We start from the raw sequence: 54,825 nt of genomic DNA, 5'->3' as shown, positions 1-54,825 counted from the left end.
GGCCGACACGCCCCGGATCGGGCTCTGGCTGGACACGTCCGACCAGACGCCGGACGAGACGGTGGCCGAGATCCTCGCCCGCGCGTGGACCGAAGGGCAGATCGGGTAAGACTGAGTCATGCGCGCGATCACGATCACGGAACCCGGCGGACCCGAGGCGCTCGTCTGGACCCACGTGCCGGACCCGGAGCCCGGCCCCGGCGAGGTGGTCGTGGAGGTGCGGGCCAGCGCGGTGAACCGGGCCGACCTGTTGCAGCGGCAGGGGCACTACCCGCCGCCGCCGGGCGCGTCCGCGTACCCCGGTCTGGAATGTTCGGGGACGGTGCGGGCGCTCGGTCCCGGCGTGACCGGCTGGTCGGTGGGTCAGGAGGTCTGCGCGCTGCTCGCCGGCGGCGGCTACGCCGAGCAGGTCGCGGTGCCGGCCGGGCAGTTGCTGCCGGTGCCGGCCGGGGTGGAGCTGGTCGACGCGGCGGCGCTGCCGGAGGTGGCCTGCACGGTCTGGTCGAACGTGGTGGACCTGGCCCGGCTGGCCGAGGGTGACACGCTGCTGGTGCACGGCGGCGGCAGCGGGATCGGCACGTTCGCGATCCAGCTCGGCGTGGCGCTCGGCGCGACAGTGGTGGTGACCGCCCGCTCGGCGAAGCACGACCGGCTGCGGGAGCTGGGCGCCGCGCACACGATCGACTACCGGGAGCAGGACTTCGTGGACGAGGTACGCCGGGTGACCGACGGCCGGGGCGCGGACGTGATCCTGGACATCATGGGCGCGTCCTACCTGCCCCGGAACGTGGCGGCGCTGGCGACCGGCGGGCGGCTCGTGGTGATCGGCATGCAGGGCGGCCGCAAGGGCGAACTCGACCTGGGGATGCTGCTGGCGAAGCGGGCGGCGGTGCACGCGACAGCGCTGCGGTCCCGTCCGGACGAGCAGAAGGCGGCGATCGTCCGGGGCGTACGCGATCAGGTGTGGCCGCTGGTGGAGGCGGGCCGGGTCCGGCCGGTGGTGCACGCCCGGGTGGACATGGCCGACGCCGCCGCCGCGCACCGCCTGGTCGAGACCAACGACCACCTGGGCAAGGTGCTGCTGGTCCGGTGACGGTCAGCCCTGGCCGGGGCGCGGGAGCATGAGACGCGGGCCGGGGCCCTCGTCGGCGAGCGAGTCGCCGGGGTTGTAGAGCGTGCAGCGCTGCAACGACAGGCAGCCGCAGCCGATGCAGCCGTCCAGGTCGTCGCGGAGCTTGCCAAGCAGCCGGATCCGCTCGTCCAGCCGGTCCCGCCAGGCGCGGGACAGCGCGGCCCAGTCGTCGGGCGTGGGGGTACGCCCCGACGGCAGCGAGTCGAGCGCCGCGCGGATCTCCTCCAGCGAGACACCTACCTGCTGGGAGATCCGGATGAACGCGACCCGGCGCAGCTCGGTGCGGGCGTAGCGGCGCTGGTTCCCGCCGGTGCGGGCGGCGTGGATCAGGCCGAGCCGCTCGTAGTAGCGCAGCGCCGAGGGGGCGACGCCACTGCGGTCGGCGAGCTGTCCGATGGTCAGTGTTGCTTCGTGCATCACACGGCCTTGAGTTGAAGTTCGCTTCAAGTCCGAGGCTATCGGTATGACGACGACCACCGCCACCGAGCTGGGCGCGCTGCTGGACCGGGTGCGCGCCGGCCGCGAGTTCGGCGCCAACGTGTACTCGACGCTGGACGTGCTCCAGGTGCTCTACGACCGGGTGCTCCGGATCACCCCGGCCACCGTGGACGACCCGGACCGGGACCGCTTCCTGCTCTCCAAGGGGCACGCGGTCGCCGGCTACTACGCGCTGCTCGCCGCCCGCGGCTTCGTACCGCCCGATTGGCTGGACGACCAGGGCGGCCCGGCCAGCCGCCTCGGCGACCACCCGGACCGCACGCTCGTGCCGGGCGTCGAGATCGGTTCCGGTTCGCTCGGCCACGGCCTCGGGCTGGGCGTGGGCACCGCGCTCGGGCTGCGGGCCCAGGGCCGCACCGACCCCCGGGTGTACGTGCTGCTCGGCGACGCCGAACTGGACGAGGGCTCCAACCACGAGGCGATCGCGTACGCGGGCGCGACCGGGCTGGGCAACCTGACCGCGATCGTGCTGGACAACCGCTCGGCCACGTACGGCTGGCCGGGTGGCGCGGCGAGCCGGTTCACGGTGAACGGGTGGAGCGCCGCCACCGTCGACGGGCGCGACCACGACGCCCTGCACGCCGCCCTCACCGGGCACGACGATCACCGGCCGCACGTCGTCGTCGCGGTCGTCACGGACGGAGAGTGAGCATGAGCAGCACCATGCGGGACGCGTTCGTCATCAGCACCGAGGAGGTGCTCGCCGATCCGCGTACGACAGTCGTGCTCGCCGACATCTCCGCCGCCGCGTTCGAGCCGGCCGCCGCCCGGTACCCGGACCGGGTGATCAACGTCGGAATCCGGGAGCAGTTGATGGTCGGGGTCGCGGGTGGGCTGGCGCTGACCGGGCAGCGGCCGATCGTGCACAGCTACGCCCCGTTCCTGGTCGAGCGGGCGTACGAGCAGATCAAGCTGGACCTCGACCACCAGGGCGTCGGCGCGGTGCTCGTCGGCATCGGCGGCTCGTACGACCGGGCGGAGGCGGGACGCACCCACCTCGGTCCGGCCGACGTGGCGCTGATCGACACGCTCCACGGCTGGACCGTGCACGTGCCGGGGCACCCGGACGAGGTCCGGCCGCTGCTGCGCGACGTCGTGTGCGGGCAGGACTCGGCGTACCTGCGGTTGTCGATCCGGGCCAACGCGCGGGCGTACCCGGAGGCGGGTGACCTGCGGGTGGTGCGCGACGCCGGGCCGGGCGCGGCGCTGCTGGTGGCGGTCGGGCCGGTGTTGGACGCGGCGCTGGCCGCGACCGCCGACCGGGCGGTGACCGTGGCCTACACCCACCGGCCGCGCCCGTTCGACACGGCCGGGCTGCGGGCGCTGGCCGGAACCGAGGTGATGGTGGTCGAGCCGTACCTGGCGGGCACCTCGGCGCGGGTGGTGTCGGAGGCGCTGGCCGACCGGCCGCACCGGCTGCTGTCGCTGGGGGTGGGCCGCGAGGACCTGCGCCGCTACGGCAGCGCCGAGGACCACGAACGCTGGCACGGCCTGGACGCCGCCGGGCTGCGCCGCTCGGTGGACACGTTCCTCGGCTGAGCGCCCCGGACACGACGCAACCCCGCGACCTCGGCTCGTGCCGGGATCGCGGGGTTGCGGCGGTGCGGGCTCAGTGCGCGGCGGCGGGAGTGGCCGGGCGGCGGCGGGCGCGCTCGCGGGCCAGGATCCAAATCGCCTCGACGCCGTCCTTCCAGGTGATCTTCTTGCCCTCCTCGCGGCCCCGCGCGCGGTAGCTGATCGGCACCTCGTAGGGGCGAATGCGCTGGCGGAGCAGCTTGCCGGTGACCTCCGCCTCCATGCCGAAGCCCCGGGAGCGGACCTGCAGCGAGCGGTACAGCTCCAGCGGCATCAGCTTGAAGCAGGTCTCCAGGTCGCCGATGTAGGAGTTGTAGAGCACGTTCGCGGCGAGCGTGACGCCCTTGTTGCCCATCACGTACCAGAAGCTGTACGAGCTGTGGCTGCCGAAGGTCCGATTGCCGTAGACGACTGTCGCCCGACCGTCGAGCACCGGCTCCAGCAGACGCGGGATGTCCTGCGGGTCGTACTCGAGGTCGGCGTCGAGGATGACCATGTACTCGCCCTCGGCGCTGTCGACGGCGGTCTTGATGGCCGCGCCCTTGCCGGCGTTGCGCTGGTGGGTGATCACCCGGAGGCGCGCGTCGTCGACCCGGCCCAGAATCTCGCCGGTGCCGTCCCGGCTGCCGTCGTCCACGACGACAAGCTCGATCTCGCACGGGTAGTCGACCGCCAATGCCTGCTTGAGGGCATCCGCGATACGTTCTTCCTCGTTGTAGACCGGCATGAGGATCGAGAGCTTCACGGATTCTCCACGGAGGCGATGTCGGGTCGGGGCATAGCGTAGCCTGGCACATTGCTTCCGTCACGACAGCCCAGGCACCTATTCCTGGCGAATCGGAACCACCACGAGCCGGGCCACGTTCCCGCCGCCGTCCTTCGCTCCGGCCACCGCGACAGTCGTGCCGATCTTGATGTCGTTCGATCGGATCGCGGTCCGGCGCTCGACCACCCGCAGTTTGTCGCCGAACGTCCAGGTCGCTGTGAAACCGTCGGTGGATTTCACGGTCATCGACCGTTCGTCGATCGCGGTCACCTCGCCGCGCTGGACCGCCACCGTCCTGGTGCCGCCGTCCCTGGTCCGCACCACCGCCTCGCCGTGCAGCGTGTTGCGCCGCAGCAGCACCCGGGCCCGGTGGCGCTTGTTCCCCTCCGCCCGCTCGCCCTTGCCGTCCGGCCCGGCCTGCGGCGTACCGGTGGACGCCGGCGCGGCTACCGGTTCCACGTCCAGGTCACCGGCGTCGAGGCCGAGCGCGGCGAGCGCCTGGCCCTCCGCGCCCAGGGCGGCGCTCACCTCGACCGCCCGGTCGGGTTCCGCGCCGGGCCGGCTCGCGCCGCACCCGGCGAGTCCGAGCGCGGCGGCGGCGAGCAGCGCGGTGGCGCCGGTGACGATTCGCTGACGTGCCATCTGTGGTCCTTTCCTCGCGGTGACGACCCCGAGCGTTCCGCACCGACACGAGGGAACGGTCAAGCCGATGTTCGAGCCCGGTAAGGATCCGGGGGCACCACGACGGTGAAGGCGGCCCCGCCCTCCGGGGCGTGCCCGGCGGTGATGTCGCCGCCGAGCCGGCGGACCAGCCCGGCGGCCAGCGCCAGGCCCAGACCGCTGCCCACCTTGCGCACCCCCCGGTACCGCTGGTGCAGCGCGCCCCGCTCGAACGCCACGTCCAGGTCGTCGTCGGTGAGGCCGGGTCCGCCGTCCCGGACCTCCAGCGTCCCACCGCCCGCCGGACCGGCGGCCCGGACCGCGAGCACCACCGGCGCCCCCGGCGGTACGACCCGCAGCGCGTTCTCCAGCAGCCCGTCCACCACCTGCCGGATCCGGCCCGGATCGGTGTACGCCGGCACCGGCGCGTCCGGCGTCTCCAGCCGGAACGGCACCCCGAGCGCCGCACACCGGCCGGACCAGGCGCGCTCCGCGTCGGCGGCGAGCCGGGTCAGGTCGACCGGCACCGGTTCCAGCGGGAAGTCGACCGCCTCCAACCGGGCCAGCGCCAGCAGGTCGCGGACCAGCCGGTCCAGGTGTTCGGCCTCGGCGAGCACGGTCCGGCCGGTCGCCGGCACCGCGTCGGCCTCGATCACCCCGTCGGCCAGCGCCTCGGCGTAGCCACGGATCGCGGTCAGCGGGGTCCGCAACTCGTGCGAAACGGAGAGCAGGAACTCGCGCTGCCGCCCCTCGCTCGTGGCCAGCGCGGCGGCGAGGCCGTTGAGCGCGTACGCCAGGTCGGCCACCTCGTCGGGTGGCTCGACCGGCACCCGGACCGTCCGGTCCCCGGCCCGGAGCCGCGCGGCGGCGGTGGCGGCGGTACGGATCGGCCGGGCCAGCCGGCGGGCGAGCAGCAGTCCGGCGGCCGCCCCGGCGGCGAGTCCGGCGAGCAGCGGCAGCCAGAGTCCGCGCAGCACCTGCCGCCAGGGCGCGGCGCTGCGGGCGCGGGTCAGAACCACACCGTCCCCGCCGGGCAGCGCCCGCGCCTCGACCAGCCGGCGTTCCCCGTCGACGAGCCGCCGGCCGGAGACGTTGTCGCCGCCGGCCACCCGTGTCACGAGCTGTCGGGGCAGGCCCGGCCGGTCGGCCTGCCCGTCCCGGATCAGGTACACCTCGATCCGCTGCTGACCCAGTTGGCGGATGAGCCGGTCCCCGGCGCCGTCGCGCTGGCGTACCGCCCGCACCCGGAGCACGTCGGCGGCGAGCCGGGCCTGGGCGGCCAGCGCCTCCTGGTCCCGGCGCTCCGCGCCGCGTACCGCCAGGGGCACCGCCACCAGCGCGGTGACGAGCACCGACACGAGCGCCACCGCGCAGGTGGCCACTACCGCGCGGGCGGTGAGCGTCCGCCCGGGGCGGCGTGGCATCGGTCCGGGCGGCTGCTCAGGCATCGGCGGCGTACCCGACGCCCCGGTGGGTGCGGATCACGCTGTCCGGGCCGAGTTTGGCCCGGACCTGCGCCACGTGCACGTCGACGGTCCGGGTGCCGGCGTGCGCCGCGTACCCCCACACGCCGGCCAGCAGTTCCTCCCTGGTGAACACCCGGCCCGGACGGGCCATCAGGTGCGCGAGCAGGTCGAACTCGGTGGAGGTGAGCTGCACCGGCGTACCGGCGGCGGTCACCGTGCGGCGGGCCGGGTCGAGCGTGACGGCGCCGAGCGTGCGGGGCTGCTCGGCGGACACGCCGGACGTGCGGCGCAGCACCGCCCGCAGCCGGGCGAGCAGCTCGCGCGGGCTGAACGGCTTGGTGACGTAGTCGTCGGCGCCCAGTTCCAGCCCGACGACACGGTCCACCTCGTCGTCCCGGGCGGTGAGGAAGATGACCGGCGTCCAGTCGCCGGCCGCGCGCAGCCGACGGCAGATCTCGGTGCCGGCCAGGCCGGGCAGCGCGATGTCGAGCACGCAGGCCACCGGGCGCAGCCGCCGCGCGGCGGCCAGCCCGGCCTCGCCGTCACGTTCCAGGTGTACGCCGAACCCGTCCCGGGTCAGGTAGAGCCGGACCAGGTCGGCGATGGCGGGCTCGTCCTCCACCACGAGGACGAGCCCGGGCGGGGCGGCGGTGGTCACCGGCCCATGATGACCGACGGTCGACCGCCCGGCCGGTCAGGAAATGTTCGGATCCGGTAAGGAGAGTGTCAGCGGGCCGGCGCCGGCCGGAGCACTGTGGGCCGGGCGCTCGCCGGCGGCTCGCCGATCGTGGCGACGACCCGCTCGGCCGGAGCCCGCAGCCGGGTACGGAAGGCGTGGTTGAGCAGCGTGTCGAGCTGCCACACCTGCTTCGGGTGGTGGGTACGGATGACGAAACGCTCCCGCGCCCCGTCGATGGCGGTCGCCGCCAGCTCCACGCTGTGCGCCCGCGGGTCGGGGCTCCACGTCACGTTGCTCAGCTCGCGCAGCTCCGTGTTGAGGTGCAGGCGCAGCCGGTGCAGCACGCGGGTCTGCCGGGTGACCACCAGCCGCCGGTGGGTGAGCAGCATCAGGTAGTCGCCGCCGACCGGGTCGTCCGGGCGGCTGCACCGGGTGACCAGGATGGTGGCGTCGCCGGAGCCGACGCACCGGCGGAACACCGGCATGTGCCGGGTGACGGTCTGGGTCGCCAGGCCGGTCTCGGCGGCGGCCGGAAGGAACGTTCGCGAGAACACGTCCATGCCCGGTCCAACGACGCGATGACCAGGGGTGATATGGGTCACGCCCGATTTCTGGAACTTCCACACGTGCAAGTCGCACCTGAGGTGCGACACCGGCGGCCGGTCGGCTCAGAGCAACTCGACGATGGTGGCGTTGGCCATGCCGCCGCCTTCGCACATGGTCTGCAGGCCGTAGCGGATGCCGTTGTCCCGCATGTGCTGGAGCATCGTGGTCATGATCCGCGCGCCGGACCCGCCGAGCGGGTGACCGAGCGCGATCGCCCCGCCCCGGGGGTTGAGCCGCTCCGGGTCCGCCTCGGTCTCGGCCAGCCACGCCAGCGGCACCGGGGCGAACGCCTCGTTCACCTCGTACACGCCGATCTCCTCGATGCCCAGCCCCGCGCGGCGCAGCGCCTTCGCGGTGGCCGGGATCGGCGCGGTGAGCATGGTGACCGGGTCGTCGGCGGCGACCACTGCGGTGTGCACCCGGGCCAGCGGGCGCAGGCCGTGCCGGCTGGCCCACTCGGCGGTGGTGACCGCGAGCGCGGCGGCGCCGTCGGAGATCTGCGACGCGGAACCGGCGGTGACCACGCCGTCGGCGCGGAACGGGGTGGCCAGCTCGCCCAGCTTGGCCAGCGAGGTGTCACGGCGGATGCCCTCGTCGGCGGAGAACTTGCCGCCGTCGGCGAGCGCCACCGGCGCCAGCTCGGCCTCGAACGCGCCCGCGTCCTGCGCGGCTGCCGCCTTCTCGTGGCTGGCCAGCGCGAACTCGTCCAGCTGGGTACGCGAAAAGCGCCACCGCTGGGCGATCAGCTCGGCCCCGACGCCCTGGTTGAACGGCAGCGGAGAATCCGCCGCGACGCCGTCGACACCCCGGTAGCGCTCCAGGATGGCCGCGCTGAACGGCATCCCGCCGGCGACGCTGGACCCCATCGGCACCCGGGTCATCGACTCGACGCCACCGGCCACCACCAGGTCGGCCTGGCCGGAGAGCACAGTGGCGGCGGCGAAGTGCAGCGCCTGCTGGCTCGACCCGCACTGACGGTCGAGCGTGGTGCCCGGGACGGACTCCGGCCAGCCGGCGGCCAGCACCGCGTTGCGGGCCACGTTCCAGGACTGCTCGCCGACCTGCGACACACAGCCCCAGATCACGTCGTCGACCAGACCGGGGTCGATGCCGGTGCGCTCGGCGAGCGCACGCAGCACGTGCGCCGAGAGGTCGACCGGGTGCACTCCGGCGAGGCTGCCCTTGCGCCGCCCGACCGGGGTCCGTACCGCGCCGACGATGACCGCGTCACTCATGTCTACTCCCGGGTAACCTCGCTTGCCCCGATAGTACGTGCTGACCGGACCGGCCGTCCTCCCCCGGCATGCGGACGGCACGGCTGGCATGCTGGTCGGATGGATCCACAGTCGCCACCGGTCCGGCAGTGGCGGGTGCCCCGGGAGGCGCCGGTGCTCAAGGCGCTCGGCGCGCTCGCGCTGCTGGCCCTGGGGCTGGTGTTCGCCGGCGGTGACCCGGTCCGCCCGGGGCTGGCCGGGCTGGCCGCGGCCGGCCTGCTCGTCTGGGCGCTGCGCGACGTGGTCGCGCCGGTCCGCCTCGCCGTCGACAGGGACGGGCTGACGGTGCTGCGGGGGTTCGCCGGACGACGCCGGCTGCCGTGGGACTCGGTCGAGGCGATCCGCCTGGAGCGGCGCGCCCGGCGCGGAATCACCGCCGAGACGCTGGAGATCGACGCCGGGGAGTCGCTGCACCTGTTCGGCCGCCGCGACCTGGACGCGCCGCTGGACGAGGTGGCGGCGGCGCTGGACGAGGCCCGCCCCGCCGCGGGCTGAGGCTCAGCCGAGCAGGGCGGCGGTACGGACCAGGGTCAGGCCGATCATCGCGACCAGCACGATCGCGCAGCCCGCCACCTGGAACGCGGTCCGGCGTGACCGGGGGGCGTACGCCAGGATCAGCGACACCACCGCGCCGGCCGCCAGACCGCCGAGGTGCCCGGCCACCGAGATGCTCGGCACGGTGAACGTGAAGATCAGGTTGATCACCAGGATCGGGACGATCGCCGAGGTGTCCCGGCCGAGCCGCCGCATGATCACGAAGATCGCGGCGAAGAGGCCGAAGACCGCCGTCGAGGCACCGGCCGTGAAGCGGTTCGGCTCGGTGAACACGTACGCCGCGACGTTGCCGCCCAGCCCGGCGAGCAGGTAGAGCGCCAGGAAGCGCAGCGGCCCGAGCACCGCCTCCAGCGTCCGGCCGAGCACCCAGAGCGCCCACATGTTCAGCAGCAGGTGCAGCACGCCGTAGTGCAGGAACATGGCGGTGACCAGCCGGTACCACTCGCCGTCGGCCACCCCGCCGATGTGCCCGTCGGGGAAGCGCGCCAGCCCGAGCACCGAACCCCATTCGGTGAGCGGTGTCCCGCTGCCCATCAGGCCGCCCAGGCCACCGCCGGCCACCGCGTTGCCGCTGCGGGCCGAGGCGATGGAGACCAGCATCATCAGCACGTTCAGCGCGATCAGCGCCTTCGTGACGTTGCCCTGGCGGCCGGCGGCACCGCCACCGAAGGCGGTACGCGCCGGCCGCACGCTGCGGCGTCCCTCGGCGACACACTCCGGGCACTGGTGGCCGACGGAGGCGTCCCGCATGCACTCGGTGCAGATCGGCCGGTCGCATCGAGAGCAGCGGATGTACGTCTCCCGGCCGGGGTGCCGGTAGCAGACCGGAGTGGTCGGCACCGGGTCCCCGGTGGTGTCGCCGGGCTGGCCGGAGCGCTCAGTCATGCGAGCAAAGGTACCCGCGTGTCGCTCAGGCCTGCTTGTGCTCGATCTCGACCCGCTCGATCACCACGTCCTGCAGCGGCCGGTCGCTCGGGCCGGTCGGGGTGTTGGCGATCGAGTCGACGACCTTGGCGGACTGCTCGTCGGCGACCTGGCCGAAGATGGTGTGCCGGTTGTTCAGGTGTGGCGTGGGCGACACCGTGATGAAGAACTGCGAGCCGTTGGTGCCCGGCCCGGCGTTCGCCATGGCCAGCAGGTACGGCCGGTCGAAGCGCAGCTCGGGGTGGAACTCGTCGCCGAACTTGTAGCCCGGGCCACCGCGTCCGGTGCCGGTCGGGTCGCCCATCTGAATCATGAAACCGCTGATCACGCGGTGCGAGACGGTGCCGTCGTAGTACGGCCCGCTGCCCGGCTGACCGGTACGCGGGTCGATGTACTCCCGGGTGCCCTCGGCCAGCTCCACGAAGTTGCGGACGGTCTTCGGCGCGTGGTTCGGGAAGAGCTCCAGCCGGATCGGGCCGGCGTTGGTGTGCAAGGTGGCGTAGACAGCCTCGGCCACGGGTACTCCTCACTCGTTGGTCAGTTCCTTGCGGATCCTCCCATGTGCCCGATCTGGCCATGCGGAGGCATCCGAAGGTGGAGGATGACGAAGGAACAACTCCCAGGAGGTGGGACCGTGTTTGGAATCGGGCGGCGAAAGACCCAGGGCCAGCTCGCCAAGGTGGAGCTGAACCAGGGCATCGGTCACCTGAGGCAAGCCGCCACGCACGCGGCGAAGGGTGCCGGCGCCACTGTCGGCCCGCGGGTCCAGGCAGCCCGGGGCGCCGTCGCGCCGACCGCGGTCATGGTCCGGGACCGGGCGTCCAGCGGGTTCGCGTCGACCGCCGCGGCGCTCGCGCCGGTGCTGCTGGCCGTGCGCAACGCCCGGGTCGAGGCCGCCGGCAAGGCGTCGGGTGGCCGCAAGGCGATGGCCGCGAAGCAGTCCGCGATGACGAAGAAGGCGAAGAACATGAAGGCCGGAAAGAAGAAGCAGCGCAGGTCGCGGGGCATGACCGCGGGCCTGCTGGTGGCCGGCACCGTCGCCGGCCTGGCCGGGGCGATGGCCATGCGCCGCCGCCGCGAGCAGCAGGAGTGGGCCGAGTACGACCCGACCGGCACGCTCGGCACGACGGGCACGCTCGGCGCGACCGGCCGGGACAAGCTGGAGCCGATGCGGGAGGACGTGGACACGATCGTGGTGGAGACCCCGGACGCGAGCGCGAAGGTGACGCAGGCCGGCCCGACCGGCGCCGGCTCCTCGGCCGTGGCCAAGGGCAGCAGCGCGTCGACCGCCACCTCCGGCAGCCAGCCGGTGATCCACCCGAACGACCAGGTCCCCGCCGTCGCCGAGGGCGCCCGGGACGTCTCCGGCCGTCCGGCCGACGACATCACCAAGGCCGTGCAGGCCGGCAAGAACGCCGCGAAGGCCGGCGGTCGCCGCTGACCTCGTACCGTCGGATCAGCGCCGGCACGCGGGGCGACCCGCGTGGCCGGCGCTTCCGCGTGTACGGGGCGGCTACAGCCAGCCGTTACGGCGGAACAGGCGGTACAGCGTGAAGGACGCCGCGAGCATCAGCGCCCACACGCCCGGATAGCCGTACGTCCATTTCAGCTCGGGCATGTTGTCGAAGTTCATGCCGTAGATGCCGGCGATCGCCGTCCACACCGCACCGATCGCGGCCCAGGCGGCGATCTTGCGCATGTCGTTGTTCTGGTCGACGGTGACCTGGGCCAGCCGGGCCTGGAGGATCGAGTTCAGCAGGTCGTCGTAGGAGTTCACCTGCTCGACCGTGCGGCTGAGGTGGTCCTGCACGTCCCGGAAGTAGCGCCGGACCTCCTGCGGCACCGCGCGGTTGACCTGCGAGGTGAGCGTCATCAGCGGGCGCTGCAGCGGCGCCACCGCCCGCTTGAACTCGACCAGCTCCCGCTTCATCTGGTAGATCCGCTGGATCCGGCCGCTGCTCTGCCGGTCGAAGACGTCCGCCTCCAGCACGTCGAGGTCGTCCTCCAGCCGGTCGGCCACCTCCAGGTAGAGGTCGACCACGCGGTCGGTGATCGCGTACGCGACCGCCCACGGGCCGTGCCGCAGCAGCTCCCGCTTCGCCTCCAGGTCGGCGCGGACCGGCGCCAGCCGGCAGGCGTCGCCGTGACGCACGCTGATCACGAAGTGCGGCCCGATGAAGAGCATCACCTGGCCGGTCTCCACCACCTCGGAGTTCTCGGTCAGCTCCGCGTGCTCGCAGTAGCGGGCGGTCCGCAGCACCAGGAAGACGATCTCGCCGAAGTGCTCCAGCTTCGGGCGCTGCTGGGCCTTCACCGCGTCCTCCACCGCCAGCTCGTGCAGGCCGAAGGTGGCGGCGATCTCGGTCATCTCGGTCAGGTCGGGCTCGTGCAGGCCGAGCCAGACGAAGCCGTCCCGCTCCTGCCGGGCGGCGGCCAGGGCCTCGGCGTACTGGGGGCGGCCGGGGCGGCGCTCGCCGTCGACGTACAGCCCGCAGTCGACGATCCCGCTGCGCTCCGGGCCGGCCGGCTGGGCGGCACGGGGGGAGCCGTCGGCGTTGAGGATGCGGGACATCGCGCGTACCGGGGCCGCCCAGGCGCGGGGGCGCAGTGCCCGGCTGCCGCCGTCGGCGCCGGCGGTTCGGTCGCGTGCCACCCGGTCCGTCATCTCTCGCCCCCTCTCCCTAGAGCTGCGGCTTGCAGGTTACGCCGACCGGCGGCAGGCGCAGCGCGGGAGCGGGACGGGCGGTGCGACGGGCGTCACGCCCCGGCGCCGGGCGGGCCGGGCCGCGTCAGGGGGGTGAGGGGCGACACGGCCCACCCGGCACCCCTTGGGGGCGGGAGTGATGCTGGGCGTGCCGTCGGCCCTGGCCGGAGCGGCCCGGCCACCGAAAAGGTGAACGGCACTCGCAGCATTGTGGGCTGCTGGCCGGTCCAGCGGGAGTGCCGAACCGGCCAGCGGGGCCTTTTTGTCAGAAACCCGACAGAAAATCAGCCGCGTACGGCGGCCATCGCCTCCGCGAGACGCCGGACGCCCTCGTCGATCCGGTCCGCGGTCACCGCCGAGTACGCCAGCCGCAGCGCGTGCCGGCCGCCGTCGACCATGAAGTCGCTGCCCTTCACCACCGCCACGCCACGCTCGGCGGCGGCCGGCGCGAGTCGGTCGACCTCGACGTCCTCCGGCAGCTCGACCCAGAGGAAGTAGCCGCCGTCCGGCTCCACGAACCGGGCCTCCGGGATGTGCCGGCGCAGCGACTCGGCCAGTACCGCCGACCGCTCGCCGAGCGCCGTACGGACCGTCCGGATCGACTCCTCGATCGCGCCGGAGACGCAGAACTGGTGCACGATCGCCTGGGCCACCATGCCCGGCGAGATGTAGAGGTTGGTGGCGCGCTTCGCGATCGTCGCGATCAGCTCGGCCGGGCCGACCAGGTAGCCGACCCGCACCCCCGGGCAGACCGTCTTGGTGAAGCTGGACGCGTGCACCACCACGCCACGGGTGTCCATCGACAGCATCGACGGCAGCGGCTCGCCCCGGAACCGGATGTCCGCGTACGGGTCGTCCTCGAAGATCGTGAACCCGTACTCGGCGGCCAGGTCGAGCAGCTCACGGCGCTTCTCCAGGGAGAGGGTCACACCGGCCGGGTTCTGGTAGTTGGGGATCACGTGCGCCAGCCGCGGCCGTACCCCGGACTCCAGCAGCTTGCGCAGCTCGGCGGTGTCCAGGCCGTCCGGCTGGATCGTCACGCCGTGCACCTCGCCGCCCATCTGCTGGAGGTTGAGCAGCGTGCGGTCGTACGTCGGGCGCTCGACCACCACCGCGTCGCCCCGGCGGACCAGGTGGTCGAAGAGGAACGCGTCGGCCTGCAGCGAGCCGTTGGTGATCAGCACCTGATCGGCCTCGACGCCGTGCTTCTCGGCGATCCACTTCCGCAGGGGCGGGTAGCCGACGGAGGTGCCGTACGCGGTGACCCCGGCGGGGTCGGCGTCGAAGGCGCGGACAGCGGCGGCCTTGAGCCCTTCGACATCGACGATGTCCAGCGAAGGCGCGCCACGGGCGAACGAGATCAGCTGCTCGGCGGTCATGCGCAGAGCCTAGGGCCTGGCCCGGCGGGTCCGACCGCCATACACGCGAAGTTCAACATGCGGGCGGCCGGGCGGGGCACCGGGTGCGTCCGGGGGATCCGAGGGCACCTCGCGACTGTCTACGATCCGACGGACGCTGGCGCCGGTCCGACCGGACGCCGAAGGATGACGGGTCGCGGCAGACCCGGGAGAACAAGGGATGAGGCTCGTGACCGAGGACGAGGCGGGACGGCTCGACGACCAGCGGTTCGCGCAGTGGCTGGCGACCGAGGCCGGCAAGGCGCTCACCGCGCTGCGGGACCGGCAGGGCTTCGCCGACCCGAAGGCGCTCAAGGACGCCGGCGACCGCGCGTCGCACGAGCTGATGACGGCGGCGCTGGCCCGCCTGCGGCCGGCCGACGCGGTGCTCTCCGAAGAGGAGGCCGACGCCCGCCGCGCATGGGCGGACGGCGAGCGCGCGCCCCGGCACGAGGCGGACCGGGTCTGGATCATCGACCCGCTGGACGGCACCCGTGAGTTCTCCGAGGAGGGGCGGGACGACTGGGCGGTGCACGTGGCGCTCTGGCAGCGCTCCGCCGCGCCCGACGGCGCCCTGGTCGCCGGTGCCGTCGGCATGCCGGCGCGGACCACGGTGGACGGTACGCCGCTCGTGCTCGGCACCACCTGCCCGCCGCCGAAGCCGACCGACGGGCCGATCCGGATCGCGGTGAGCCGCAGCCGACCGCCCGCGTTCGTGGGCGAGCTGGTCGAGATGCTCGGTGCGACCGCCGTACCGATGGGCTCGGCCGGTGTGAAGGTCTGCGCCGTGGTGACCGGCGAGGTCGACGCGTACGTCCACGCGGGCGGCCAGTACGAGTGGGACAGTGCCGCCCCGGTCGCGGTGGCGCTCGGCGCGGGCATGCACGCGTCCCGGATCGACGGTTCGCCGCTGCGCTACAACCGCGCCGACCCGCGCCTGCCCGACCTGCTGGTCTGCCGGCCGGAGCTGGCCGACCAGTTGCTCGACGCGATCGCGCGGACCGGGGTCGAGATGCCCGCTTCGACCGTCACCGACACCCCCGGTCAGGCGTTCGGCTGAGTGTCACGGTACATACGGCCAGGTGAATGAGGGTTATCGTCGGGCAGGTATGCGTGCCGATCTGAGCCCGGACACGGGCCGCCGACAGCCAGGGAGGGTCATGCCGGCCGATCGAGAGCCGCACAACGCCTTCGGGCAGCCGACCGGCCTGTGGCCGGGTCAGGACATTCCACGCCAGGCAGGCGGCCCGTCGCTGCCCTGGCCGGAGGCCGAGGTCACCTCGTCTCCGCCGCCACCGGCCCGGACCGGCGGCGGTGACCTGCCGTGGCCGGAACGGCCGGACGCCGGCCACCGGGACGCCGCCTGGCCGCAGGACGAGCCGACGGTCCACGGTAACCCCGGCTGGGCGCCGCACGACGACGCCGACTGGGCCGGGCCGGGTCCGGCGGGCGACGCGACACGGGGTGCGGGCGCGGCGGCGACCGCCACCCTGACCGGGCCGCCTCCGGTGGACGCCCCGCACGATCCGGCCACCGGCGGGCCGGGCCGCCCGCCCGCTCCGCCGCTCGCACCGGGGACGACTCCGCCGCCCGGCGGCGCCCGGCGACGCTGGCGCGTGGCGGTCGCGGCGGCGCTGGCGCTGGCAGTGGCCGGCGGCGGGGTGGCGGTGGCCGCGCTGCGGCCCGACTCCGCGAACCCGCAAGCAGGCGAGGCGCCCGGATCGGTCGGCCCGGCGACCTCGATGGGCCCGGGCGCGCCGGCTACGCCGGGTGCGTCCCCGAGCGCCGACCAGGGCCTAGGTGGCAAACCCTCGGCCCGCCCGTCGGCCTCCGAGAACGCGGGCCCGGCCTTCGGCGGTACGCGGCTGACGCTGCCCGGCGCCTCGATCGGCGTGCAGAACGGGGAGACCTTCGGTCAGGCGCTGGCCCGCTCCGACCGGACGTTCGGCAAGCTGCGGATGGCCCGGATCTTCTTCCCCGGCCTGCCGCCGGCCTGGTCCGGCAGCCGGGCCGACGTGGTGGACCGGACCGTTGTGGTGTCCTTCAAGGCGGCGCCGCAGGAGATCAACACCGGCAAGTTCGACTCCCGCCTGACCTCCTGGTTCGCCTCGATCCCGCGCGAGCACAACGTCTACTGGTCGTACTTCCACGAGCCGGAGGACGACGTCGAGCGCGGCGCCTTCACCACCGAGGCGTACCGGACCGCGTGGAAGCGGGTGGCCGGGCTGGCCGCCCGGGCGAACAACCCCAAGCTGATCAACACGCTGATCCTGATGTGCTGGACGCTCGACCCGAAGTCCGGGCGCAGCTTCGACGCGTTCTACCCCGGCTCCGACGTGATCGAGACGCTCGGCTGGGACTGCTACAACTGGGGCAAGAAGTGGAAGCGGTACGCCCCGCCGCAGGAGATCTACGGCCCGATGATCAGCAAGTCGAAGGCGCTGGGCAAGCCGTGGGGCGTCGCGGAGACCGGCAGCGACCTGGTGCCGGGTGACCCGGGCACCGGCCGGGCGGCCTGGATCCGGTCGATGACGAACTTCCTCAACGGCCAGCGGCCGGAATTCGTCGCGTACTACAACCAGACCGTCAGCCAGGGCGACTTCCGGCTGCTCGACCAGCCGAGCATCCAGGCGTGGAAGTCCTTCTGCACGGCCTGACCTGACGACCGGACGAGAACGGGCGGGCGACCGAGGTCGCCCGCCCGTTCCGCGTACGCGTCAGATGCCCCGGCCGCGCTTGTGCAGCGTGCGCAGCACCCGGTCGGCCTGCACCGCCCGGCTCGCCACCGCCAGCGCCAGGTAGGCACGCGGCTCCTTCGGGTTGCGGGCCAGCGTGCGCCGCGCCCAGCGGACCGCGTCCCGCCGGTTACCCATGGCGGCCTGCGCGAACGCGATCTGACCGGCCACCCGAGCCTCGCCGTGCGGCACGGTGGCGAACTCCGGGTAGCGGCGCAGAAGCCACTGCAACGCGGTCGAGATGGTCTCCCAGCGCTGTGCGAAGTAGGACCGCTTGTGCCAGCGGACCAGCACGTACGGGCTCTCCACGTTCACCAGCGGCGCGTACCGGGCGGCGCGGAGCAGGAACTCGTAGTCCTCCGCGTAGCTGCCCGGGATCTGCTCGTCGACCAGGCCGATCGCGTCGAGCAGCGCGGCCCGGCGGATCAGGAACGTGGACGGGTGCAGCTCGGTGAGCCGGTCGCGCAGCAGCGCCTCCAGCGAGATTCGGGCGCGGTCCAGCGAGCGGTCCACCGTACGGTCGTCGTAGCTGACCCGGATGCCGCAGCTCACCAGCGCGCCGTCCGGGTGCGCGTCGAGCGCCCCGAACTGGGCGGCGAGCTTGCCGGGCAGCCACTCGTCGTCGTCGTCGCAGAACGCCACCCAGTCGCCGGTGGCCGCCTCGATGCCGGTGTTGCGCGCCCCGGCCAGCCCGGCGGTACGGGTGTTGGTGATCACCCGGATCCGACGGTCACCCCGGTCGGTCTCCAGCGACCGGTCCGGCTCGGACTGGTCGTAGACCACGATCGCCTCGATCAGCCCCGGGTGCGCCTGGCTGAGGATCGCGTCGAGCGCCGCGCGCAGCAGCTCCGGACGGTCCCGCGTCGGTACGACCACCGAGATGCTCGGCCCACTCATGCTCTCTCCACGGACTCGTCGGATCCCCGCTGGCCCAGATAGCCGTAACGGACCCGCAGGGGAAGCGTGGCCAGGCTGACCACGGCACGGCTGCGTCGCGGCAGGCGGTCGCGCCATGCCTCGTCGCGGCGCACTGTCAACGGCCCGCCGCTGAACCGCAACGGGTTGCCGGCGACGCTGTGCGCGCGGAACGGCGCGGCCGGCTCGCTCGCCGCGTCGGCCGCGTCCGCCGAGAGGATCCGCAGCGCGGCCGGGTCGTCCGGCAGGCCGGCGAAGTCCCGCACCCGGCTTACGGTGCCGGCCGGGTCGGCGGTGAAGTCCTCGTACCGCAGCCGCAGCACCTTGGCCCGGGAGGCGAGCAGGTGGAACGCCGCGTTCTGCGCGGTCCACAGCTTGCTCACCTCGAACGGCGAGAAGGTCGGCATGAAGTCCTCGCCGTCGACCACCTCGGGGCGGCGCACCTGCTTGCCCCACGAGTACGCCACCGCCCGGCTGTCCCGGACCAGGTGCAGGACCCGCAGGTCGAGCCCTTCGGCCCAGCGCAGCGCGAACGCGAGCGAGGCGTGCTTGCTGGAGTCCACCACGACCCTGGCGCCGGTCACCGCGAGCGCGGCCCGGTAGATCCGGGTGTACAGGTCGGCGTAGCGGCGCACGTCGGCGAGTTGCTCCGGCGGGAGCGCCTCCTTGGCGAGCCGGGGGATGTGCCGGGTCCGGTCGACCCGGTCCTTGAGCGCCAGCACGTCGTCCCGGTCGACCGCGTCCCAGCCGCCGAACGCCTGGTCGCCGACCTGCCGCCAGAACGGGCAGCCGGTGAACCGCTCGCCGCAGCCGCACCGCTCGTCGGCCCCGAGCGCCCGCTCCCACAGGTGCACGACCTCACCGACGGCGCACACGTCGGCGCTCTGCGCGAGCAGCAGCTCCAGCAGCGTGGAGCCGCTGCGGCCGAGGCCGCCGACGAAGAGGACCCGCGGCGCAGCCGGGTCCGGGCCGCTCATCCGCGCCGCCCGGCGGTCCGCTGGCGTACCCGGCCGGCGACCAGGCCGTCGATCACCGCGCCGACCCGGGCGACCGCCTCGGCGCGCGGGTCCGGACGGCCCGGGTCGGCGGCCAGGACGAACCGGCTCGGGTCGGCCAGGCCCTCGTCCAGCGCGGCGACCAGCTCGACCTCGGACTCGCACAGCCGCACCATGCCGGCCGCGCCCAGGCGGCGGGAGAACAGCTGCTGGTGGTTGTCGACGTGCTCGTCGTGGGCCGGGTCGCGGGGCACCACGATCGGCAGGTGGCCGGTGCGCCGGGCCTCGGTGATGGTGGCCGGGCCGCCGTGGCTCACCACGAGCGTGGACTCCGCCATCGCCTGCTGGAGTTCCTCGTGGCCGAGGAACGGGGTGGCCTCGGGCAGGGCCGGGGTGCGGCTGTGGCCGTACTGGAGGACCAGCCGGACCTCGGGCCGGGCGGCGTGCCAGCGTTCCAGCCAGCCGACCAGCCGGTCGAAGCGGTGCACGTCGGTGCCGACCACGACCAGCACGAACGGCCTGGACCGCCGGTCCCGCTGCTGGGGAATGTGCGCCATCAGAGGAGGTTCCCCACGACGGTCGCCTCCGGGTACATCCGGCGCTGCTCCTCCCACTGCACGAGCATCGCGGAGAGGAAGGGACGGCAGAGCCGGGCGGTGAGTGTCGCGCTGTCGATCCGGTCGTACACCTCGATGTAGACCGTGGGGATCTTGCGCATGCGGGCCGCCACCACGAACGGCAGGGCGACCCCGGCGCCGGTGGTGACGACCGCGTCGACCTGGCGCCGGCGGATGACCTTCAGCGCGAGGAACGCGTTGCGTACCAGGTTCTTGACGTTGCGTGTGGTGGGGTGGTGCGCCCAGACCACGTCCTCGCCGGCGAGCAGCGAGCGCGCGTCCGGGGTGTCGAAGGTTACCCATGCGCGGCGCCGATCCCGGTACCACGGTTCCAGGGCCAGGAGCTGGGCCAGGTGCCCGCCACTGGAACCCACCAGCAGGACCTGTCCCGAGTCCTCGGTTGACCCGCTCACCACAAACGTCCTCCCGTACGCGGATGACGCGTCCGGATTTTTGTGAATGCCCCTCGGACGCGTCCTGACAACCTACTGGCGGGCCCGTGGGCAACTGAAGGGGCCATTGGACGGATCCTGGCTCGCCGGTCGGCTCACCTCGCGATTCCCGTCAACGGGATGCGCGTCGACCGGCCGTCGGGCAGGTCAGCCCGGCCGCGCCCGGACCACGGGCCGGGACACCCGGACGAAGTGAGATGTGTCAGGATTCCGTCACCGCTCCGCACGAGAGCCGTCGGCGACGTCGGCTTACCGGGGGCAAGTCGGGCCCGGCACCGGGAAACCCGCCGAATGGTCAGCGCCGATCGGCCATTTCTACGCGGGCTGCCCACACCCGGGCAGGCTTACCGGAACGTGAGCAGACTTTCCCTCGTCGTTCGGATCGGGGACACTCAAGGCCACGGTCAGGTCCAGCTGTGCCGTGGACTGCCCGGCTCGGTCGAAAGGGAGCGACAGACTCTGATGCCCTCACCCCATTTGGCCGAGAGCGACGCCGACGGTCTTGCCCTGATGGCCTACCTGGGCTGGCTGCGCCGCCGTTGGTGGATCCTGCTGCTCGCCGCGGTCCTCGGCCTGGGCGGAGGGGTGGCGCTGAGCCAGATCCAGGAGGCGCGCTACACCTCGACCACCTCGCTGCTGGTGCGCCCGCTCGGCTCGGGCGCGGAGAACAACCCCAACGCCAAGGTCAACCTCGACACCGAGGCCCAGGTGGTCCGCTCGCTCGTGGTGGCCGAGCGGGCCAAGGCGCTGATGAAGGTCGACACCGGGGCCGACCAGCTCGTCAAGTCGGTGACCGTCAAGGTCCCGCCGAACAGCCAGATCCTCCAGGTGGCGTACGAGGCGAACAGCCCCGAGGGCGCCCAGTCGGGCTCGCACGCGTTCGCCCAGGCCTACCTGGACCTGCGCAAGGCCACCGCGCAGAAGTCGCTGGAGAACGAGACCAACGCGCTCAAGCAGCAGATCGCCGACCTGCAGAAGCAGTTGAGCGCGATCGCCGGGCGGATCGCGGCGGCGCCGTCCAACTCGCCCGAGCGCGAGCGGGCCGACGCCGACCGCCAGCTCGTCACCAACCAGATCGGCCAGCTGTACAACCGGCTCAACCCGCTGACCGCGGCCGGCTCCGACCCCGGCGAGATCATCTCCGACGCCCGGCTGCCGGAGCGGCCCAGCTCGCCGAACCGCACGCTCAACCTCGCCAGCGGCATGGGCGCGGGTCTGCTGCTCGGCATCGTGCTGGCGCTGGTGCTGGACCGGCTCGACACCCGGATCCGCCGCGGACGCGACATCTCCGACCGGGTCGGCCTGCCGCTGCTGGTGGAACTGCCCTCGCGCGCGCTGTCGCTCGCAGTCCTGCCGGCCACCCACCGGGCCTCCCGCGAGCTGGGCCGGCTGCGCAACGTGCTGCTCTCCGCGGTGCCCGAAGCGGCACAGGGCGGGCGCGGGCGCCAACTGCTGCTCTGTGAGGCCTCGTCCGGCGCCGCCGCCGGGTTCGTCGCCGCCAACCTCGCCGCCTCGTACGCCCGTACCGGCCAGCAGGTCGCGCTGATCACCACCAAGCCCGACTCGGCGGTGGGCGCCATCACCGGCGTGGCCGAGGGGCGGCACAGCCTCGCCTCGGTGCTGCGCCGCGACGTGCCCCCGCTCAAGGCGCTCGCGCCGGTGCCGGGGCTGGGCCAGCTCCGGGTGCTGGTGCCGGGCGACCTGGACGCCGATGTCGAACTGCCGGTCGCCGGGCTGCTGGAGATCCTGCACGAGCTGTCCGCGCGCTTCGACCACGTGATCATCGAGACCCCGCAGCCCACGTTCGCCGTGGAGGCCCAGGCCCTGGGCCGGTACGTCGACGCGGTGATCATGGTGGCCGAGGCGGGCAAGACCCGTAGCGGTGAGATCACCGCCGCCCTCCAGCAGTTCGAGCAGGTGAACGCGCCGGTGATCGGCGCCGTGCTGGCTCCGCGCCTGCCCGAACCGCCCGCCGGCGCCACCCGCCCGGCGACGTCCGGTGGGTCGAACGCGTCGAGCGCCCCGGCTGCCCCGGCCAACCGGCCCAAGCCCCGGCCCAGCCCCGGCCCGTCCGCCGAGTCGACCATGGTGCTGCCGCGCATGCAGTCGTCCCGGCCCGCCCCGGCGAAGCCGGCCGCTCCGGCGCCGCAGATGCCCGGCAAGGCCACCCCGCCCGCCGCTGGAGGCAAGCCGGTGCCGCTCAACGGCACCGGCGGCACCTACCGCTCCCGGGGTGACGGCGACGGCCGCAGCTACGCCCTCGACTCCGGCGAGGACCTGGGGTGAACCGTCGGCAGATGCTCCGCGCCGCCATCGCCCCCGCCGTCGTCCTCGGCGTCGGGACCGGGTGCAGTGAGCCCGAGCCCAAGCCGGGCAAGGTCCAGGTGGTGGACCCGGGCGACGTCACCGCCTCGCCGTCCGCGGCCAGCGCCTCGCCGACCCTGCCCAAGGGCCCGCTGACCGGCGCTCCGGTCAGCACCCCGGCCGCGACGACCCGCCAGGCGGTCGCGGTGCCGCTGCGGGTGAGCCCCGCGACCACACCGGCCGGCCTGGACGCCGCCGACCTGGTCTACGCCGAGTTCGCCGAGTCGGACACGCTGCACCTGACCGCGGTGTTCCACTCCAAGGACGCCACCAAGATCGGCCCGGTCACCGAGATCCGGCCGGTCGACATCCGGTCGCTCACGGTGCTGCGCCCGTTCGTCGGCTACAACGGCGGCCCCACCGGCTTCCTCACCCAGTTCGAGAACTCCGACCTCAACGGCGTCACGCCCGACGACGACAGCAAGGTGTTCTCCGGCGACTACACGTCGACCGCCGCGCTGCTCAAGGCCGCCCCGAAGGGGGGCCAGCCGCCCCCTGCGCCGATCGACCACGCCACCGACGGCGAGGCGCTCGCCACCCGCGACCTCGCGCCCGCCACCGAACTCACCGTCACCGTCTCCGGCGGTCCGCCGATGGTCTGGCGGTACGACCAGGCGAAGTCCGTCTGGGCCGGCAAGATCGGCAAGGTCACCGTGACCGCCGCCTCCGTCATCGTGCTGACGATGGAGTACCGCACGCTCGACGTACGCAACCCGTCCCCACGCTCGCTGCCCTCGGCGAACGTCTTCGGTGAGGGCGCGGTGCTCGCCGTGTCCGGGCCGAACAGCGCCAAGGGCCGGTGGCGCAAGCCCGGCCTGCCCCTGCTCTGTACGCTCGCCGACACCGGCGGCGACCTGCTGCGCCCCCAGCCCGGCAACGCGTGGGTCATCTACGCGCCGACCACCGCCAAGGTCTCCGTGAAATGAGCACCGCCACCCCGCCCCGTACCGCGCGCGGGTCGGTTCCGCTCGCCGCGGTGCCGTCGCCCGGCGGGAACCGCCTCCGCACGGTGCGGGTACGGCCGGAGGGCTGGTCGTGGCGGCTGCCGACGGCATGGCCGCTGATCGCGGTCTTCCTGCTGTACCCGCTGTGGTGGGTGCTCGGCGTGTCGAGCTTCGTGTTCGTCATCTTCGCGGTGCCGATGGTGGCGCAGATGCGCAAACGCGGCCCGGTCCGGGTGCCGCCCGGCTTCGGGATCTGGATGGTCCTGCTGCTCTGGGTGTTCCTGTCCGTGCTCACCCTCGACCTCACCGCGCCGAACACGCTGCCGCCCGGCGGCAGCGGCAAGTACATCGGCTGGGGCATCCGGCTCGCCAACTACGTCGCGATGACAGTGACCATGCTCTACGTCTACAACCTGCGCGAGCGGGAGCTGTCCCAGCGGCGGATGGTGCGGCTGTTCGGGTTCATGGGCGTGGTCGTGGTGCTCGGCGGCTGGATCGGCTCGCTCTTCCCGAACCTCAGGTTCGTCGCGCCGCTGCGGTTCGTGCTGCCGCAGTCGATCGCCGGCCACCCGTACGTCACCTCGCTCATGGAGATCAAGTTCGCCCAGGTGCAGCAGGTGATCGAGGGGGAGGCCAGCTCGCCCCGCCCGTCCGCGCCGTTCACCTACACGAACTCGTGGGGCCAGAACACCGCGATCCTGCTGGTCTGGCTGATCGTCGGCTGGGTGGTGCTGGGCAAGCCGCTGCGCCGTACCGCCGGCGTGGCCATCGCGCTGGCGGCGATCTTCCCGATCGTCTACTCCCTCAACCGCGGCCTCTGGATCGGCCTCGGCATCGCCGCCGCGTACGTGGCGCTGCGGCTCGCGCTGCGCGGCCGGATGGTGGTGCTCGGCGGGCTCGCCCTGGCGGTCGGACTGATCGGCGTGCTGATCGTCGCGACCCCGCTCGGCCGCACCTTCGACGAACGCCTGCAGAACGGGCACAGCGACGACATCCGCACCACCCTGTCGCAGGGCGCGGTCCGGGCGGCCAACCAGTCGCCGATCCTCGGCTACGGCGGCAACCGGGCGCTGATCGGCAGCAACCGGTCGATCGCCATCGGCAAGTCCGAGGACTGCAAGCAGTGCGGCAACCGGGAGCTGGGCAGCAACGGCCAGGTCTGGGCGCTGCTCGTCGGGCAGGGCTGGGTCGGCGCGATCTGCTACAACGCGTTCTTCATCTACTGCATCTGGCGCTACCGGCGCGACCACAGCGCCATCGGGATCGCCGGCACGCTCGTGCTCATCCTCATGCTCTTCTTCCAGTTCACCTACGGTGCGATGGAAGCAACCCTCGCCTACGCCCTGATCACTGTCGCCCTGCTGGCCCGCAACGACCGGATCCGCCGGTCGCTCGCGCCCGCGCCACCGCAGGGCACGATCGCCGGGCTACGGGCCCGGCTGGAAGCGACCGGTGACCGCTGATGGTGTTCCGCGTACCCCCGGACGGCGACGGCCGTGCCGCGTACCTCGGTGAACTGGCCGGGCTGATCTGGCCCGCGCCGGCCGAGCCCAGCCTGCGCCGCGGCGGCGCCGGCTGGGTGGTGGTGCCCTCGGCGGCCCGCCCCCGGCTGCTCGTGCCCACCGGCTCCGGCCGGGCGGCGGCGAGCGCGGTCCGGCACTCCACCGAGGCCGTCGGCCGCAAGGCCAAGCTGGTCCGGCAGGGCCTCGCCACCGCGTTCCGGCTCGGTCTCGGGCCGCTCGTCTTCCGCGACCGGCTGGTCGTCGACGGCGGCGGGCTGGACGCGCACCTGGCCGAGGTGCTGGGTGAGCCGGCGCTGGTCAGCCTGCACATCGGGCCGGCCCGCGCGAACCGCAAGCCGGTGCTGCAACTGCTCGCCCCGGACGGCCGGGCCCTCGGGTACGCGAAACTCGGCGTCGACCCGCTGACCCGCGCGCTCGTGCACGCGGAGGCGGACGCGCTGCGCCGCCTCGCCGAGGTGCCGCTCGGCCCGGTGGTCCTGGCCGGGGTACGCCACCACGGCGACTGGCACGGGCACGCGCTGCTCGTGCAGGAGGCGCTGCCGGTGCGGCTGCCCCGGGCTGCCCCGGCCGCCGCGCAGGCGGCCGAACGCGCGGCCATGGTGGCGGTCGCCGGCTGTCTCGGCGTACGCCGGGAGTCGTGGGCGGCCAGCGGGCACGCGGCCCGGCTCACCGCCGCGGTGGACGCGCTCGGACCCCGGCCGGAGGCCGGGCGGCTGCGCGCGGTGCTGAAGTCCGTCGCGGACGCCGACCCGGTGGTCGCCTTCGGCGCGTGGCACGGGGACTGGAACGGCGGCAACAGCGCGGTGCTCGCCGACGGCCGGGTGCTGGTCTGGGACTGGGAGCGGTTCGAGGCGGACGTGCCGGCCGGGTACGACGCGCTGCACCTGGCGGTGCAGGGCGCGATGAGCCACGACGGGGTGGAACCGGTCGAGGCCGCGCGTGCGCTGATCGCCGGCGCCGGGGCAACCCTGGCACCGTTCGACCAGACCGGTGGGGGCGCCGATCTGGTCGCCGTGCTCTACCTGGTGGAGCTGGCTGCGCGCTACCTGCGCGACCGGCAGGCGGAGGCGGGTGCGCGACTGGGGCACGTCGACACCTGGCTGCTGCCCGCCGTGGAGGAACACCTGGCCCGCCGGGCCCGGTGAGAGTGAGGAGTGGGGACGTGACGGTGGCCAGGGAGCAGGCGCTCCGCGCGGTGAAGTCGGTGAGCCGGACGGTCGGTCGGTTGACCGCCGGTTCACGGATGGTGCCGGGATTCCTGATCGTGGGGGCGCAGCGCTGCGGCACCACCTCGCTCTTCAAGACGCTCTCGCAGCACCCCGGCGTGCTGCCGCCCGCGTACCACAAGGGCGTGCACTACTTCGACATGGACTACCACCGGGGGATGAACTGGTACCTCGGGCACTTCCCCACCACGGCCAAGGCCGAGGCGGTCAAGGCCCAGATCGGGGTACGCGGGATCACCGGCGAGTCCAGCCCGTACTACATGTTCCACCCGCTGGCCGGGCAGCGCATCGCCAAGGACCTGCCCTCGGTGAAGCTGCTGGTGCTGCTGCGTGACCCGGTGGAGCGGGCGTACTCGGCGCACTCGCACGAGCTGGCGCGGGGCTACGAGACCGAGTCTGACTTCGAGCGGGCGCTGGCGCTGGAGGAGCAGCGGACCGCGGGCGAGCGGGAGCGGATGATCCGCTCGGCCGCGTACGCGAGCGAGCACCTGCAGCACAACGCGTACCTGGCCCGGGGCCGCTACATCGAGCAGCTGGAGCGGCTGGAGGCGCTCGTCGGGCGGGAGCGGATGCACGTCATCGACAGCGACGACTTCTTCGCCGACCCGCGCCCGTCCTTCGACGCGGTCTGCGACTTCCTCGGGCTGCCCCGCTGGGCGGACATCGCGTTCGGCAAGCACAACTCGCGGTCCCGTTCGCCCATGTCGGCGGAGCTGCGGGCCCGGCTGGAGGACCACTTCGCCCCGTACGACGAGCGGCTGGCGGCGTGGTGGGGACGCGTGCCGTCGTGGCGGCGGTGACCCGGCCGGACGCCGGCGGCACCCCGACGCTCACCGCACCGCCGCCCGGCCCGGGCGCGGGGCTCGGCGGCGCGGCCCGGCAGGGCTTCGCGAACCTGGTCGGTGTCGGCCTGGCCGCGGTGGCCGGGTTCGGGCTCAACATCGTCATCGCCCGGGGCTGGTCCGTCCGCGAGGCCGGCATGTTCTTCGCGGCCACCAGCGCGTTCATGATCGCCGCGTCGGCGGCCCGGCTCGGTACCGACGTCGGCACCGTCTACTTCGTCAGCCGCCAGCGCACGCTGGACCGCCGCGACCAGATCCGGGGCACGATCCTGGTCGGGTTGCTGCCGGTGCTCGCGGTCGGCGCGCTGCTCGGCCTCGCCGGCTGGCTGGCCGCGCCGGCGCTGGCCCGGGCCACCATGCCGGAGGCCGGGCCGGAGGCGGTGACCGCGCTGCGCATCCTGCTGGCGTTCGTGCCGCTGGCCGCGCTCAACGACTACGCGCTCGCCGCCTGCCGGGGCTTCGGCCAGATGCGCCCGCTGCTGACAGTGGAGCGGCTCGGCCGCACGCTGGTGCAGTTCCTGGCCGTGGCGGTGGCCGCCTGGCTCGGGCTGTCCGCCACCGTGGCGCTGCCGTTGGCCTGGGTGGTGCCGTACCTGCTCGCCGCGGTGGTCGCGCTGTTCTGGCTGAGCCGGCTCGTCGGCCGGGCGGGCCGGCAGGTGACCCGGCCGGTGCCGGCGCGTGAGCTGGCCGGGCCGTTCTGGCGCTTCACCGGGCCACGTGCGGTCAGCAGCCTGGCCGCGATCGTGGTGCAGCGGCTGGACATCGTGCTGCTCAGCGCGCTGCGCGGGCCGGCCGAGGCGGCCATCTACACGGCGGCGACCCGGTTCCTGGCGCTGGGCCAGCTCTCCAGCGTCGCGCTGTCCAGCTCGGTGCAGCACCGGCTGGCCGCCGCGTTCGCCCGCAACGACCGGGCCGAGGCGGGCCAGCTCTACCAGGTCGCCACCGGCTGGCTGGTGATCCTCTCCTGGCCCGCGTACCTGATCTTCGCGGCCTTCGCGACGCCGATGCTGGCGCTGTTCGGCGCCGGTTACGCCGACGGCCGCCGGGTCGTGGTGCTGCTGGCGCTGACCATGCTGCTGGCCACCGGATGCGGCATGGTCGACATGGTGCTCAACATGGCCGGGCGCACCGCGTGGACGTTCTACAACGCGATGACCGGCACCGTGCTCAACGTGGTCGGCAACCTGCTGCTCATCCCGCGGTTCGGCATCCTCGGCGCGGCTCTGGCCTGGACGATCTCGATCCTGGTCACCAACCTGGTGCCGCTGACCCAGCTCTGGTGGTCGATGCGGCTGCACCCGTTCGGCGCCGGCACCCGTACCGCGATGGCGCTCGCCGTCGTGGCGCTGGGCCTGCCGCTGGGCGCGGCGAGCCTGCTCGACGCCACGCCGCCGGTGCTCGCGCTGGTGAGCGCCGTCGGCCTGGCCGCGTACGCGGCGGGTGTCTGGCGCTGGCGGCGCACGCTGAACCTCGACGCGCTGCGGTCCCTTCGCCGCGGCCGCAACCGCGCCGGGTCGGACCCGGCCGCCCAGTCCTGACCGATCCTGCGCACCGATGGGACCTTCGATGACCAGCGACTCCCCCCTCGCCCCGCACTCCGGGCTGTCCACCGTGAAGGCCGCGAAGCTCGCCGCGGTCGGCCTGCTGGCGGACCGCAAGGAACGCCGCGAGCTGGAACGGCCGGTGGAGGCGGGCAACCGCCGCCTCACGCTGAAGGTGGAGCGCCCGATCTTCATCCTGGGGGCCCCGCGTTCCGGCACCACGTTCCTGGGCAGTTGCGTCGGCGCGCTGCCGGACGTGTCGTACCACTTCGAGCCGCGCCTGACCAAGGCGGTCGCCCGCTGTGTCTACGAGGGAAGCTGGACGCCGCAGCGGGCGGCCCGCTACTTCCGGGGCTACTACGGCGCGCTGCTCGCCGCGTCCGGCCACGGTGGACTGCGCTTCGCCGAGAAGGACCCGGAGAACTGCTTCATCGTGCCGTTCCTGACCGAGGTCTTCCCGGACGCGGTCTTCCTGCACGTCTACCGGGACGGCCGGGACGTGGCGGTGTCGCACGCCGAGCAGCCCTGGCTGAACGCCGCGTCCACCGGCACCGGTCGCAGCGGCCGGGGCGGTACGCCCTGGGGCGCCGCGCCGCGGTTCTGGGTGGAGCCGGAGCGGCGCGACGAGTTCACGCAGGTCTCCGACCTGGGCCGGTCGGCCTGGATGTGGCGGCGCTTCACCAGCAGCGCGCTCACCCAGCTCGCCGAGCTGCCCGCGGACCGGGTGCGGCACCTGCGCTACGAGGACGTCGTCACGCGGCCGGCGGAGGCCTCCGAGGTGGTCGCCGACTTCCTGGAGGTACGCGACCCGGCCGGCCGGGCGGCGTTGCACGCCCGCTTCGCCAAGGCCCGGCCGGGCTCGGTGGGGCGCTGGCGGCAGCGACTGACCGAAAAGGATCTGGCCGATGTGCTGGCGCAGGCCGGACCGCTGCTGACCGAGCTCGGCTACCCCGCCTGAGCGCTCCTCCCCGGGTAGAGTGCCAGGGGTCGCCCGCCCGGCCCGGCGTGCCTCTCCGCTCACGCGGATCCGTCAGGGCCCCACCGTGGCCGGCGACCGTCCTGGGGAGAGGTTGCGGTGGTACGACGGTTACGACTGACGATGGCTGCCGTGCTGGGCCTGGCCTTGCTGGCACCGGCCGTGACGGCCTGTGAGATCGGCTCCGAACGGTCCGACGAGGGGACCACGGCGGCGCCGCCTCCACCGACCGTGACGCCGCGGACCGCGCCGGTCCGCACCACCGGCCGCGGGCCGGAGCCGCCGGAGCAGGGCGCCTGGCTCGGCACCTGGGTCAAGCCGCAGTACCACACCGCCACCGGGCGGGCCGCCGCGTTCGACGAGTTCAACCGGGCCGCCGGCGGCACACTCGCCATCGCGCACATGTTCCACGAGTGGAACGAGCCGTTCCCGGGCGCCAGCGAGCGGGCGTTCCAGGCCCGGGGCAGGCTCCAGATGATCTCCTGGCAGGGCACCGACACCCGCTCCACGGTCAGCGGCATCTACGACACGCTGATCCGGGAACGCGCGCGCGACGTCAAGGAGTTCGGCGTTCCGGTGCTGCTGCGCTACCGGTGGGAGATGGACCGGCCGAACCTGGCCGCGAGCATGCACTCGCCGGAGGACTACGTCGCCGCGTGGAAGCACGTCCGCGGCATCTTCACGGAGATGGGCGTCACCAACGCGGCCTGGGTGTGGTGCCCGCACGCGGACGGCTTCGCCGAGCCGCAGCGCCGGGCCGCCGCCTACTACCCCGGCGACGACCAGGTCGACTGGCTCTGCGCCGACGTCTATCCCAGCCCGGAGTGGAACAGCTTCTCCAACCGCATGGACCACTTCATGGCGTTCGCCAAGAAGCACCCGCGGCCGGTCGTCATCGGCGAGTTCGGCCTGACCCAGGACGGGCGTCCGGGCCAGCGCGCCGACTGGATGCGCGAGGTCGGGCCGTACCTGAAGAAGCACCCGCAGATCAAGGCGGCGGTCTACTTCGCGGCGAAGCAGACGCAGAAGCCGATTTACGACAGCACGTTCGGCGACGACCCGGAAAGCGAGAAGGTCTTCCGGGAGATGGCGACGGATCCGTACTTCCAGCCGCCGATGCCCGACCTGAGCGTCCCCTCAGGGACACCCTCCGTGTCCGGCGAGTGATAGTCGCTCGTCTTTTCGTGCGACCCGGGCCGTTTCCTCGGCCAAAAAGGCCGATCCCGGGTGGACGCGCGACCGGCGAATGCGAGAAGGTATTGCTCTCACGTCTGCGGTCGGTCGAGTGACGCCCCGCCTCAAGTCGGCACCGGCCACGATCGCAGCGCCTCCGACGTATTCCCCCCGGAGTAGCCTGTGGCTTCCTCGATCCTGAGACACCGCTCGGTGTCCGCCTTCGGCGCTGCCGTACTCGGCATCGCCACCCTGTTCACACCGGTGCCGGCGCTCGCCGCGCCGACCACCGCGCCCGCGCCCGACCACAGCACGATGGTCGGCGAGGTGCCGTCGGACAAGACGCCGAACATCAACGACGGCAACGTGGTGGCCATCCACGACGCCGGCAGCAAGGTGATCGTCGGCGGCTCGTTCACCAACGCGCAGAACCGGGGTTCCTCACCCACTCCGGTCGACCGGCGCGGGCTGCTCGCCTTCGACAAGGCCACCGGCAAGATCGACAATGCGTTCGCGCCGGTGCTGGACAACGACGTCACCGCCATCATCGCCGGCCCGACCCCGGGCACCGTCTACGTGGCCGGCAAGTTCAACAAGGTCGGCGACAAGAACTTCCGCAAGCTGGCGCTGCTGAACGTCGCCGACGGCACCCCCGTCGAAGGGTTCAAGGGCCCGGCGTTCAACGGCACCGTCAGCGACATCGCGCTCGTCGACGGCCACCTGCTCGTCGGCGGCATCTTCACCACCGTCACCGCGACGACCAACCGCAACGGGCTGGCCTCGCTGAACCCGACCACCGGCGCGGTGGACGACTACCTCACCGTGGCGCTGACCGAGAACCACAACTGGACCCCGACCAACAACGGGGCCTCGGCCGGTGTCGGCGTGGAGAAGTTCACCGTCTCGCCGGACGGCAAGCACCTCGTGGTCATCGGCAACTTCAAGAAGGCCGACGGCGTCGTGCACGACCAGATCGTGCGGATCAACCTCGGTGAGAACTCCGCGACCATCGCCGACTGGAACACCGACAGCTACGCCGCGGCCTGCAAGTACACCGCGTTCGACTCGTGGGTGCGCGACGTCCAGTTCTCCCCGGACAGCAAGTACTTCGTGGTGGTCACCACCGGCGCGTCCTACCCCGGCACGCTCTGTGACTCCGCGGCCCGCTGGGAGACCGACGCCACCGGCGCCGGCCAGAAGCCGACCTGGACGAACTTCAGCGGCGGCGACACCTTCCTCTCCGTCGGCATCAGCGAGAAGGCCATCTACGTCGGCGGCCACTTCCGCTGGTCGAACAACCCGCTCGCCCGGGACAAGGCCGGACCGGGCGCGGTGCCGCGTGCCAGCATCGCCGCCCTCGACCCGGTCAGCGGCCTGCCGCTGTCCTGGAACCCGGGCCGCCACCCGCGCGGCTACGGCGTCACCGAGATGCTGGTGACCCCGGAGGGGCTCTGGCTGGGCAGCGACCAGGAGTACATCGGCGACTTCGACTACCAGCGCAAGCGGCTCGCGTTCTTCCCGCTGGCCGGTGGCAACGCCCCGCACTCGACCAGCACCAAGGGCCTGCCGGGCAACGTCTACCAGGCCGGTCGCGCGGCGCAGACCGAGGTGCTCTACCGGGTCAACGCCGGCGGTCCGGCCATCCCGGCCACCGACGGCGGGCCGGACTGGGCCGCCGACAGCGAGGCCTCGCCGAGCCCGTACCACAACACCGGCAACAGCGTGACCACGTACCCGACGAACGCCACGTTCGACGCCACCGTGCCGGCGAGCACGCCGGCCACGCTGTTCAACTCGGAGCGGTGGGACGAGTCGACCGCGCCGGACATGCAGTGGGACATCCCGGTCGCGGCCGGCACCCGGATCGACGTCCGGATCTACATGGCCAACCGCTGGTCCGGCACGAGCAAGCCGGGTAACCGCAAGTTCGACGTCAGCGTCGACGGCGTGCTCAAGCTGAACGACTTCGACCCGGTCGTGGCCGCCGGTGGCACCGACCGCGGCACGATGCAGTCGATCTCCCTGGTCAGCGACGGCGTGGTCGACATCGACTTCGGCCGGGTGGTCCAGAACCCGCTGGTCCACGGCATCGAGATCGTCAAGACCGCGCCCACCCCGGACGCCTCGGACGTGCTCTACCGGGTCAACGCCGGTGGCGACCAGATGGCCGCGCCGAGCGGGCCGGCCTGGGCCGCGGACACCGCCGCCGCGCCGAGCACCTACCACAACACCGGCAGCCAGGTGACCAGCTACACCACCAACGCCGCGCTCGACGCCACCGTGCCGGCCGGCACGCCGGTGGAGCTGTTCAACTCGGAGCGGTGGGACGAGTCGACCGCGCCGGACATGCAGTGGGACTTCCCGGTTCCGGCCGGCACGCCGGTGCAGGTGCGCCTCTACCTGGCGAACCGCTACGCCGGTACCGCCACCGCCGGCAAGCGCAAGTTCAACGTCAGCATCGACGGCGTCGTCAAGCTGAGCAACTTCGACCCGATCACGGCGATCGGCGCAACCAACCGGGGCACCATGCGGGCGTTCCCGGTCACCAGTGACGGCAACATCGACATCGACTTCGGTCGCGTCCTGGAGAACCCGCTGGTGCAGGCCATCGAGATCGTCAAGCTGCCGCCGGTGCCGCCGTCCACCACGGTGGACAGCATCACCAAGCGGACGTACGACGGCGCGTCCTCGGTCGGCAACGCGATGTCGGTGCCGAACGGCGACAACACCGGCTGGTCGAACATCAAGGGCGCGTTCTGGGTCGGCGGTGACCTGTTCTACGGCGTCGGCGGCGACCTCTACAAGCGCTCGTTCGACGGCACCGAGTTCGGCACCGCGAAGAAGCTGGACCCGTACCACGACGCGAAGTGGGACCTGGTCGTCACCGGCTCCGCGCCGGAGGGCTCCACCTACGCCGGCATGACCGGCAACTTCTCCGCCGAACTGCCGAACGTGACCGCGATGTTCTACTCCAAGGGCCGGGTCTACTACTCGCTGGCCGGTCAGAGCACGCTGTTCTGGCGCGGGTTCGCGCCGGACACCGGCACCGTCGGCGCCGAGCGCAACACGGTCACCGGCACCACCGGCTTCGCCGACGCGGGCGGCCTGTTCCTGGACGGCGACACGCTCTACGTCGTCTCCCGGAGCACCGGCAACCTCGCCTCGATGGCGTGGTCGGGCGGCGTGCCGACCGGTACCGCCACGGTGCGCAGCGGTCCGAGCGTCGACGACGTGGACTGGCGCGGCACCTCGGTCTTCGTCGGCCCCTGACGGGCGGCACGACCGAAACAGAACACACACGACGATGGCCCGGCCGGTATCGGCCGGGCCATCGCCCTTCTCCGGCGCCCGTCGCGCCGGCCCGGTTCAGCTCCGGGTCGGCGCGTGCTGCCCCGCCCAGACCCGCATCAGATCCCGTACCGAGATCACTCCAGCCACCTCACGCCCGTCGAGCACGACCAGGTGCCGGAAACCGCCCCGGGCCATCGCCGCGGCGGCCTCCTCGACCGTCCAGTCCGGGCCGGCGTAGACGACGTCCCAGGTCAGGTGCGCGCCGGTGCGCTCGACATCCGGGTCGAGCCCGGCACCGATCGCCTTCAGCACGTCGCGTTCGGTCATGATCCCGACCCCTTCGGAGTCCGGGTCGATCACGACCGCCGACCCGACACCGCGGGCCGACATCATCCGGGCCGCCTGCCGGAGCGTGTGCTCCGGCCCGACCACGAGTACCTCGCTGGACATCGCTTCGCGTACCTGCATCACACATCACCCCTGTGGGACGGCGACTGAGTACGGACATGGTGGGCCCTCTATGCGTACCGGGACAAGGACGGGCATCGCCGGAGGCGGCGCGGATGGCTACTGTCGGAGGGTGCCCACCGAGCCCCTGCGCTGCGCCGGCGCGCTGATCGTCGACGACGACGGCCGCATCTTCATCCAACGCCGATCCCCCGACCGACGCCTCTTTCCGAACTGCTGGGACATCGTCGGCGGCCACCTCGAACCGGGCGAGGAGATCGACGACGCGCTGCGCCGGGAGGTCACCGAGGAGACCGGCTGGTCCGTGTCGCACGTGCTCGGCCTGGTCGGCGAATACCGTTACACCGCCGACGACGGGCTGACCCGGGTGGAGACCGACTTCCTGGTCCGGGTGGACGGCGACCTGAGCCGCCCTCGGCTGGAGGCCGGCAAGCACACCGAGTTCCGCTGGCTGGCGGAGTCGGACGTCGACCTGCTCGACGAGCACCGGAACGTCAACGACGGGCTGATCCGGCGGATCGCCGAGGACGGCTTCGCCGCGCTGCGTTCGATCGGGCTGACGGGCTGAACCACTGCCGGTCGGCGCCCGGCGATATCCTCGCCGGGTGGAATCGGGTCGAGAAGAGGAGCGTGTCGGCATGATCGGGATGGTGCTCGCCGCGGGAGCGGGGCGCCGGCTGCGGCCGTACACCGACACCCTGCCCAAGGCCCTGGTGCCGGTCGACGGGGAGACCACCATCCTCGACATCGCGCTGCGCAACCTCGCCGAGGTGGGGCTGAACGAGGTCGTGATCGTGGTCGGCTACGCGGCCGACGCGGTGCGGCAGCGGCAGGCCGCCCTGGAGGAGAAGTACGGCGTCACGCTCACCCTGGTCCACAACGACAAGGCCGAGGAGTGGAACAACGCGTACTCGCTGTGGCTGGCGCGCGAGTACTTCTCCCGGGGCGTGTTGCTCGTCAACGGCGACACCGTGCACCCGGTGAGCGTGGAGAAGACGCTGCTGGCCGAGCGCGGGCCGGGCATCCTGCTCGCCGTGGACACGCTCAAGCCGCTGGCCGAGGAGGAGATGAAGACCACCTTCGACGCCGCCGGCCAGCTCACCCGCATCACCAAGTTGATGGACCCGGGCGAGGCGTACGGCGAGTACATCGGCGCGACGCTGATCGAGCCGCAGGTGGCCGAGCCGCTCGCGGACGCGCTGGAGGCGACCTGGCGGCGCGACCCGAACCTCTACTACGAGGACGGCTACCAGGAGTTCGCCGAGCGCGGCGGCGAGGTGCGGGCGGCCCCGATCGGTGACGTCTCCTGGGTCGAGGTCGACAACCACGCCGATCTGGCCCGGGCGCGGGAGATCGCGTGCCGCTACTAGCCCGCAGCGTCCTCACCCCGCTGCACATCGACGTGCGGCGGGGCGCGGTGGCCGACCTGGCGGCGATCCTCTCCGACGGGCGGATCTCCGCCGGTGGCGACGTCGCCGTGGTGGTCGGGCCGGGGCAGGGCGAACGGATCGCCGAGCTGATCCGGCCGTCGTTGCGCTCGGCCGACGTGTTCACCGTGGCCGGGGGGACGCTGGACGCCGCCGACGACCTGGGGACGAAGCTGCGCGCCCGGTCGTACGACGCGGTGGTCGGCATCGGCGGCGGCAAGACGATCGACGTGGCCAAGTACGCGGCGACCCGGCGCGGGCTGCCGATGGTGTCGGTGGCGACGAGCCTCGCCAACGACGGCATCGCCTCCCCGGTGGCGAGCCTGATCACCGAGGGCCTGAAGGGGTCCTACGGGGTGCACATCCCGATCGCGGTGATCGTGGACCTGGACTTCGTGGAGGCCGGGCCGGAGCGGCACAACCGGGCCGGCATCGGCGACGTGGTCAGCAACGTCAGCGCGCTGGCGGACTGGGAACTGGCCCGGCGGGTCCGCGGTGAGCGGGTCGACGGGCTGGCCGCCTCGCTGTCGCGCGCGGGCGCCGAGGCGGTGCTCAACCACCCGGGTGACATGAACGACGACGGCTTCGTCACGGTGCTCGCCGACGCGCTGATCTCCAGTGGCCTGGCGATGGCGATCGAGGGCACCAGCCGGCCGTGCAGCGGCGGCTGCCACGAGATCATGCACGCGATCGACGCGCTCTTCCCCGGCACCGCCTCGCACGGCGAGCTGGCCGGGCTCGGCGCGCTGTTCTGCACGTACCTGCGCGGCGACGAGCGCCGGTTCGCCGAGATGGCGGCTTGCCTGACCCGGCACGGGCTGCCCCGGCTGCCGGCCGAGGTCGAGCTGACCGACGACCAGTTCGTGGAGGCGGTGCAGTTCGCGCCGGCCACCCGGCCGGACCGTTACACCATCCTCGAACACCTCGCGATGTCCGCTACCGAGACGCGGGAGCGGCTGGCAGACTACGCCGGTGCCCTCCGCGACCACATTGGCTGAGCCCCGTCCCACAGTCGCCGACTTCCACCGGGTCAACCGGGGAGGCGGCTTGTTCAGCGAGTCGATCAGTCAGTGGATCGGGGCGGCCTTCGCGCTTGCCGCCCAGCGCCTGGGGTTGCGCCCGACCGCGCTGACGCTGGCCAACCTGGTGCTGGGGCTGGCCGCCTCGGTCACCGTGGTGGCGCTCGCCGACGACGTGGCCGCCGGCACCGTTGCGGCCTGGGCGGTCGGGCTGTTCGCGCTGGTCGCGTGGCAGATCGCGTACGCGCTGGACTGCGCCGACGGGCAGCTCGCCCGGGTGACCGGGCAGGGCAGCGCGGCCGGCGCCCGGATCGACGTGCTCTGCGACGTGGCCGCCCAGATCGCGCTGGTCGCGGCCATCGGCGCGACGGCGGTGGCGCAGCGCCCGTCCACGCCGGTCTGGCTGGTGGCGGTGTTCGCGGGCACCTGGATGGTCAACCTGGTGACGTCGGTGATGCAGTCCGGGCCGAACGCGGCGAGCATGGTCACCTCGACCTCGCTCCCGGTACGCCTGGTGAAGCTGGTCCGCGACTACGGCGCGGTGATCTTCGTGGCCGGCCTGGTGCTGGCTTTCGCGCCCGCGCTGGCGTTCTGGGTGATGGTCGCGTTCACGATCGTCAACGGCGGCTTCCTGCTGGCGAGCATCGCCTTCTCCGCCCGCGCCTCCCTGCGGTAAGGAAGGGCCCCTTCTTAACGCCTCGTGCATAAAAAGGGGCCCTTCCTAACACCCGGGCTCAGCACACCTGGGCTCAGCGCGCGGGGCGGCCTCCGGGGGCGGCCAGGCCGGCGTAGATGTCGATCAGGCGCTTGGTGATCACGTCGGGGTGGAACGTGCGCTCGTACCGGCTCCGGGCCGCCGGAGCCAGCGCTGTCGCCTCGGCGGCGGCCAGCGGCAGCGCGGCGGCCAGCGCGTCCGCCTCCGGCGCCACCACCCAACCCGCCTCGCCGCGCTGCACCCCGACCGGCAACGCGACATGCCCGTCGCCGGGCGCGGCGGTGGCCACCTCGGCCGGGCCGGTGCCGGCGGGCTCGCGCGGGCCGTCCGCACCCACCAGGTACGGGATGCCGCCCAGCGCGGTGCCGAGCACCGGCCGCCCGGACGCCAGCGCCTCGATGATCACGGTGGGCAGCACGTCGTGCCAGGTGGAGGTGGCCAGCACCACGGAGCTGTCGGCCAGCGCCGCGCGTACCCCGGAGCGGTCGAGCTGGCCCAGGTAGAGAACGTCGGGCCGCTCCGCGGCGGCCGCCTCGGCGAGCGGGCGCAGCTCGCCGTCACCGGCGATGCGCAGCGGGCCGAGCGCACCCACCGGATGCCGCCGCCACGCGGCGAGCAGCAGGTCCAGCCCCTTCTCCGGGCTGAGCCGCCCCATGAAGAGGAAGCCGTTCCCGACCGGCGCCGGTGTGCCCGGGTCGGGTACCGCGTTCGGCTTGACCACGATCCGCTCGTCCGGGATGCCGTAGTCGCGCAGATGATCAGCCACAGCCGTGGTGAGCGCGATGTACCGGTCCACCGACTTCCAGGTCGGGCGGTGCACGGCGAGCGTGGTCGCCATCAGCGCGCTCTGCGCCCGCGAGTTGCGGTAGCAACGGTGCACGATCGCCGGCACGCCCAGCGCCCGGCCCCGGCAGTCCTGGCAGATCACGCCGTCACGGAAGTACAGCCCGGAGGAGCAGACCTGCCGGTAGTTGTGCACCGTCTGCACCACCGGCACCCCGCGCTTGTGCGCGGTCCGCACCACCCACGGCGAGAGCAGAGGGTACGGGTTGTGCAGGTGCAGCACATCCGGCCGGTGCTCGGTCAGCAGGCGGTCGAGGTCGTGCTGGGCCTTCGGGGCCCAGATCGGCGAGATCGGCAGCAGCGCCTTGGCCGGCTTGGACATCGACGGGATCTCGTCGGAGCTGCGCAGGAACGGCAGCACCTCCACGCCGGCGGCGGTCAGCTGGGCGACCTCCGCGTCGACGATGGTGTTCTCGCCGGAGGGCTGGGCTTCCCGGTACCGGTTGTGCGCCACCACGATTCTCACGGGAAAGAAGGCTACCGTTGGACGATGCCCGAACTTCCGGAGGTGGAAGCGCTCGCCGGTTACCTGCGCGAGCGTGCGGTGGGCCGCCGCGTGGAGCGGTTCGAGGTCGCCGCGATCAGCGCGCTCAAGACGTACGACCCGCCGCCGAGCACTGTCGCCGGCCGTACGATCACCGGCGCCGGCCGGTACGGCAAGTTCCTCGATGTCCGGTTCGACGAGGGACTGCACCTGGTGGTCCACCTGGCCCGGGCAGGCTGGCTGCACTACCGGGAGGCGTTCCCGGCGGCGACCCCGCTGCGGCCCGGCAAGGGCCCGATCGCGGTGCGGGTACGCCTCGACGACGGCTCCGGCTTCGACCTGACCGAGGCGGGCACCCAGAAGAAGCTGGCCGCCTATCTGGTCACCGACCCGGCGCTGGTGCCGGGTGTGGCGAAGCTCGGGCCGGACGCGCTGGAGGCGGATCTGCCGACCTTCGCCGAGCGGCTGCGCAGTCGCCGGGGCCAGGTGAAGGGCGTGCTGACCGACCAGTCGGTGCTCGCCGGGGTGGGTAACGCGTACTCCGACGAGATCCTGCACGCGGCGCGGCTGTCGCCGTTCGCGATCACCGACCGGCTCACCGACGACCAGCTCGCCGGCCTGCACGCGGCGACGCGCACGGTCCTCGGCGACGCGGTACGCCGGTCGATGGGCCAGCGGGCGGCGGAGCTGAAGGGCGAGAAGCGCTCCGGGCTCAAGGTGCACGCCCGCAAGGGCCTGCCGTGTCCGGTCTGCGGCGACACGGTGCGTGAGGTCTCGTTCGCCGATTCGAGCCTCCAGTACTGCCCCACATGTCAGACCGGCGGGAAGCCGCTGGCTGACCGAAGGTTGTCCCGTCTCGTACGGTGAGTAACCGCACCCGGCGATTACTGAGTGGAATCGACCCGGGATCACCGAAGGTCCGGGTCCGCCCCTCTACCCGAGTGGTCATCCATCGGTATAGTGGCTCGGTCCCCGGCTTCACAACTGATTCGGAGCCGGCCAGATCTCACCGAGCACCAGCGGCACGGCTTCTTCGCGGGGGCCGGTCCGGGCCGGGCCCGCGTGGGAGACTGGGACGGTGAGCGACCCGGATCCTCACGGCGAGTGAGGGTGCGGGTCATGCGGGAGGACATGGGTTGAGGTGACGACAAGCCTCCAGCGCCCGGTAACCGACAGAGGCCGGAGCAAGAGCGTGCGGCACGTCGACAGCTTTGAGATCCAGCCGCCGACTCCGCCGTCGCACAACGGCGTACCCCGGTCGGCGTGGGCCCGCGCCCGGCGCCGGGTCTCCCGGTGGCACCGGCCCTACATCCTGTTCCTGCTGCTGCTCGACTTCGGCGCGGCGGCTCTGGCCAGCTTCCTGGCCGTGCAGATCTTCGAGCAGGCCGACTCGGGCTTCCGCAACTCCCCGCAAGCCTGGTTCTACACCGTGGCGTTCGTGCTCCTGCCGCTCGGCTGGCTGCTCTTCCTCTGGGGCAACCGGGCCTACGACCGGCGCTACCTGGGGCTCGGCCCGGACGAATTCAAGCGGGTGATCCGGGCCGGCGTGGCGGTGGCGGCGGCGGTCTCGTTCATCGCCTTCGCCACGAAGACCTACTCCCTGTCCCGGTGGACGGTCGGCTTCGCGCTGCTCGGCGCGATGTTGCTGATCGTGCTCGGCCGCATGATCGCCCGGGCCGCCCTGCACGGGCTGCGCCGCCGGTTCGGGCACGCCGGGCACCGGATGGTGCTCGTCGGCACGCTGCCCGAGTGCCTGGAGGTCTACACCACTGTCACCCGGCACCCGTCGGTCGGCCTGATCCCGGTGGCCATCCACCTCACCGACGGGTACGCCGCCGCCCGCGGCCTGGAGACCCCGGTGCCGGTGTACGCGGGCCGCGACGTGCTCGCCCTGGTACGTGAGGTCGGCGGCGACACCATCGCGGTCTGCGGCTCGGCCAGCGCCGAGCCGGGCGAGCTGCGCCGCCTGGCCTGGCAGCTGGAGGGCTCCGGCGTCGACCTGGTGGTCGCGCCCCAGCTCACCGACATCGCCGGTCCCCGGGTGCACATCCGCCCGATCGAGGGCCTGCCGCTGCTGCACGTCGAGGAGCCGACCCTGTCCGGGCCGGCGCTGCTGGTCAAGAACCTGATGGACCGGGTGGCCGCCGGCCTGGGCCTGCTGATGCTGGTCCCGCTCTTCGCCGCCATCGCCCTGGCCATCCGGATCTCGGACCCCGGGCCGGTCTTCTTCCGCCAGCCCCGCGTCGGGCACGAGGGGCGGACGTTCCGGGTCTGGAAGTTCCGGACCATGTACGTCGACGCCGAGGAGCGGCTCGCCGGTCTGGTCGACCGGAACGAGACCGACGGCATGCTGTTCAAGATGAAGCAGGACCCCCGGGTCTTCCCGGTGGGCCGCTTCCTGCGGGCCACGTCGCTGGACGAGCTGCCCCAGCTGATCAACGTGCTGTGGGGCGAGATGTCGCTCGTCGGCCCGCGCCCGCTGCCCGCCGACGACGGCGACTTCCTCGGCGACGTACGCCGCCGGCTGCTGGTCCGGCCGGGCATGACCGGGCTGTGGCAGGTGTCCGGCCGCTCCGACCTGTCCTGGGACGAGGCGGTCCGGCTCGACCTCTACTACGTCGACAACTGGTCGCTGGCGTACGACCTGAGCATCCTGTGGCGGACCGTGGGCGTGGTGCTGGCCCGCAAGGGCGCGTACTAGCGCTACCGGGCCGGCACCCGGCAGGATCGCTGCGTGGGTGGCAACCTCTCCGCCGTCTTCGCCGTCGTCTCGCTCGTGACCGCGTTGGCGGCGGCGCTCTGGGCGGTGCTGCGGCTGCGTGGCCGACGGGGCATCGCCACGGCGACGCAGCGCGCCACGTACGAGGTGCTGCACACCGCCGGGCTCGCCGCCGAGCCGCTGCGCGCCGGGCTGACCGCCGCGGACGCGGCGAAGGCCGTACGCCATCTGCGGGCCCTGGTGGGCGCGGCCGGGCTGGCGCTGACGGACCGGGACACGCTGCTCGCCGTCGACGGGCAGGGCGCGCACCACGGCGATCAACTGGTCGCGGCGGCCCGGCGCGCGGTCGGCAGCGGGCGTTCCACAGTGCTGGGCGAGTCGGAGCTGCGCTGCGACCTGGTCGACTGCCCGGTCCGCGGCGCGGTGGTGGCGCCGCTGCGCGCGGACGGCCGGGTGGTCGGCGCGCTGGTGGCGGTGGCCGGCGAGCGGCCGGCCCCGGGTCTGGTGCAGGCCACGCTGGAGACCGCGCACTGGGCGGGCGACCAGCTCGCCCTGGCCGAGCTGGAGTCGTCGCGGGAGCGGCTCGCCCGGGCCGAGGTGCGCGCGTTGCGCGCCCAGATCAGCCCGCACTTCATCTACAACGCGCTGACCGCGATCGGTTCGTTCGTGCGTACCGACCCGGAGCGGGCCCGGGAGCTGATCCTGGAGTTCGCCGAGTTCACCCGCTACTCGTTCCGGGCGCACGGCGAGTTCACCACGCTCGCCGAGGAGCTGCGCTCGATCGACCGCTACCTGACCATCGAGCGGGCACGGTTCGGCGAGCGGCTCCAGGTGCGCCTGCAGATCGCCCCCGAGGTGCTGCCGGTGACGCTGCCGTTCCTCTGCCTGCAGCCGCTCGTGGAGAACGCGGTCCGCCACGGGTTGTCCCGCAAGCCGGGCACCGGCATGGTGAGCATCGAGGCCCGGGACGCGGGCGCGGAGTGTCACATCACGGTGGAGGACGACGGGGTGGGGATGGATCCGACGACGCTGACCGCCGGGATCGCCGAGCTGTCCGGGGCGGGCAGCGACCCGGCCGACGACCCGGGGCAGCACGTCGGTCTCTCGAACGTCGACGAACGGCTCCGGTCGGTCTTCGGGGACGGGTTCGGCCTGGTCGTCGAGACCGGCCTCGGCTCGGGTACGAAGGTGAGCATGCGGGTGCCGAAGTTCCACCCCGGCGTACGGGTTTCCTCGTGACGGGGTTCCTTCGGGTGCTGGCGGTGGACGACGAGCCGCCCGCGCTGGACGAGCTGGCGTACCACCTGCGCGCCGATCCCCGGGTGGCCCGGCTGCACACGGCGGGGGACGCGACAGAGGCGCTGCGGGTGCTCCGCGACGACGACGTGGACGTGGTGTTCCTCGACATCCGGATGCCGGGGCTGGACGGCATGGAACTGGCCCGGGTGCTGCGCCGGTTCGCCCGTCCGCCGGCGATCGTGTTCGTCACCGCGTACGACGACGGCGCGGTGGACGCGTTCGACCTGGGCGCCACCGACTACGTCCGCAAGCCGGTACGCGCCGAGCGGCTGGCCGAGTCGCTGCGCCGGGTGATCGGCGCCCGGGTGGTGCCGTCGCACCCGGCCGCGCTGGCCCGGGCGGAGGAGGATCCGACCATCCCGATCGAGCTGGCGGGCACCACCCGGATGCTGCCCCGTTCGGCGGTGCGGTGGGTGGAGGCGCAGGGCGACTACGCGCGCCTGCACACGGCGGACGGGTCGCACCTGGTCCGGGTCTCGCTGGCGACGCTGGCCGAGCGCTGGGCCGATGCCGGGTTCGTCCGGATCCACCGTTCGTACCTGGTGCAGTTGCGGCTCATCGCCGAGTTGCGGCTGGTCAACTCCGGCTATGTGGTGGTGATCGACGGATCCGAGCTGCCGGTGAGCCGCCGGCACACCCGGGAGCTGAAGGACAAGCTGGTCCGTGCCGCGAAGCAGGACTGGAGTCGCTGAGGGAGGGGTCACCGCAAACCCTGGCGTACAATGTACGGCAGACCGTACGACAGGGTGGGGGACCGCATGTCCGACGACCGCTTCGACGCCGCCGCAGAATTCGACAGCCAGCTCGACCGCCTCGTTCAACTCGGCTATCCGGCGCTGGCCGGGCAGACCGAGGAGACGTTTCGCGCCCTGCTCAGCCCGCTGCGCGACGCGGCGGTCACCGGTTCCGCCGGGCTGCAAGGCCCCACCGGGGGACGGGTGCCGTTCCTGCTGGTGACCACGCGGGAACTGGTGCCGGTGCCGGAGCGGATCGCGCTCACCACGCTCGCCGGCAAGCGCAAGACCGGCATCCTCGACCGGAACTTCCCCGCCGACGACCTGCCCACCTTCCACCCGATCAAGGAGCTGGAGGTGCCGGCCGGGCCCGCGTACCTGCTCTTCGACGTGGACCGGGGCGAGGAGTACCGCAACGTGGCGCCGTCGGCCGCGCTGGAGGACATGACCGCGAAGGACCGGCTCCCCATCACCATCGACGAAGGTCTGGCGTTCGTCACGCTGTACCCGGAGGCGCTGGCGAGCAACAGGTGCTTCTCGCTCGTGGGCTCGCGCTGCGGTGACCGGCGGGTGCCCGCGCTCTGGATCAGTCAGGGCGCGCCGAAGCTCGGGTGGTGCTGGTTCGGCAACCCGCACACCTGGCTGGGCTCGGCGACCTCGAACCCGGTACGGGTGGGACTCGGCTGACGCCCAGGCGGGATCAGGGCGCTCAGAAGATCTCGGCGACCGGCAGGACGAGCGGGAACGGCTGGTCGGCGCGGTACACGTCGGCGGTGGAGAGCACCACCGACTCGCGGTAGCGGCCGTCGACGTTCTCCAGCACGGTCAGGGTCTCCTTGCGCGGCTCGACGAGCCAGTAACGCGCGATGCCGGCCACGCCGTACTCGTGGCGCTTGAGGACCAGGTCACGACCGGCGTTGCCGGGCGAGACGACCTCGACCACGAGCAGCACGTCGGCCGGGGCGAGGGCCGGGCCACCCCGCTCCAGTGCCTCCTCGCGGGCGACGAAGACGTCCGGCACGAAGTAGGAGGAGCGCTTCGCGCTGACGCCGACGTCCTGCCCGACGAGCAGACCGGCCGGAGCCTGCCGGTCGAGGAGCCGGCGGAGACGGTTGGCGATCGCGCCGTGCCGGACGTCGGCGTGTGGGGACACGAGCAGGCTCCCGTCGAAGATCTCGTAGTCCTGGCCGTCCTCGGGGAGGTCCTGGAGGTCGTCCACCGTCCAGACGTCGCCGGTGCCGGGTCGTGCCGGGCTGGTCACTGTCACACCTCCTCTCTACCGGCTCACCCTGACACCCCGCCCGGTCGTCCACAACGACTCCGCGCCGTCCACCGGGTTATCCACAGGGGTGAAGCGTTATCCACAGGTTGTGCACAGGGCGCAACGACGCGGTCTTGACAATTCGGCTCAGCGGGCGAGACTGCCGGGGGTGACCGGAGCCGAGGAACAGCATCCACCGGGGCGGCCCGTCGAGACCGCCCCGGTGCCCGGCCCGCGCGCGTCGCCGGCGCCCGCCCCCCGGCAGCCGGAGAGCCCGCAGCCGGCCGCCACCCCGCAGCGGACCCGGATCGTGCTGGCCGAGGTCTCCCGGGCCGGCAGCCCGGCCGACCGCACCCGCTCCGAACTGGCCCAGCAGACCCCTGTGGGCGAGACGCTGGTGCAGGGACTGATGCGGGCCCAGCTCTCGCTCGCGTTGCGGCTCAGCCTGCTGGTGATGATCGGGCTCGGCGGCCTGCCGTGGCTGTTCGCCATCGCGCCCTCAGTCGGCCGGGTCACGGTGCTCGGGGTCAACCTGCCGTGGCTGCTGCTCGGCGTCGTGTCCTTCCCGTTCCTGATCGTGGTCGGGTGGGCGTACGTGCGGCTGGCCGAACGCAACGAGCAGGACTTCGTCGACCTGATCCGACGGCCGGAACGCTGATGTCCAACGGGTACGTGGTCCCGGCGATCGTCGCCGTCACGCTGGTCACCGTCGGCATCGGTTTCTACGGGCTGCGGCTGGCCCGCACCACGTCGGACTTCCTGGTCGCCTCCCGGGCGGTCAGCCCGACCTGGAACGCCGCCGCGATCGGCGGGGAGTACCTGTCGGCCGCGAGCTTCCTCGGCGTCGCCGGGCTGATCCTCAAGTACGGCGTGGACGTGCTCTGGTACCCGGTCGGCTTCGCCGCCGGATACCTCGCGCTGCTGCTGTTCGTGGCCGCGCCGCTGCGCCGCTCCGGCGCGTTCACGCTGCCCGACTTCTGCGAGGTACGGCTCGGCTCCCGGCGGCTGCGGACGCTCGCCACCGTCTTCGTGATCTTCATCGGCTGGCTCTACCTGGTGCCGCAGTTGCAGGGCGCCGGGCTGACCCTGGCCACGCTCACCGGCTCGCCGTACCCGCTCGGCGCGCTGCTGGTCGCCGTGGTGGTGACCGCGAACGTGGCGCTGGGCGGCATGCGGGCGATCACCTTCGTGCAGGCGTTCCAGTACTGGCTGAAGCTCACCGCGCTCGCCGTGCCCGCGATCTTCCTGGCGTTGCAGTGGCAGGCCGACGCCCGCCCGGCGGTGACCCCGCCCGACGGGCCGACGTTCCGGACCGCGACCACAGTCGTGGTCGAGCACCGCGCGACGCTCACGCTGCCCGACGGCGACATCCGGGAGGTACGCCCCGGCGACCGCCTCGAATTCGCCGCCGGTGACCCGGTGCCGGAGGTGTCCGGCGCGGCGACCGGCCCCGCCGAGTGGCTGCTGCCGGACACGGCGGGGGAGAACGACAGAGGGCTGTTCGCCACGTACTCGCTGATCCTGGCCACGTTCCTCGGCACCATGGGCCTGCCGCACGTGCTGGTCCGCTTCTACACCAACCCCGACGGCGCCGCCGCCCGCCGCACCACGCTCGTGGTGCTGGCGCTCGTCGGCGTCTTCTACCTGCTGCCCACCGTCTACGGCGTGCTGGGCCGCATCTACACGCCACAACTGCTTGTCAGCGGCCAGACCGACGCGGTGGTGGTGCTGCTGCCCGGGGCGGCGCTCGGCGACGGCACCACCGGCCGGCTGCTCGCCGCGCTGGTCGCGGCCGGCGCGTTCGCGGCGTTCCTGTCCACCTCGTCCGGCCTGCTCACCAGCGTCGCCGGGGTGATCTCCACGGACGTGCTGGGCCGCGGCTCGGTACGCGGCTTCCGGCTCGCCACGGTGATCGCCGGCGGGGTGCCGGCGTTGCTCTCGCTGAACGTCTCCGGGCTGGACGTCTCGCAGGTGGTGGGGCTGGCGTTCGCGGTGGCCGCGTCGAGTTTCTGCCCGCTGCTGGTGCTCGGCATCTGGTGGCGCGGCCTGACCGACCTGGGCGCCGCCGCCGGGGTGCTGGTCGGCGGCGGCGCGGCGGTCGGCGCGGTCCTGCTCACCGTGCTCGGCCCGCCGCTGACCGGATGGCCGGCGACGCTCACCACACAGCCGGCCGCGTGGACGGTGCCGCTGGCGTTCGCGGTGATGGTGCTCGTCTCCATGGCCAGCCGACGGCGTCTCCCGCGTGACGTCGGCGCCACCATGCTCCGCCTGCACACCCCGGAGTCGCTGCGCCTGTGAGGCGGGGCCGCGCTCGCTCGGCCCCGCCTCACCTCCGCGCACCCGTCAGCAGGTGTCCGTGCCGGCACACAGCCGGTTCGCCACCGACCGGGCGGTACGGCGGGCCTCGGTGGGCGTGGTCTGGGAGTCGAGGCGGAGCTGCGCCACCAGATCGCCCTGCCGGACGACGAGCCAGCGACCGGGCCGCCCTCCGACGTCGCTTCCCACGAGAACGCCGTCGTCACCGCCGAGCGACTCCGCCATGATCGACAGCGAGTCGCCCGGCTGCTCCATCTCGCAGCCCGTGACCAGCTTGCGGAGATTCTTCATCACCGTGGTGGCGGACGTGCCCGAGTGCCGGGTCACCCGCTGGACGATCCAGTCGGTGGGCGAGTTGAACGCCACCGACCGGGTGGCCACCTCCCCGTCGGACAGCGTCGGCGACTCGTTCACGCAGAAGGAGGACATGAACTCCAGGGACCAGTCACCGCCCACCTTTCCCGTCTGCATCGTGAAGCCCGTCGGCAGGTCGGCGAGCTGGAGCGTCGCCGCCGCCGGAATCGTCCGGCTCGGCGTACGGCTGGTCGGCCCGCCGCCGATGCTGGCGGCCGGCTCTCCCGCGGTGCGACTCGGCGTCGGCGCCCCGCTCGCCGACGGCTCGGCCGACGGCGTGGTGCTCGGCGTGGGCGCCGGCGTCGGCGTGATCGGATCGACTGTCGCCGGGGGCACCGGTGGCGGTGCGGCGTCCGGGCGGGCCAGCACCACACCGGTCGCCACGACCGCGACGGCGACCGCGGCGGCCAGGCCGGCGGCGAGCTGGGTACGCCGGGCCCGTTGCCGCCCTCGGCGGCGCACCTGCTCGGTGGGCGCCCAGATCAGGTCCTCGGTGTCCTGGTAGAGGTCGGAGAAGATCGGGTCAGGCATTGCGGACCTCCTCCGGGAAGTTCACGTCGAGCAGGGCGGCGAGAGCCTTGCGGCCCCGGGCCAGGCGGGCCTTGACGGTGCCGCTCGGCACGCCGATCTGCGCCGCGATCTCCGCGACCGACAGGTCGGCCAGGTGGTAGAGGACGATCGCCTGCCGCTGGTCCGCCGACAACTGCCGCAACGCGCTGACCAGCGCGACAGTGTTCTCGGAGGGTGGCCGGACCGGAGGTGGTGGTCCGTGCCGCCGGTAGGCGACCACGCTGTTGCGGACCTTGCGCCACCGGTTGACCAGCAGGCGGTGCCCGACGGTGCGCACCCACGCCTCCGGGTCGTCGTACGTGCCGACCTGGGACCAGCGCTGCCAGGCCCGCGCGTACGCCTCCTGGGCGGCGTCCTGTGCCTCGCTCCGGTCGCCGCCGAGCGCGTACAGCACTGTCACCACGCGTTGTCTGCTGTTCCGGTAGAACTCCTCGAACCCACTGTCCGGATCCATCTCTCTCCCCGCTGCCGTTCGTACGCCTGACACCCCCCGCCGTGGTGGGCGGTTGCACGCCGTCGGCGATCCGACTCGTACCTCTCAGGGATGAGGCGAGATCATCCTGCCGTCCGAGCAGCCGTTGGGCGGGGACCGATACGGTCGGACCATGACCGACCAGCACCCCGCGCTCTCCCTTCGTGGCCTGGCCAAGCGCTTCGACACCAAGATCGCGGTGGCGGGCGTCGACCTCGCCGTGCCGACCGGCTCGTTCTACGGCCTGCTCGGACCGAACGGGGCCGGCAAGACCACCACGCTCTCCATGGCCGTCGGCCTGCTGCGGCCCGACGCCGGTGAGGCGCGGGTGCTCGGGTACGACGTCTGGGCCGACCCGGTACGCGCCAAGAGCCTGCTCGGCGTGATGCCGGACGGCGTACGCCTCTTCGACCGGCTGAGCGGGGCGGAGCTGCTCGCGTACCACGGTCTGTTGCGCGGCATGGACCCGGCGGTGGTCGACCAGCGGGCGGCGGAGCTGCTCGACGTGCTGGCGCTCTCCGACGCCGGGCGCACGCTCGTCGTCGACTACTCGGCCGGCATGAAGAAGAAGATCGGCCTGGCCTGCGCGTTGCTGCACGGCCCGCGCCTGCTGGTGCTGGACGAGCCGTTCGAGGCGGTCGACCCGGTCTCGGCCGCGCTGATCCGGGACATCCTGCACCGGTACGTCAGCGGCGGCGGCACGGTGATCTTCTCCAGTCACGTGATGGAGGTGGTCGAGCGGCTCTGCTCGCACGTGGCGATCCTGGCCGAGGGCCGGATCAAGCGGGTCGGCACGCTCACCGAGGTGCGCGGCGACCGGTCGCTGGAGGACGTCTTCGTGGAGGTCGTGGGCGGCCGGACCGCCACCGGGGAGGAGCTGTCGTGGCTGTCCCGGTGACCGCCCCCGAGCGGCCGGCCCGGCGCGTGTCGTCCCGGCACTTCGTCCGGCTCAAGCTGCGGGTGCTCGGCAACAACTTCCGGGGCCAGAAGTGGCGGATCGCGCTGTTCGTGCTGGGCCTGCTGCTCGGGCTCTGGTTCGCCGCCGTCGGGTTCTTCCTGCTCGCCACGCCGGGCCTGGCCGACGAGCCCCGGTACGCCCTGATGGTGGCCGCCTTCGGCGGTGGTCTGCTCACGCTCGGCTGGCTGCTCCTGCCGCTCGTCTTCTTCGGCGTGGACGAGACGCTCGACCCGGCCCGGTTCGCGCTGCTGCCGTTGTCCCGCCGCACCCTGGTCACCGGCCTGCTCGCCGCCGCCCTGGTGAGCGTGCCCGCGCTGGCGACGGCGCTCACCGCGGCCGGTCTGGTGGTCACCGCCGGGCTGCTGGGCGGCTGGTCAGCCGCAGTGGTCGGCGCGCTCGGCGTGGTCGCCGGGCTGCTGGTCTGCCTGGCCGGGGCCCGCGCGCTGACCAGCGCGTTCGCCACGATGCTGCGGTCCCGCCGGGTACGCGACCTGGCGGCGGTGCTGCTCGCCGTCCTGGCCGCCCTGCTCGGGCCGTTGCAGTTGCTGGTGCTCGCCGCGGTGCAGCAGACCGACTGGGACCGGCTGGACGGGGTGGCCCGGGTGGTCGGCTGGACGCCGTTCGGCGCGCCGTGGACGGTCGGCGTCGACGTGGCCGAGGGCCGGGCCGGCGCGGCGGTCGCGAAGCTGCTGATCGCGGTCGCGACGCTCGGCGTACTCCTGTTCTGGTGGTCGCGGTCGCTGGAGTCGGCGATGGTGGGCGCGGCGAGCGCCGGCCCTTCGCGCGCGCCGCGCGGCGTGGCCGGCGGCGCGGTCACGCAGTTGTTCCCCCGCGCGGTGGGCTGGGCGCGGCGGGACCGGTTCGGGGCGCTCGTCGCCCGCGAGTGCCGCTACTGGTGGCGGGACGCGCGGCGGCGGGCCAACCTCATCACGGTCGCCGTGGTCGGTGTGTTCGTACCGGTGATGGTCAACCTCGGCGGCGTCTCGTTCTCCACCGAGGGCGGGGCGGAGTTCGGTGGCGGCGACTCCTCACCGGCGCTGGTCAGCCTTTCCATGATCTTCGTCGGGGTGCTCGCGTCGCTGACGCTGGCCAACCAGTTCGGCTTTGACGGCAGCTCGTACGCCGCGAACCTGGTCGCCGGGGTGCCCGGGCGGGTGGAGCTGCGGGCCCGGATGACCGCGTTCTCGATCTACGTGGTGCCGATGCTCGTCGTGATCGCGGTCGCGCTGGCGCTCTTCCTGGGGCGTCCCGCATGGCTCGGCGTGATGGGTGGCGCGTTGGCCGCCGCGTACGGCTGCGGGCTGGCGATCAACGGGTTCGTGTCGGTGCTCGGCGCCTACTCGCTGCCCGAGTCGAGCAACCCGTTCGCCATGAACAGCGGCGCGGGGTTCACCAAGGGCCTGCTCACGCTGGTTTCCATGGTCGCCTCCGCGGTGGTGGCGGTGCCGTTCGTGGTGGCCGCCGCGCTGCTCGGCGACGTGTGGCTGTGGCTGGCGCTGCCGATCGGACTGGCGTACGGGGTGGGCGCGGCGCTGCTCGGCGCGTACCTCGCCGGGGACACACTGGACCGCCGGCAGCCGGAGCTGCTGGCCACCGTCACGCCGAGGCGCTGATGCCGGTCGTCGAGGCGGTCACCACGGTCCCGATCCCGCCGGAGCTGGCGTTCGCGGTCTCCCAGACGGTCGCGCCGGTCCGCTACCGCTGGGATCCGTTCGTCCGTGAGCAGCACTTCGTCGACGGCGCGGCGGCGCCCGGCCGGGGCGTGCGCACGTACACCCGCTCCCGGCACGGCCTGGTCATGGTCAGCGAGTACGTCTCCTGGTCACCGCCGACGAACGTCGGCATGAAGATGGTGCGCGGGCCGTGGTTCTTCGAGCGGTTCGGCGGCGGCTGGCGCTTCGCGCCCGGCCCCGAGGCCGGCACCACGATCGCGACCTGGCGGTACAACTTCCGCTGCCGCCCGGCGTTCCTGCGCCCGGTGGCCGAGCGGATCGGGGTGTGGCTGCTCGGGCGCGACATCCGCCGCCGGATCGCCGGGTACGCGGCCGGATGCGCGGACCCGGAGGTGCTGGCCGCCGCCCGCCGCCTGCTCGCCGACGGCTGATCCCGGTTACGCGGTGCGGCGCATCGCCGCGTAGACGTGGTGGCCGTCGCCGACGCTCGTCATGGTGACCAGCTCCCAGCCGTAGTTGGACAGGTGCTCGACCGCTTCCATCAGCGGCTGGAACGCCCGGCGGCCCCAGGTGTTGTTCGCCCGGACCAGCAGGTGCCGGTGTGGATAGGCACGCAGGTCGACCTGACCGCCGAGGACGGCGTCGGCGGCGACGACCCGTTCCTGGGCGAGTTGCTGCGGGGGGATGAGACTCATGCCCGGCAGGGTATGGCGTTGCGTCGAACCCCGCCCGGCAGCGGGCGGCACAATGTTTCACGTGAATCCAGAGCCGGGCGCGCAGATCCATTCCACCGACCCGTTCGCGGCGCCGGCCGGGCAACGCTCGCCGGCACGCCGGCTGCGCGGCCGGCTGGCGGCCCCGGTGACGCTCTGGACCGCACCCGGCCCGGCCGGGCTGACCGTCTCGTCCACGCTGGTCGCCGAGGGCGAGCCGGACCGGCTACTCGGCCTGGTCGACGCGGAGTCGGACCTGTGGGCGGCCATCGAGGAGGCGGGGCGGTTCGCGGTGGTCCCGCTGGGCCCGCAGCACCGGCAGCTCGCCGACCGCTTCGCCGGCCTGTTCCCGTCGCCCGGCGGCCTGTTCGCGCTGGACGCCTGGAACGAGACGCCGTACGGGCCGGTGCCGGCGGACGCCGGCGGGTGGGCGGGGTGCCGGCTCGACACCGCCCGGGAGTACGGCTGGGGCCTGCTGGTCGAGGCGACCATCGAGTCGGTCGACCTCCCCGAGGACACCCTCCCCCTGCTGCACTACCGCGGCCGCTACCGCGAGCTGACCGACTGACCCACCCGGCGGTCGGGGTGACCGGTTAGCGGAGTGACGTGGGTCACTCGGCGCAGCCGGGGCGCCGTTCGGCGCAGCCGTTCGCCGCCGGGCGGCGGAGCCTTCCCGGGCGGGGAGCGCGCTCTCTACCGTGCGCGAAACTCCCCCACGCCTGCGAAGGTGGTGATCCACAGATGTCCACGGACACACCCGCGTCCGCGCCCGCCGAGTCGGCGGCGGAACGGTACCTCGCCGTCCAGCGGTCCGACGAGTTCGCCGGGTTGCGGCGCGCGCTGCGCGGCTTCATCTTCCCGATGACCGTCGCGTTCTTCCTGTGGTACGCGCTCTACGTCATCCTCTCCGCGTACGCGCGGGGATTCATGGGCACGAAGCTGATCGGCAACATCAACGTCGCCCTGGTCTTCGGCCTGCTCCAGTTCGTCTCCACGTTCGTCATCGCCTGGCTCTACTCCCGGTTCGCCAACCGCCGGATCGACCCGGTCGCCGACCGGATCCGCGACGAGATCGGGGAGGTGACCCATGAACACGGTCCTCGCGGCTGAGGCGGGCAGCACCACCGCCCGGAACCTCACCATCACGCTGTTCCTGGTCTTCGTGGCGATCACGCTGGCGATCACCGTCTGGGCCAGCCGGCAGACCAAGACCGCCACCGACTTCTACGCCGGCGGCCGGTCGTTCTCCGGTTTCCAGAACGGCATGGCGATCGGCGGCGACTACATGTCGGCGGCGTCCTTCCTGGGCATCGCCGGCATCATCGCGCTCTACGGCTACGACGGCTTCCTCTACTCGATCGGCTTCCTGGTCGCCTGGCTGGTGGCGTTGCTGCTGGTGGCGGAACTGCTGCGCAACTCCGGCCGGTACACGATGGCGGACGTGCTGGCGTTCCGGATGCGGCAGCGGCCGGTCCGGACCGCGGCGGCGGTCTCCACCATCACCGTGTCGATCTTCTACCTGCTGGCCCAGATGGTCGGCGCCGGCGCGCTCGTCGCGCTGCTGCTCGGCATCAAGCCGGGCACCACCTTCCTCGGCATGGACGCCGACACCGCCAAGGTCGCCACGATCATCATGGTCGGCGCCCTGATGATCATCTACGTGACGGTCGGCGGCATGAAGGGCACCACGTACGTGCAGATCGTCAAGGCGTTCCTGCTCATGGGCGGCGCGCTGGTGATGACGCTGCTGGTGCTCGCCAAGTACAAGTTCAACCTGTCCTCGCTGCTCGGCGACGCGGCCAGCGCCTCGGGCAAGGGAGCGGCGTTCCTCGAACCCGGGCTGCGCTACGGCGTGGAGACACCCGGCGACGCGCTGAAGACGTTCTACAGCAAGATGGACCTGCTCTCGCTGGGCATCGCGCTGGTCCTCGGCACGGCCGGCCTGCCGCACATCCTGATCCGCTTCTACACCGTGCCGACCGCGCGGGCGGCCCGCAAGAGCGTGCTCTGGGCGATCGGCATCATCGGTGCGTTCTACCTGCTCACCCTGGCCCTCGGCTTCGGCGCGGCGGCGATCGTCGGCGGGCAGGCGATCACCGAGCAGGACAAGGCCGGCAACACGGCCGCGCCACAGCTGGCCGAGGCGCTCGGCGTGGACTTCCTCGGCGGGAACCTGGGCGGGGCGACACTGCTGGCGATCATCGCGGCGGTCGCGTTCGCCACGATCCTCGCCGTGGTCGCCGGGTTGACGTTGGCGTCGTCGTCCAGCCTGGCGCACGACTTCTACGCCAACGTGGTGAAGAAGGGTGAGGCGTCGGAGCGGCAGGAGGTGAACGTCGCCCGGATCTCCGCGCTGGTGATCGGCGCGGTCTCGATCGTCCTGTCCATCTTCGCGCAGAACCTGAACGTGGCGTTCCTGGTCGCGCTGGCGTTCGCGGTGGCCGCCTCGGGCAACCTGCCGGCGATCCTCTACAGCCTGTTCTGGAAGCGGTTCAACACCTCGGGCGCGGTCTGGGCGATCTACGGCGGCCTGCTCTCCGCCGTGCTGCTCGTCTTCTTCTCGCCGGTCGTCTCCGGCGCGCCGACGGCGATGTTCCCCGACCACGACTGGCACTGGTTCCCGCTGTCGAACCCGGGCATCATCTCGATCCCGTTCGGCTTCCTGTGCGGCTGGCTCGGCACGATCCTGTCCAAGGAGAGCGACGAGGAGAAGTACGCGGAGCTGGAGGTGCGCTCGCTCACCGGAGCCGGCGCGCACTGATCGGCACGTCGAGCGGGGCCCCTGCCGTACGCGGGGGCCCCGCCTCGCGTGTATAGGCTGACCGCCATGAAGGTCGCTCCCCGCTTCGGTAGCGGACACCGCATCCTGGTCACCGGCGGCGCCGGTTTCGTCCCGTCCCACCTGGTCGACCGGCTCGTCGAGCGCGGCTGCACGGTAGTGGTGCTGGACAACTTCGTCACCGGGTCCAA

The 54,825-nt window shown here is 72.9% G+C and carries 56 protein-coding genes (2 of these 56 cut by a window edge); 35 read left to right on the top strand and 21 right to left on the bottom strand.

The genetic code is table 11. The features are described from left to right. Together DQE82_RS26635 and DQE82_RS26630 are read left to right on the top strand one after the other, a co-directional pair. Positions 1-109 carry the 3' end of an AAA family ATPase gene (locus DQE82_RS26635; protein WP_233514794.1) on the top strand. 431 nt of this gene lie to the left of the window's left edge, so only the last 109 of its 540 coding nucleotides appear in the window; the start codon falls outside the window, past its left edge; it ends in the stop codon at positions 107-109. A 9-nt stretch (positions 110-118) separates the two neighbouring features. Further along, positions 119-1,093: an NAD(P)H-quinone oxidoreductase gene (locus DQE82_RS26630; protein WP_043327780.1), complete on the top strand. Its 975-nt coding sequence runs from the start codon at positions 119-121 to the stop codon at positions 1,091-1,093. A gap of 3 nt (positions 1,094-1,096) precedes the next feature. Here the strand turns inward: DQE82_RS26630 and soxR are convergent, their stop codons facing one another. After that, entirely contained in the window at positions 1,097-1,549 is a 453-nt protein-coding gene (gene soxR / locus DQE82_RS26625) for a redox-sensitive transcriptional activator SoxR (RefSeq protein ID WP_030499370.1), read from the bottom strand. Positions 1,550-1,595: 46 nt separating this feature from the next. On the opposite strand from soxR, the gene DQE82_RS26620 reads away from it, so the two are divergent. Together DQE82_RS26620 and DQE82_RS26615 are read left to right on the top strand one after the other, a co-directional pair. Beyond that, positions 1,596-2,279 (top strand): transketolase, encoded by a 684-nt coding sequence (locus DQE82_RS26620; RefSeq protein ID WP_043327779.1) that lies wholly within the window; start codon positions 1,596-1,598, stop codon positions 2,277-2,279. A gap of 14 nt (positions 2,280-2,293) precedes the next feature. Continuing rightward, complete coding sequence (locus tag DQE82_RS26615; RefSeq protein ID WP_199496127.1) at positions 2,294-3,169, top strand: transketolase family protein; 876 nt, start codon at positions 2,294-2,296, stop codon at positions 3,167-3,169. Positions 3,170-3,239: 70 nt separating this feature from the next. Here the strand turns inward: DQE82_RS26615 and DQE82_RS26610 are convergent, their stop codons facing one another. The 6 genes from DQE82_RS26610 to DQE82_RS26585 form a co-directional block, all read right to left on the bottom strand. Continuing rightward, positions 3,240-3,950: a glycosyltransferase family 2 protein gene (locus DQE82_RS26610; protein WP_043327778.1), complete on the bottom strand. Its 711-nt coding sequence runs from the start codon at positions 3,948-3,950 to the stop codon at positions 3,240-3,242. 78 nt (positions 3,951-4,028) lie between these two features. After that, entirely contained in the window at positions 4,029-4,613 is a 585-nt protein-coding gene (locus DQE82_RS26605; protein ID WP_069089216.1) for a hypothetical protein, read from the bottom strand. A gap of 59 nt (positions 4,614-4,672) precedes the next feature. Next, the gene (locus DQE82_RS26600; protein ID WP_113974524.1) at positions 4,673-6,079 is read right to left on the bottom strand and encodes a sensor histidine kinase KdpD; all 1,407 of its coding nucleotides are present in this window, start codon (positions 6,077-6,079) and stop codon (positions 4,673-4,675) included. After that, positions 6,072-6,755, bottom strand: a complete 684-nt coding sequence (locus DQE82_RS26595; RefSeq protein WP_064448115.1) for a response regulator transcription factor — start codon at positions 6,753-6,755, stop codon at positions 6,072-6,074. Before DQE82_RS26595 ends, DQE82_RS26600 begins: the two co-directional genes overlap by 8 nt. Before the next feature lie 68 nt (positions 6,756-6,823). Then, on the bottom strand, positions 6,824-7,336 hold the full coding sequence (locus DQE82_RS26590) for a hypothetical protein (RefSeq protein WP_064448114.1): 513 nt from the start codon (positions 7,334-7,336) through the stop codon (positions 6,824-6,826). Positions 7,337-7,444: 108 nt separating this feature from the next. Beyond that, on the bottom strand, positions 7,445-8,617 hold the full coding sequence (locus DQE82_RS26585) for an acetyl-CoA C-acyltransferase (RefSeq protein ID WP_113974523.1): 1,173 nt from the start codon (positions 8,615-8,617) through the stop codon (positions 7,445-7,447). 99 nt (positions 8,618-8,716) lie between these two features. Between DQE82_RS26585 and DQE82_RS26580 the strand changes: the two genes are divergently transcribed. After that, a complete protein-coding gene (locus tag DQE82_RS26580; RefSeq protein ID WP_187693996.1) occupies positions 8,717-9,151 on the top strand; it encodes a PH domain-containing protein in 435 nt (144 codons plus the stop codon). 3 nt (positions 9,152-9,154) lie between these two features. Here DQE82_RS26580 and DQE82_RS26575 read toward each other — a convergent pair whose 3' ends face one another. Together DQE82_RS26575 and DQE82_RS26570 are read right to left on the bottom strand one after the other, a co-directional pair. Then, a complete protein-coding gene (locus tag DQE82_RS26575) occupies positions 9,155-10,096 on the bottom strand; it encodes a rhomboid family intramembrane serine protease (RefSeq protein WP_064448112.1) in 942 nt (313 codons plus the stop codon). A gap of 25 nt (positions 10,097-10,121) precedes the next feature. Continuing rightward, on the bottom strand, positions 10,122-10,652 hold the full coding sequence (locus DQE82_RS26570; protein ID WP_030499381.1) for a peptidylprolyl isomerase: 531 nt from the start codon (positions 10,650-10,652) through the stop codon (positions 10,122-10,124). 84 nt (positions 10,653-10,736) lie between these two features. Here DQE82_RS26570 and DQE82_RS26565 point away from each other — a divergent pair, with 84 nt between their 5' ends. Beyond that, on the top strand, positions 10,737-11,576 hold the full coding sequence (locus DQE82_RS26565; RefSeq protein ID WP_104115621.1) for a hypothetical protein: 840 nt from the start codon (positions 10,737-10,739) through the stop codon (positions 11,574-11,576). 72 nt (positions 11,577-11,648) lie between these two features. Here the strand turns inward: DQE82_RS26565 and corA are convergent, their stop codons facing one another. Together corA and DQE82_RS26555 are read right to left on the bottom strand one after the other, a co-directional pair. Further along, the gene (gene corA / locus DQE82_RS26560; RefSeq protein WP_113974521.1) at positions 11,649-12,800 is read right to left on the bottom strand and encodes a magnesium/cobalt transporter CorA; all 1,152 of its coding nucleotides are present in this window, start codon (positions 12,798-12,800) and stop codon (positions 11,649-11,651) included. A gap of 323 nt (positions 12,801-13,123) precedes the next feature. Further along, a complete protein-coding gene (locus DQE82_RS26555) occupies positions 13,124-14,218 on the bottom strand; it encodes a PLP-dependent aminotransferase family protein (RefSeq protein WP_030499384.1) in 1,095 nt (364 codons plus the stop codon). Between the two features lie 199 nt (positions 14,219-14,417). Here DQE82_RS26555 and DQE82_RS26550 point away from each other — a divergent pair, with 199 nt between their 5' ends. Then, entirely contained in the window at positions 14,418-15,296 is an 879-nt protein-coding gene (locus DQE82_RS26550) for a 3'(2'),5'-bisphosphate nucleotidase CysQ (RefSeq protein WP_043327770.1), read from the top strand. Between the two features lie 100 nt (positions 15,297-15,396). Beyond that, complete coding sequence (locus DQE82_RS26545; protein ID WP_113974520.1) at positions 15,397-16,893, top strand: hypothetical protein; 1,497 nt, start codon at positions 15,397-15,399, stop codon at positions 16,891-16,893. Between the two features lie 60 nt (positions 16,894-16,953). Here DQE82_RS26545 and DQE82_RS26540 read toward each other — a convergent pair whose 3' ends face one another. The 4 genes from DQE82_RS26540 to DQE82_RS26525 are packed head-to-tail and all read right to left on the bottom strand — an operon-like array spanning position 16,954 to position 19,914. After that, positions 16,954-17,868, bottom strand: a complete 915-nt coding sequence (locus DQE82_RS26540; protein ID WP_013289266.1) for a glycosyltransferase family 2 protein — start codon at positions 17,866-17,868, stop codon at positions 16,954-16,956. Beyond that, complete coding sequence (locus DQE82_RS26535) at positions 17,865-18,863, bottom strand: sulfotransferase (protein WP_043327767.1); 999 nt, start codon at positions 18,861-18,863, stop codon at positions 17,865-17,867. The genes DQE82_RS26540 and DQE82_RS26535 overlap by 4 nt, the downstream gene beginning before the upstream one ends. Beyond that, positions 18,860-19,438, bottom strand: coding sequence for a glycosyltransferase (locus tag DQE82_RS26530; RefSeq protein ID WP_113974519.1), 579 nt, complete (start codon positions 19,436-19,438; stop codon positions 18,860-18,862). The genes DQE82_RS26535 and DQE82_RS26530 overlap by 4 nt, the downstream gene beginning before the upstream one ends. Further along, positions 19,438-19,914 carry a polysaccharide biosynthesis protein gene (locus DQE82_RS26525; protein ID WP_030499390.1) on the bottom strand — a complete coding sequence of 159 codons (477 nt, stop codon included), beginning with the start codon at positions 19,912-19,914 and terminating at the stop codon, positions 19,438-19,440. Before DQE82_RS26525 ends, DQE82_RS26530 begins: the two co-directional genes overlap by 1 nt. Positions 19,915-20,412: 498 nt before the next feature. Between DQE82_RS26525 and DQE82_RS26520 the strand changes: the two genes are divergently transcribed. The 9 genes from DQE82_RS26520 (at position 20,413) to DQE82_RS26480 (ending at position 33,809) form a co-directional block, all read left to right on the top strand. Continuing rightward, entirely contained in the window at positions 20,413-22,236 is a 1,824-nt protein-coding gene (locus DQE82_RS26520) for a Wzz/FepE/Etk N-terminal domain-containing protein (RefSeq protein WP_113974518.1), read from the top strand. Next, a complete protein-coding gene (locus DQE82_RS26515) occupies positions 22,233-23,240 on the top strand; it encodes a DUF3048 domain-containing protein (protein WP_064448109.1) in 1,008 nt (335 codons plus the stop codon). Before DQE82_RS26520 ends, DQE82_RS26515 begins: the two co-directional genes overlap by 4 nt. Next, on the top strand, positions 23,237-24,721 hold the full coding sequence (locus tag DQE82_RS26510) for an O-antigen ligase (RefSeq protein ID WP_064448108.1): 1,485 nt from the start codon (positions 23,237-23,239) through the stop codon (positions 24,719-24,721). Before DQE82_RS26515 ends, DQE82_RS26510 begins: the two co-directional genes overlap by 4 nt. Further along, positions 24,721-25,926, top strand: a complete 1,206-nt coding sequence (locus DQE82_RS26505) for a hypothetical protein (RefSeq protein ID WP_064448107.1) — start codon at positions 24,721-24,723, stop codon at positions 25,924-25,926. The genes DQE82_RS26510 and DQE82_RS26505 overlap by 1 nt, the downstream gene beginning before the upstream one ends. 17 nt (positions 25,927-25,943) lie before the next feature. After that, positions 25,944-26,807, top strand: a complete 864-nt coding sequence (locus tag DQE82_RS26500; RefSeq protein ID WP_043327762.1) for a sulfotransferase — start codon at positions 25,944-25,946, stop codon at positions 26,805-26,807. Continuing rightward, positions 26,774-28,387, top strand: coding sequence for an oligosaccharide flippase family protein (locus DQE82_RS26495; protein WP_043327761.1), 1,614 nt, complete (start codon positions 26,774-26,776; stop codon positions 28,385-28,387). The genes DQE82_RS26500 and DQE82_RS26495 overlap by 34 nt, the downstream gene beginning before the upstream one ends. Positions 28,388-28,415: 28 nt before the next feature. Further along, a complete protein-coding gene (locus tag DQE82_RS26490) occupies positions 28,416-29,348 on the top strand; it encodes a sulfotransferase (RefSeq protein ID WP_113974517.1) in 933 nt (310 codons plus the stop codon). Positions 29,349-29,489: 141 nt separating this feature from the next. Then, positions 29,490-30,533 carry a glycoside hydrolase family 26 protein gene (locus DQE82_RS26485; protein ID WP_043327759.1) on the top strand — a complete coding sequence of 348 codons (1,044 nt, stop codon included), beginning with the start codon at positions 29,490-29,492 and terminating at the stop codon, positions 30,531-30,533. A 189-nt stretch (positions 30,534-30,722) separates the two neighbouring features. Beyond that, on the top strand, positions 30,723-33,809 hold the full coding sequence (locus DQE82_RS26480; protein ID WP_113974516.1) for a malectin domain-containing carbohydrate-binding protein: 3,087 nt from the start codon (positions 30,723-30,725) through the stop codon (positions 33,807-33,809). Positions 33,810-33,905: 96 nt separating this feature from the next. Here the strand turns inward: DQE82_RS26480 and DQE82_RS26475 are convergent, their stop codons facing one another. After that, on the bottom strand, positions 33,906-34,298 hold the full coding sequence (locus DQE82_RS26475) for a cyclic nucleotide-binding/CBS domain-containing protein (RefSeq protein WP_030499400.1): 393 nt from the start codon (positions 34,296-34,298) through the stop codon (positions 33,906-33,908). A gap of 112 nt (positions 34,299-34,410) precedes the next feature. Between DQE82_RS26475 and DQE82_RS26470 the strand changes: the two genes are divergently transcribed. The 4 genes from DQE82_RS26470 to DQE82_RS26455 all read left to right on the top strand — a co-directional run bounded on the left by DQE82_RS26470 (position 34,411) and on the right by DQE82_RS26455 (position 37,420). Continuing rightward, positions 34,411-34,866 (top strand): NUDIX domain-containing protein, encoded by a 456-nt coding sequence (locus DQE82_RS26470; protein ID WP_223201280.1) that lies wholly within the window; start codon positions 34,411-34,413, stop codon positions 34,864-34,866. 70 nt (positions 34,867-34,936) lie between these two features. Continuing rightward, entirely contained in the window at positions 34,937-35,668 is a 732-nt protein-coding gene (locus DQE82_RS26465; protein WP_043327756.1) for a sugar phosphate nucleotidyltransferase, read from the top strand. After that, positions 35,656-36,723: an iron-containing alcohol dehydrogenase family protein gene (locus DQE82_RS26460; protein WP_113974515.1), complete on the top strand. Its 1,068-nt coding sequence runs from the start codon at positions 35,656-35,658 to the stop codon at positions 36,721-36,723. The genes DQE82_RS26465 and DQE82_RS26460 overlap by 13 nt, the downstream gene beginning before the upstream one ends. After that, complete coding sequence (locus DQE82_RS26455; RefSeq protein ID WP_113974514.1) at positions 36,698-37,420, top strand: CDP-alcohol phosphatidyltransferase family protein; 723 nt, start codon at positions 36,698-36,700, stop codon at positions 37,418-37,420. The genes DQE82_RS26460 and DQE82_RS26455 overlap by 26 nt, the downstream gene beginning before the upstream one ends. A gap of 73 nt (positions 37,421-37,493) precedes the next feature. Here DQE82_RS26455 and DQE82_RS26450 read toward each other — a convergent pair whose 3' ends face one another. Then, on the bottom strand, positions 37,494-38,768 hold the full coding sequence (locus tag DQE82_RS26450) for a glycosyltransferase family 4 protein (protein ID WP_113974513.1): 1,275 nt from the start codon (positions 38,766-38,768) through the stop codon (positions 37,494-37,496). Between the two features lie 24 nt (positions 38,769-38,792). Between DQE82_RS26450 and DQE82_RS26445 the strand changes: the two genes are divergently transcribed. The 5 genes from DQE82_RS26445 (at position 38,793) to DQE82_RS26425 (ending at position 44,225) form a co-directional block, all read left to right on the top strand. Next, entirely contained in the window at positions 38,793-39,653 is an 861-nt protein-coding gene (locus tag DQE82_RS26445) for an Fpg/Nei family DNA glycosylase (protein WP_113974512.1), read from the top strand. Between the two features lie 325 nt (positions 39,654-39,978). Further along, the gene (locus DQE82_RS26440) at positions 39,979-41,487 is read left to right on the top strand and encodes a sugar transferase (RefSeq protein WP_064448099.1); all 1,509 of its coding nucleotides are present in this window, start codon (positions 39,979-39,981) and stop codon (positions 41,485-41,487) included. A gap of 33 nt (positions 41,488-41,520) precedes the next feature. Further along, positions 41,521-42,744 (top strand): histidine kinase, encoded by a 1,224-nt coding sequence (locus DQE82_RS26435; RefSeq protein WP_064448098.1) that lies wholly within the window; start codon positions 41,521-41,523, stop codon positions 42,742-42,744. Continuing rightward, positions 42,741-43,496, top strand: coding sequence for a LytTR family DNA-binding domain-containing protein (locus DQE82_RS26430; RefSeq protein ID WP_113974511.1), 756 nt, complete (start codon positions 42,741-42,743; stop codon positions 43,494-43,496). The genes DQE82_RS26435 and DQE82_RS26430 overlap by 4 nt, the downstream gene beginning before the upstream one ends. Positions 43,497-43,562: 66 nt before the next feature. After that, positions 43,563-44,225, top strand: coding sequence for a DUF5701 family protein (locus DQE82_RS26425; RefSeq protein WP_233514792.1), 663 nt, complete (start codon positions 43,563-43,565; stop codon positions 44,223-44,225). Positions 44,226-44,247: 22 nt separating this feature from the next. Here the strand turns inward: DQE82_RS26425 and DQE82_RS26420 are convergent, their stop codons facing one another. After that, complete coding sequence (locus DQE82_RS26420; protein ID WP_158560014.1) at positions 44,248-44,799, bottom strand: Uma2 family endonuclease; 552 nt, start codon at positions 44,797-44,799, stop codon at positions 44,248-44,250. Between the two features lie 307 nt (positions 44,800-45,106). On the opposite strand from DQE82_RS26420, the gene DQE82_RS26415 reads away from it, so the two are divergent. Both DQE82_RS26415 and DQE82_RS26410 read left to right on the top strand, forming a co-directional pair. Then, a complete protein-coding gene (locus DQE82_RS26415; RefSeq protein WP_051611565.1) occupies positions 45,107-45,457 on the top strand; it encodes a hypothetical protein in 351 nt (116 codons plus the stop codon). Then, positions 45,457-47,097: a cation acetate symporter gene (locus DQE82_RS26410; protein ID WP_113974508.1), complete on the top strand. Its 1,641-nt coding sequence runs from the start codon at positions 45,457-45,459 to the stop codon at positions 47,095-47,097. The genes DQE82_RS26415 and DQE82_RS26410 overlap by 1 nt, the downstream gene beginning before the upstream one ends. Before the next feature lie 45 nt (positions 47,098-47,142). Here the strand turns inward: DQE82_RS26410 and DQE82_RS31245 are convergent, their stop codons facing one another. Both DQE82_RS31245 and DQE82_RS26400 read right to left on the bottom strand, forming a co-directional pair. Continuing rightward, positions 47,143-48,000: a hypothetical protein gene (locus tag DQE82_RS31245; protein WP_233514791.1), complete on the bottom strand. Its 858-nt coding sequence runs from the start codon at positions 47,998-48,000 to the stop codon at positions 47,143-47,145. After that, a complete protein-coding gene (locus DQE82_RS26400; protein ID WP_043327745.1) occupies positions 47,993-48,493 on the bottom strand; it encodes a SigE family RNA polymerase sigma factor in 501 nt (166 codons plus the stop codon). Before DQE82_RS26400 ends, DQE82_RS31245 begins: the two co-directional genes overlap by 8 nt. Before the next feature lie 151 nt (positions 48,494-48,644). Here DQE82_RS26400 and DQE82_RS26395 point away from each other — a divergent pair, with 151 nt between their 5' ends. Genes DQE82_RS26395 through DQE82_RS26385 form a run of 3 tightly spaced genes read left to right on the top strand, consistent with a single transcriptional unit; the run spans position 48,645 to position 51,573 of the window. Beyond that, on the top strand, positions 48,645-49,409 hold the full coding sequence (locus DQE82_RS26395; RefSeq protein WP_043327744.1) for an ABC transporter ATP-binding protein: 765 nt from the start codon (positions 48,645-48,647) through the stop codon (positions 49,407-49,409). After that, positions 49,394-51,082 carry a hypothetical protein gene (locus tag DQE82_RS26390; protein ID WP_064448093.1) on the top strand — a complete coding sequence of 563 codons (1,689 nt, stop codon included), beginning with the start codon at positions 49,394-49,396 and terminating at the stop codon, positions 51,080-51,082. Before DQE82_RS26395 ends, DQE82_RS26390 begins: the two co-directional genes overlap by 16 nt. Next, complete coding sequence (locus DQE82_RS26385) at positions 51,082-51,573, top strand: SRPBCC family protein (protein WP_113974507.1); 492 nt, start codon at positions 51,082-51,084, stop codon at positions 51,571-51,573. Before DQE82_RS26390 ends, DQE82_RS26385 begins: the two co-directional genes overlap by 1 nt. Before the next feature lie 6 nt (positions 51,574-51,579). On the opposite strand, the gene DQE82_RS26380 is transcribed toward DQE82_RS26385, so the two are convergent. Further along, entirely contained in the window at positions 51,580-51,837 is a 258-nt protein-coding gene (locus DQE82_RS26380) for a hypothetical protein (protein ID WP_043327741.1), read from the bottom strand. On the opposite strand from DQE82_RS26380, the gene DQE82_RS26375 reads away from it, so the two are divergent. The 4 genes from DQE82_RS26375 to DQE82_RS26360 form a co-directional block, all read left to right on the top strand. After that, complete coding sequence (locus tag DQE82_RS26375) at positions 51,827-52,423, top strand: flavin reductase family protein (protein WP_308195267.1); 597 nt, start codon at positions 51,827-51,829, stop codon at positions 52,421-52,423. The genes DQE82_RS26380 and DQE82_RS26375 overlap by 11 nt on opposite strands. 173 nt (positions 52,424-52,596) lie before the next feature. Next, a complete protein-coding gene (locus DQE82_RS26370) occupies positions 52,597-52,965 on the top strand; it encodes a DUF485 domain-containing protein (protein WP_030499418.1) in 369 nt (122 codons plus the stop codon). Continuing rightward, on the top strand, positions 52,943-54,616 hold the full coding sequence (locus DQE82_RS26365) for a cation acetate symporter (RefSeq protein ID WP_043327738.1): 1,674 nt from the start codon (positions 52,943-52,945) through the stop codon (positions 54,614-54,616). Before DQE82_RS26370 ends, DQE82_RS26365 begins: the two co-directional genes overlap by 23 nt. Positions 54,617-54,682: 66 nt before the next feature. Then, on the top strand, positions 54,683-54,825 hold the beginning of the coding sequence (locus DQE82_RS26360) for an NAD-dependent epimerase/dehydratase family protein (protein WP_043327737.1). Its footprint extends 835 nt past the window's final position; 143 of the gene's 978 nt are visible here — the first part of the coding sequence; its start codon is at positions 54,683-54,685; its stop codon lies beyond the right edge, outside the window.

The sequence above is a fragment of the Micromonospora sp. LHW51205 genome (assembly GCF_003315815.1).
GTDB classification, from domain to species: domain Bacteria; phylum Actinomycetota; class Actinomycetes; order Mycobacteriales; family Micromonosporaceae; genus Micromonospora; species Micromonospora chalcea.
The sequence above is the reverse complement of the archived record's forward strand: the minus strand, read 5'-3'. Positions and strand labels throughout refer to the sequence as shown.

What these genes read in the sequence shown, in the direction of transcription:
- DQE82_RS26370 (WP_030499418.1), top strand. Translation starts at nt 52,597, where the DNA reads ATGTCCACGGACACACCCGCGTCCGCGCCCGCCGAGTCGGCGGCGGAA.
- DQE82_RS26590 (WP_064448114.1), bottom strand. Translation starts at nt 7,336, where the DNA reads ATGGACGTGTTCTCGCGAACGTTCCTTCCGGCCGCCGCCGAGACCGGC.
- corA (WP_113974521.1), bottom strand. Translation starts at nt 12,800, where the DNA reads ATGACGGACCGGGTGGCACGCGACCGAACCGCCGGCGCCGACGGCGGC.
- soxR (WP_030499370.1), bottom strand. Translation starts at nt 1,549, where the DNA reads ATGCACGAAGCAACACTGACCATCGGACAGCTCGCCGACCGCAGTGGC.
- DQE82_RS26505 (WP_064448107.1), top strand. Translation starts at nt 24,721, where the DNA reads ATGGTGTTCCGCGTACCCCCGGACGGCGACGGCCGTGCCGCGTACCTC.
- DQE82_RS26575 (WP_064448112.1), bottom strand. Translation starts at nt 10,096, where the DNA reads ATGACTGAGCGCTCCGGCCAGCCCGGCGACACCACCGGGGACCCGGTG.
- DQE82_RS26395 (WP_043327744.1), top strand. Translation starts at nt 48,645, where the DNA reads ATGACCGACCAGCACCCCGCGCTCTCCCTTCGTGGCCTGGCCAAGCGC.
- DQE82_RS26385 (WP_113974507.1), top strand. Translation starts at nt 51,082, where the DNA reads ATGCCGGTCGTCGAGGCGGTCACCACGGTCCCGATCCCGCCGGAGCTG.
- DQE82_RS26565 (WP_104115621.1), top strand. Translation starts at nt 10,737, where the DNA reads ATGACGAAGGAACAACTCCCAGGAGGTGGGACCGTGTTTGGAATCGGG.
- DQE82_RS26630 (WP_043327780.1), top strand. Translation starts at nt 119, where the DNA reads ATGCGCGCGATCACGATCACGGAACCCGGCGGACCCGAGGCGCTCGTC.
- DQE82_RS26615 (WP_199496127.1), top strand. Translation starts at nt 2,294, where the DNA reads ATGCGGGACGCGTTCGTCATCAGCACCGAGGAGGTGCTCGCCGATCCG.
- DQE82_RS26365 (WP_043327738.1), top strand. Translation starts at nt 52,943, where the DNA reads ATGAACACGGTCCTCGCGGCTGAGGCGGGCAGCACCACCGCCCGGAAC.
- DQE82_RS26425 (WP_233514792.1), top strand. Translation starts at nt 43,563, where the DNA reads ATGTCCGACGACCGCTTCGACGCCGCCGCAGAATTCGACAGCCAGCTC.
- DQE82_RS26555 (WP_030499384.1), bottom strand. Translation starts at nt 14,218, where the DNA reads ATGACCGCCGAGCAGCTGATCTCGTTCGCCCGTGGCGCGCCTTCGCTG.
- DQE82_RS26375 (WP_308195267.1), top strand. Translation starts at nt 51,827, where the DNA reads ATGAGACTCATGCCCGGCAGGGTATGGCGTTGCGTCGAACCCCGCCCG.
- DQE82_RS26605 (WP_069089216.1), bottom strand. Translation starts at nt 4,613, where the DNA reads ATGGCACGTCAGCGAATCGTCACCGGCGCCACCGCGCTGCTCGCCGCC.
- DQE82_RS26445 (WP_113974512.1), top strand. Translation starts at nt 38,793, where the DNA reads ATGCCCGAACTTCCGGAGGTGGAAGCGCTCGCCGGTTACCTGCGCGAG.
- DQE82_RS26410 (WP_113974508.1), top strand. Translation starts at nt 45,457, where the DNA reads ATGTCCAACGGGTACGTGGTCCCGGCGATCGTCGCCGTCACGCTGGTC.
- DQE82_RS26530 (WP_113974519.1), bottom strand. Translation starts at nt 19,438, where the DNA reads ATGGCGCACATTCCCCAGCAGCGGGACCGGCGGTCCAGGCCGTTCGTG.
- DQE82_RS26520 (WP_113974518.1), top strand. Translation starts at nt 20,413, where the DNA reads ATGCCCTCACCCCATTTGGCCGAGAGCGACGCCGACGGTCTTGCCCTG.
- DQE82_RS26400 (WP_043327745.1), bottom strand. Translation starts at nt 48,493, where the DNA reads ATGGATCCGGACAGTGGGTTCGAGGAGTTCTACCGGAACAGCAGACAA.
- DQE82_RS26540 (WP_013289266.1), bottom strand. Translation starts at nt 17,868, where the DNA reads ATGAGTGGGCCGAGCATCTCGGTGGTCGTACCGACGCGGGACCGTCCG.
- DQE82_RS26510 (WP_064448108.1), top strand. Translation starts at nt 23,237, where the DNA reads ATGAGCACCGCCACCCCGCCCCGTACCGCGCGCGGGTCGGTTCCGCTC.
- DQE82_RS26620 (WP_043327779.1), top strand. Translation starts at nt 1,596, where the DNA reads ATGACGACGACCACCGCCACCGAGCTGGGCGCGCTGCTGGACCGGGTG.
- DQE82_RS26485 (WP_043327759.1), top strand. Translation starts at nt 29,490, where the DNA reads ATGGCTGCCGTGCTGGGCCTGGCCTTGCTGGCACCGGCCGTGACGGCC.
- DQE82_RS26380 (WP_043327741.1), bottom strand. Translation starts at nt 51,837, where the DNA reads ATGAGTCTCATCCCCCCGCAGCAACTCGCCCAGGAACGGGTCGTCGCC.
- DQE82_RS26475 (WP_030499400.1), bottom strand. Translation starts at nt 34,298, where the DNA reads ATGCAGGTACGCGAAGCGATGTCCAGCGAGGTACTCGTGGTCGGGCCG.
- DQE82_RS26465 (WP_043327756.1), top strand. Translation starts at nt 34,937, where the DNA reads ATGATCGGGATGGTGCTCGCCGCGGGAGCGGGGCGCCGGCTGCGGCCG.
- DQE82_RS26490 (WP_113974517.1), top strand. Translation starts at nt 28,416, where the DNA reads ATGACCAGCGACTCCCCCCTCGCCCCGCACTCCGGGCTGTCCACCGTG.
- DQE82_RS26600 (WP_113974524.1), bottom strand. Translation starts at nt 6,079, where the DNA reads ATGCCTGAGCAGCCGCCCGGACCGATGCCACGCCGCCCCGGGCGGACG.
- DQE82_RS26535 (WP_043327767.1), bottom strand. Translation starts at nt 18,863, where the DNA reads ATGAGCGGCCCGGACCCGGCTGCGCCGCGGGTCCTCTTCGTCGGCGGC.
- DQE82_RS26585 (WP_113974523.1), bottom strand. Translation starts at nt 8,617, where the DNA reads ATGAGTGACGCGGTCATCGTCGGCGCGGTACGGACCCCGGTCGGGCGG.
- DQE82_RS26545 (WP_113974520.1), top strand. Translation starts at nt 15,397, where the DNA reads ATGCCGGCCGATCGAGAGCCGCACAACGCCTTCGGGCAGCCGACCGGC.
- DQE82_RS31245 (WP_233514791.1), bottom strand. Translation starts at nt 48,000, where the DNA reads ATGCCTGACCCGATCTTCTCCGACCTCTACCAGGACACCGAGGACCTG.
- DQE82_RS26580 (WP_187693996.1), top strand. Translation starts at nt 8,717, where the DNA reads ATGGATCCACAGTCGCCACCGGTCCGGCAGTGGCGGGTGCCCCGGGAG.
- DQE82_RS26550 (WP_043327770.1), top strand. Translation starts at nt 14,418, where the DNA reads ATGAGGCTCGTGACCGAGGACGAGGCGGGACGGCTCGACGACCAGCGG.